We start from the raw sequence: 57,671 nt of genomic DNA on the forward strand, positions 1-57,671 counted from the left end.
ACTATAACCTCCTCGATATCAGACTGAAGTTCTTCAAGCTGAATAGACAGTAACCCAGACAATGGTAACTCTACTTCTTTGGTTTTGTAACCGAGATAGCTAACAGAAAGCTTATCCCCTGCTTTTACGGAAACTGTAAATCTTCCTTCACTATCGGTTTTTACCTCTATAGCTCTCTTTTTGACAGCGACACTAGCTCCAGCAAGCACTTGACCGGAAAAGGTCTTGACTTGCCCAGAGACAGTACGTTCCTGATCACCCCGGTTATTGGATGTTGGATCGACAACTGTTATCGGTTTTTCAATCCGCTGTATAATGATGGACTTTTTCAATATCTCGTATGAAAGATCTTGCGATGGTAAAAGAAGGGATAAACCTTCTCGTAAAGGCTTGTCTTTTAATGACACATCAATCGGCTCTGCTCCCGAAATTATCTCCGCATTACAGATCACGGTATAACCGGTCTGCTTTTTAATCTCGCGAAAGACCTGTAATAGGGACATATTCTTGCCTTTGATAGTAAGCGTCTGTGCGGATACATCCGCTCTTGCTTGCACGAGTAAGGCCAGAAGGAGAACAAGAACCATTTTCATAACAATCAGGTATTTAAAAAGTGGGCGTACGTGTGTATACCCCAATGATACGATGTAATTTTTCATTACCTTTGATTGGTTTTAGTTAGTTAAATAAAATACGACTCTATTTTTCTAAGAACTACAACCGCCAGTCGGGGAAGGTGCAAACTTTCCCGGCTTTTTGAAATCGATCGTAAGTTCTAGCTATGCACTTACTTCATAACCACAGTCCTCCTTCCTTGCATGCTGTATGTGATGCGTTTATCGATTCTTTTGATAACCTCCATCACTGTATCAAAATCTTCATAACGGGATACAGCTCCCCAAATAACAATATTCTTTATACGGGGGCTAAGTTCAATGTCGATATCATACCAACGTTCCAAACGTCGTGCTATGCTCTCTAAACTCTCGTTATTAAACATAAACTCGCCATTCTTCCAAGCTAAACATTCATCCATATCGACTGTCTCCACAGATATTCCTGTGGTGGAAACCAGTGACTGTTGCCCTGGCCGTAATATTTCAGATCCTTGGCCTCTCGCTGGAGAAACTTTAACACTTCCCTCGAGTAATCCAACCCGGGAGATCCGTTCGTCTGTGTAAGAATTGATATTAAAATGGGTGCCCAGCACCTCTACTTGTTCTTTTTCGGTCTTTACAATAAAGGGCTTTTTCTTGTCAGATGCGACTTCAAAATAGCCTTCGCCCTCTAGATAGACCTCACGTCGATCGCCAACGAAGGTGACTGGGTAAACAAGTTTTGACTCGGCATTGAGCCATACTTTGGTTCCATCAGACAATGTTACATGGTACTGTCCTCCTCTCGGAGTTCTCAACAGCAACTGGGTGCGAGCCACTAGATCTTGATCTACAACAGTGTGTCCTCCATCGTAACGAACCTCATTATCAATAACGATACCTTGATGTTCTGAACTAAGAAGAATCTCCTCTCCATTTGCTAAAGTCAAAATTGCTTTATTATTGCCTGCTGGGATGGTGCTACTAAACTGTTCTGTACTGCTACTAGAATCACTGACAAACGGATAAAGGATATACCCCCCTATTCCAAAACAAAAAATGATAGAAGCCACTATAGCATATCTGAACCAAGGCCTACGCTGTTTAATATCTCCTGCTCTGGTGTGTGTCAATATGTAATTCAGATTATCCTCTTCACGTTTGACAAAATCTGCATCGAATAAGTATTCATACTCTAACAATAATTCACGAATTCCTTCTTCACTTTTAAGCTCATCGGTTATTTTTTTCAAATCTGGATATTTAGTGAATAGGAGACGCAGTTCCTCATTGTCCTCTGGGGACAATAATCCATTGATATAGTCTTTTAATAGCGGAATAAGATGGTTCATAGTTTTATAATCGCATTACATTAATAGAAACACGATACAGATAGAAATCTGACGAGAAAAAGTATAATTTTCACAACATACAACCTAAACAACTGTTAGTCAGAATGATATTTTAAGAAAAAAAGCTATACAATAAAGCACTGAGCAAAGCGGAATTGTGCAATTTGAAATGAGTACGCAGAATCGCTAGTGCACGTGAGCGATTAGCGTACACGACATCTGTACTCACCCCCAATCGTTGACTTATCTCCTCTACAGTCAACCCTTCTAAGAAACTCATGTGAAAGACTTTGCGCTGGCGCTCGGAGAGCTTTTCTACCTCTTTATAGATGGCGGCCATCAGTTCGGCATGAACCATTTTTGTATAGACATCTACGTCTTGTGCTAAATCAAACTCGGTATTTAAGATAGACTCTAAGGGGTCTTCAAGAACAGGTTTTCTAAGGTAATTGAGACAGGCATTCTTGGTGCAGATATAGAGAAAGGCCTTTAGCTTTTCTTCATCCGAGAACAAATGCCTATTATTCCACATTTTGATAAATGAATCGGCAACGATTTCTTCCGCTGCCTCTCTAACCTTAACATACCGCATAGCAAATAACAGCAGCTTCCTGTTATACAAACGATAAACAGCAATAAGGCTTTGTTCCTTATTCTTATGCAATCCATCAATCAAAAGAGAAGGGCTGTGCATTTGCTTTATAAATCGTTCGTTAAAAATATAGTGTTATCAAAATTTAAGGCTTCTGTCCCTAGAAGACAGGCCAAAGTAAGCAACAATTCTTGGAAAAACAATTCATATTCCTCAGAAACCTGCGAAATAAAATGGTAAAATACTGTAACTAAAGAAGTAGCGCCATAATGACAAGTTAGTTAAAAATTGATAGTATACTATCGACAGTTTGAAATCCTATATCTATGTTATAGAGAAGGGTAACTCTTGGATGAATGAACAATAATTTGCTATCTTTACGAGTATGTTATACTCCAATAATATAGCTATGATGGCAAAACCTTGGTTTTCCTAATCTAACCGCCACCTGGATGGCTTCAATATGACAGTAGTTCTACTGTCTTTCAATTCGTGTATCAGATTATTGTCCCCAAATGGAAAAATGGGATCCATATGAAAGTAAGGTGGATAAAGTGCTATCCCGATATATGTCTTTCTGAATTCCTGTTGGGAAACTGATACTCACTTAATAACTACAAAACAGTATAGAAATGACAATCAAAGATATTCAAATATTAGCCCTAGAACACGGGCTGAAAATCTCGGACGACATTAGCATCAACGAGATGGGCATCGACTTTAGAGTTGCTTTTGTAAAGGAAGTCGACGGTCAGAACTGGGTGCTCCGAATTCCTCGAAGGAAGGATATGATCGAACAGATCCAAAATGAAAGCAGGATATTGGATCTGGCCAAAAGAAACCTCTCCGTCCATGTTCCTGATTGGAAGATTGTATCGGAGCGTCTGATTGCATACCCGCTACTGGAGGATGCACCTGCCCTGACATTCGATGCCGTGACACATGAGATTTCCTGGAATATAGATCCCAATAGTGTAGCTTATGTGCGGTCTCTGGCCAAATCATTGGCCGAGCTGCATCGTGTTGCATCTGACGATGTCAGAAAAAGCAATTTGAAAATAATGGAGCCTAATGAACTGAGAACTGAAACAGCTAACCGTATCCAGTTGGTGAAATCTGAACTAGGTATCAGTGAGACCTTGGAAAGTAGATACCGCAGATGGCTGGACAATGACCTCTTGTGGCCTGATTTCACTTGCTTCATCCATGGTGATCTCTATGCTGGTCATGTCTTGACCACTAAGGAAGGTAAGGTATCTGGTATCATTGACTGGTCTACTGCGCATATGGGTGACCCTGCAATGGACTTTTCTGGTCACTTATCAGTTTTTGGAGAGGATAGTCTGAAGCTTTTGATAACTGAATATGTTAAACAAGGCGGAACGATATGGGACAAGATCTACGAACAATCTATAGAGAGAGCTGCTGCAGCTCCCTTGGCATATGGCGCTTTTGCAATAGAATGCAACGACGACAGGCATATAAGCGCTGCCAAAACAGCGTTAGGTATCAATCAATAAAATGAAGTAAGGATACTCCATGTAACCTTTTTGTTAACTAACTGAATATGTATACTATCGGCATGGGAATTGCAATTGTATCAGTATTCATAATTTAGGTTAATAATTGGTTAGTTAAAAATCCCTGAAGCTCCCCGCTCCAGGGATTTTTGTTGTGTGCATGACAGCAACCACCTGATAAAATCAAACCATCAGTAATAGATCTGTTCTAAAATACCAGAACTGACCTACAATGTTAAAAATACCTCTTGTATAAAGTCTACGCCATAATCATCACTAGCTCGGACGCGTATCCGACAGTTTTCTCTGTCTAAGGGGGATAAGGTGGATGGTATCCTGACCTTCCAAATATGTGGTGATTTTCGCTTTCCCAAAGGATTGACCCGGGTACCGGTGAGCGGATAGACCTTTGCTCGATTGCGCTCTATAATCTGCAGCACGGTAGGGTCTACCCTGCGTTCCTGTTGCATATCGAGCCACTCGCCCCCTTCAAACTGTACCTGTACTGACGTGCTGTCACTACCTACGTATACATTGGCAATAAGATCCAGACTGTCCACACTGAGGGCTATCTGCCTAGAAGCATCTAATCCTACTCCCTTGTACTGGATACGGTAGTCGCCATGGTGAAAATGTACCGTAAAATATCCTCGTGGAGCACCGCACTGCATGATTGCATGAGGGACACCGTCAAAATCCTTTTCGCCGGTCCACCAGTTGCCGCAGGTAGCTCCCGCTCCCAACTCATGAATATTGGGATGTCCAAAGTAATGACGAGTGATCTGATGGGTATGTCCTGACAACAGTAATACCTTGTGGTAAGGGGTCAACAGTTCGATAACCTCTTGGCGATTGCGCGTATGTGCCATGGGGATATGCTGGCTGAGCACTACGGGCATGTACTTGGGTACATAAGCAAGGTCATTCTTCAGGAATTGAATTTGATCTTCGGACACACGTCCTTCATAACCGTTCTTGCCTGTGGAAAATACATTATTGAGAACGACAAAATGTACTCCTGAATAATTGAAAGAATAGGTATCGGCACCAAAGTTACGATTGAACACATCGGACATATGGGATGGATTGGCCGTATTTCGATCGTGATTGCCCACTAGCGTCCATGATGGTGTGGCAATTTTTTCGAGTGCGTTTTTCAGTTTTGGCAACAAGGGCATGTTGTCATTGACCAGATCACCTAAAAAAATATTGAACGCCAAATCCTGGCGCTGTGCCAGTTCTTGTAAGACACTTCTTGACGCATAGCCCAATTCTTCTTCATTATCGACCTGAACGTCGCCTATCGCTCCAATAGTAAATGAGTCCTCCTTTGGAAGCTTATGCAAACCAAAGTGGATCTCCATCTTATCTGATGAAACACTCTCCGGATCCAAGTAAAAGAAATTGGCATTGGTAACAATAATACCCTTTTTAGCAAAGCTATACCCTGAAGGGAGAATCGGGAAAATGGATTGCCCTTTTATGGCCTGAATCTCATACCGGCCTTTCTTGTCGGTAAGGACGATGTCTCGACCGTTTGAAACTAAAGCAGCCTTCAGCCCTCTCTCCTTTTGATCGGGAAGACCATTCGCATTATCGTCCAGATAAATCCGACCTGTGATTCGGATGGTATCCGACGAACGGGATTGGGCGTCTGCGACAGATGCGGCTAAATTGACCGCAAAAAATATAAACCAAAAGACGATTTGTTTAAATCTCATAACTAGTTATTTTTTTGATATTCCTTCCTTGGGCAGCATAACGGCCTGAATCGAAATCTGAGAATCGATGTAATCTGCCTTACAAAGGTCAGCAATATCTTGTGCTGTGATACTGTTCAAAATATGATCAAAATCGCCGATATAATTCCAGTTGTCAATTCCGTAAAACAAGGTATTACGAATATAGGTCGACCAGAAGGAATCTTTCTGTTTGTTAATGGCCATCTCTTTGAGTTGATTGGATTTGATATCGGCCAGCTCTTTTTCGAAGGAGCTTGGATCGGAGGCTACTTTGGCCAACTCTTGTTGCGCTGCCTCAATCAACACTTCTACATTTTTGGGATCGCAATTGAACGATATGCTCTGACGACTCAAGGCATCTGGATAAGGGGTCGCACTGGCGCTGACACCGGCGCTGTAAATCATCCCCATGCGTTCTCTCAATGTCGCCTGTAGCTTCATTCTCAGCACAGCGGAGAGTATATCACTTTTTAAGTTATAAACCTCGATCGGTTCGGAAATTGTGTTTTTCTGTGTGATAAGGGATACCGTAGCTTTGGGAGAATCGCTCACCGCGCGCTCGAACCGAAGCGTCTGTCGAGGTACGACAGGTCTCTCGTATACATAGCTGGTGTCTACGCTACCCGAAGGAAGGCCACCTAGGTAGGTCAATACCAACTCTTTTAAGACGTCTTCATCAAGATCAGTAGAGAGCACAAAGGTATATCCATTGGCATTGCCATACATCTTGTTGAAAACCGGCAGTATGCGTGACGCATGGAGTTCGTTCTCGATGATGGATTCGTTGATCTCGCGATTGGTATAATCACTTCCATTCAACATCTGCCCCAATTCGAGCTGGTAGATATTCGCATCGGTCTTGATTGCCGTACGATAGCTTTCTTTCGCTTTTTCCTTGATCAAATTGAAGTTTTTGCTGTCTACCCGCGGTGAGGTCCATCGCAGATATAGCAACTGGAACAGGGTCTCGGCGTCTTTGAGATCGGCACTGCCTGCAACGCCCGAGCGTGTCTTGTCAATGAGAAAGCGCATGGATGCCGATTTGCCATTGAGATACTGTGCCAAGGACTCACGGGACAGGGTACCCGCACCGCTCAGCGCTGCCACATTGGTCGCATACTGTGCTGTTAGGTAGTCCGCACTGTCCAGCGCATACATTCCTCCCTTTCTGAACCCGGTTATGGTAAGCTTGCTGTCTCGAACCTCTGGTTTTTTGACAATAACCCGTACACCATTGGACAATTCGTACACGGTGGATTTGATCTCGGGTACTAAAGTAGTCGCTATAAGAGTACTAGCGACAGGTGTCTCTTCTAACAATTGATCGTGCTCTTGGACGGCTAAGTGGTATGGCAATACCTTGGCTTTACCAAGGCTATCAAAAATGGTGTAGATACGCTCTTGGGAGGGCAATATAGGATCTACCTTGGGATAGGATGTCAACTGATATTGAATCCTTTTGGGCTGCATTAAGGAGCGTAGCTCTTTGCGCAGGGATTGGGCATCTACCCGGTCTACCGTGGCTTTGTACCATTCATACTCGGAAGCGGTACTGATCATCTTTTGATCTTTATAAAAATCATTGTAGATCTCATCCATCAACGAGGTGGAAGCGACTGGCGCCTTACGCTCGAGCTTGCGCTGTAGCGCTCTGCCATAACTCGTTTTTACTGCTTCGATCTCCGTATCTAGAAAACCGTGCTGTAGCATCTGCTCCAGATGCACCGCAAAATCTATGATCGATTTTTCGGGCTGTTCGGGATTGATCTGCACGGAAGCTAAGCCTATTTTCTTGGTATTTAAGAATCCGGAAAATTGTACAGAAGCACTTTTGTAGGCTGGATTGTCAAATGTGAGATTGCTCAAACGACGCTTGATCAATTGATTCAACAGACTGCGTCTTAGATAGGACTCGTAATCTTTTTCGGTGTTGACAGGGCTGTCTTTCTTGAACAATTGGATCAAACTCAAATCAGCCTTGGTACCTTCGGGGTCTACGATCCGTTCAAAACTCCGTGTGCGGTAATTCGGTATATCATAGGTGGGGATCTTATTTCCTCTTTTGCTGGGAATACCCTCAAACTTGGCATGAATCATGGCTTCTATCTCGGGCACTGATACATCACCGACGACGGCTACGGCCATGAACTGTGGATCGTACCATTGATGGTAGTAATCTACTATCTCCTGCCGCTTGAAGTTCTTGATGACTGCTGTATCACCGATTACTTTGCGCTCGGCAAAACGGGATCCATTCAGCAGCTTGGAGAGGAAGGCCTGTTGTACCACTTCGTTTGCCTTTTTGGTCGAAAACCACTCTGACATGATGACTCCACGCTCCTGCTCTATCTCGGTACTGTCGAGCGTAAGCCCGCCCGCCCAATCGGAGATAATGGTCATGGTCTGATCTACAAACTTGCTGTCCGAGGTCGGCAGCTGCAATTTGTAAACGGTCTCGTTGTAAGAGGTGTGCGCATTTACGTCTTTACCAAATTTGGCACCATTGCTCTCGAGATAGCGTATCAGGGTCTCATTGGGGAAGTGTGTCGTACCATTGAACGCCATATGTTCTAAAAAATGAGCTAAACCACGTTGTTTCTCATTTTCTAAAACAGATCCGGACTTGACAAATAACCGATAGACGGCTTCATTTTTTGGGAAATCATTGGGATAGATATAATAGGTCATCCCATTCTTTAACTTACCTTTAATTAACTTAGGATCTTCTGGGTTACCAGAAACCCAGGAACTCATAATCGGAACGGCTAAAACTAATAATAACCCACCTAATCGCACTTTTCTAATCATTTTTCTATCGTTAAAAGCCAAGCTAAAACATATTTAGCTTGGCTTATTCTATTCGTTTCTATTTACGCATCAAATCATCCAGATTGGTATCCAGCTGTGCAGCGTAATATTGACGGAGCAACTCCACTTTCTTCTTAACTAAAGGGTATACGTCGGTAACTGCTTCGATCTGCGCTTTGGTATTGGAAGCTACCCAGGCGACATAAGTTGAGTAGTCTTTGTCTTTGTCCGGAGGCAAGACTTTATTGCGATAGACATAGCCTTGCTGGTACATCATGGCATCTGACGTCAATCCCATCCGCTCGTAGGTAGATACCGCCCAGAATGCTTCAGGCTGTTCTTCTACCTTAGCGATGAGACTCAAAGCAAAACATTCGTGAATCTCTTTGGCCGCCGCCAATTTGGTGGCTGCTGTCTGCGGAAACGTCTTAGGCCCTGCTCCTCCGAAAATGATATGATTCATGCCAGACAGGGCATAACTCTGTACCTTCGTATTCTTGGTTGCATTCAATGTATCGGCTAACAAGATCTGATAGGGCAACATCTTCCGCAGCAGTTCATCTGGATAGACCTGGAATAGCGTCTCATCCATAAAATTGAACAACTTTTCGGCATCTTCCTCTGATTTTGGCAGGGTATGCTCGTAATTTCTGCGTGAGTCCCAGTTCCACTTGACATCCTTTACCGTATAATCCATACGGACGTAAGTGTTAAAGTCATCATAAAATACCTTGACACGCTTCTGCCAAGCGGTGTTTTCAGGTAACTCTAACGCTTGATTGAAATCAATCTCGGGCGTGATCTTATCATCTTTACTACAGGAAGTAAATACCACACCTCCCAAAAACAGATATACTAATATTTTTTTCATTGTCTTTCTACTTAGTTTTCAGGAGTTTTTTCTTCCCGGTTATTCAACTGAATGGTCGGATTGTAATCCCGTTCTGCACGAGGGATCTCCAATGTGTAGTTGGCATCCCCTTTCTTTAATCTATAGGTTTCGGTATTGCCTCCTTTATAATACATGACGTGCTTTAACTCGGGCATCCCCTGTCTTCTTAAATCCCACCAACGGTGACATTCTTCAAAGCACAGTTCGCGGCGACGCTCTTCCCAAACCATCTTTAACAAGGCTTCATTGCTCTGAAAATCGCCTTCCGTCAGATTGACATAGTTCGTTATACGGTGCCTACGTAACTCATTAAGGAGCTGTAAAGCTTCTGTAGGATTGGGACTGGCCTTACGCAAATAGGCTTCTGCCATATTGAGATATACTTCGGCTACACGCCATGCTTCTCCTTTTGCAAATGATGGTGTACGTGAAAATTTTATCGGTAGATATTGTGTTGTCGCATCAAAAAACGCCTTGAGTCTTTGGTCTTCTGGAGTATATAAGGACAATAGATTGTTTTCGGAACGCTGGGATACCTGAAAAAACGGACCTGTACCTTTTCCGGAAAGCGAATAGATGTAATTATAAGGAAGCTGAACATCACCAAAGTTGAAGATCAATTCTGGGTTGGTCCGCTGGGCGATGAAAGAAAAACTAGTCTTACCGAACGTAATACCCGAAGCTGTAATATCGTACAGGAGGCTATTTTTACGCATCAGCTCATTGCCATAACTGATGACTGCATCAAAGTCTTCCATATACAGGGCTATCCGCCCAGCTAAAAACAAAGCAGCTTCTTCTGTAATTTCAAAGTTATTATTCGGCTTGTCTGCTCTTTTGAACAGATCTAAGGCTTTCGCCATGTCCGAATTGATCAGGGCATAGGTCTCGGCAACAGTAGCCCGGGATAATCTTTCAAGACTCGGCTTGGATTCTAACCATATACTGACACCGGGATCTGTAGCTGCAGTCGCCTGGTTATAAGGCTTGGCATATAGATTGACCAACGTGAAATAGTAATATGCTCGTAAGACATGGGCTTGTGCCATCAAAAGATTCCTGTCTGACTCTGCTCCTGTCATCTCCACAGTATTCAATATCACATTACACGCGAGGATATGCTTATAGCAAGCACCGTAGGAACCGTCTTTAAGATTAATCTCATTCTCCAGCTCTTTATCCCACAGAAAAACGGCCTTATTATTATTAACGGAAGAGGTCGCATCTTTGGTCAAATCACCAAAATAGACCTCGATATCATCGTCCATAAAGTGAATCCAATTAAAGATCTTCTGATAATCCGAAGAATAGGCGTCTCCGCGTAGTATCTGTCGGTACTGCTCGACGGTCTCGGGGATCAACAGGTCTTTGTCTGATTTTTCCAAGAATTTGTCACAGGATGTTAAACCCAATGCTATAACCCCTATGGTTAAATACTTGAATATATTAGTTCTTGTCATTTTATGTAGAATTAAAACGTAAGATTAAGTGTAAAACTGTATGATGGCAAAACAGGAATATTTGCAGTCGGTGATTCGGGATCCAGGTTATGCCATTCTTTGGTCGTCCACGTACGGAGATTATTGGCCTGGAGTCTCAACATAAGGCCTTGTACACGGTAGCGTTTCAGCCATTCGGACGGCACCTGATAACCAACTGAAAGGTTGCGTAAGCGTAAAAAATCAGTCTTCGCTACACGGACATCACTCTGATCATAGTATCGTTGGAACGACATCGCAGTGCGATCATCAAACAACGCAGGGATATTGGTATTCGCCTCATCTCCGGGTTGCTTCCAACGATTGTTAACTTCTGTGGTTACATTTTCGATCGGATTGAAAACGGACAGTATCTGTCTATATAAGGCAGGTAATCTATCATATCCACCTAACGCGAAGGATAGGCCTACAGTCGCCTGAAATCCTTTGTAGGAGACCCTACTATCGAACCCGCCTACAACATCGGGGTTAAAATTGCCACTCTTTACAAGTTCTGCCGATTTAGGATCTATTTTAAACACTTTATCGCCGTTCTTGTCCATAAACAAAGGATAGCCATTTTCCGGACTTAAACCTGTCATCTGGTAGGAGTAAAAGGTACCAACAGATGTACCTGCTGTAGTAATGTTTCCTGATAACATTTCTTGCACGATCTGATCGGTCTCGGCTTCAGGGATCTGTGATTCGAGAATTGTATTGATATTGCGGGCAGCATTCATCGTTACATTCCAATTCCAATCTTTCTTTTTGATCAAGTCTAGACTTACTGACCCTTCAATTCCTTTATTCTCCATGACACCAGAATTGATCCTCACATAGGAACGTCCAGTAGCCTGAGATACCTGTTTGCTGATAATCAGATCTACACCGCGCTTATTATAGTATTCAAATGTACCGGATAGGCGCCCCTGCAATAGTCCAAATTCTAAGGCTGCATTAATCGACTTGGTCTTTTCCCAACGGAGATCGGGATTCGGGAGACGGTATACGTTGGAGTATTTCAACTTACTGATATCATCTCGCCCAGCATAACGCATGATAAGCTCGGGCGATGAGTCATCGTGAATATTTCCTTGGATACCGTAAGAACTACGAAGTGCTAAAAACGATAAAATATCATTGTCTGCTAAAAAGCGTTCATTGGAGATGATCCATTTTCCAGCCAAGGACCATACTGGTAAATAACGGTATTTTGGATTCGTTCCTAATTTATTGGCACCGTCCCAACGGATATTACCGTTAAAAATATACCGGGAATCATAAGCGTAGGATCCCGTCATGAACCAAGAGGAGAAACGGGCTTCCTTTTCAGAAATCTTGGGTAACGTGATTCCATAAATCTTACTCAAGAAATCAGCTGTCAAGGTCGGTGTGGTCAATCGCTCTCCGCCTTCATTGTCATAACCATAACCCACGAACGAGTTTCCATTCGCTTTATTGACCCGGATCTCCTGACCACCAAACAAATTGACATTATGCTTCTCTGCAAATGTCATATTGAAATCTAAGGTATTCCTCAACGTCAGATTCGCAGATGTATTGTTTGATACAGCGTACTCTCCTCCATACGGTAGTTTGGAATCCAGTTCATCTTTACTGAAGGGTTCTACCGCACCAAGGTCATAGCCCCTGATACCAGCAATGTAATACGAACGCTCGGTAGCGTAATTTCTTGTCTTGGCACCGCTCATATCATAAGCGACCAAACTCTTGAAACGTAGGTACTTTTTGATTTTCCAATCCACATTGGTCTGTAGACCAAAAGCTTGTACATCTCCTATAGAACCTGTTTCATTCAATTCGTTAAAGACATTGAATGCCAATGGTCTCCCAGATGTCCCTAAATTGTAATATGATAGGCCTCCATTTGCATCATAGGGAGAAAGGGCACGTGAGGTGCTGTAAGCATAATCGTTTGGATTGACTTTGTTAAAACCAAGATTTTTGGACTTGCTACCGTTAAACTTGAAGCTTATTCTTAGATTGTCCGAGACCTCTGTACCTAATTTCAACATCCCCGTAAGGCGGTCGGAATTGGACCCCAGGGCCGATCCTTTACTGTCATTGTACCCTAAGGAGACGTAGTAATCTGTCCGGTCATTGGCGCCTGACAACCCTACAGTGTAGTCTTGGTAAATCGAATTGCGGAACAATAAGTCGTACCAATCGGTATTCATGACCTCAAGGTCTTTGGCTCTTAACACGAATTCTTCCTGTGTCAGCTCTTTGTTATACAATTGCTGCAACAATCCCTCATAACCTACATCCTTGGGCGAATTCATAAAGCGCAACCCCGCATCAGTTATTTCTTTGGAGAGTTGGATACGCTCCTGCGAATTCATCCGATTCAAGCGGCTATAACTGGGACGTTGATTGACGGTGAGCCCTGTGTTAAAGGTAATCTTAGGTTTCCCAACCATACCATTTTTGGTCGTAATGACAATTACACCGTTGGCAGCTTTTACACCGTAGATAGCGGTTGCCGAAGCATCCTTTAATACGTCTATAGAAGCTATATCTTGAGGATTTAGTCCAGCCACGTTGCTACCGATCAAATAGGCTGCATCAGGACTGTTGACATCGGACGCATTGAAAGGCATAGAGCTTTCCTGAATAACGCCATCGATAACCCAAATCGGAGCTTTATTACCATTGATGGTCGATGTACCACGGATCCGAATCTTAGAAGCGGCACTGGGCTCTCCCGATGTGAGCTGTACGCTCATCCCTGGTACCTTTCCTTGGAGCATCTGATCAATAGACAGCGCTCCGGTCACAACTACGTCTTCGGCCTTTATTGAAAATATGGAACTTGCCAGCTCTCTTTTATTCAGTCGCTGATAACCGGTAGTCACGACTTCGTCCAACATATTGGTACTGTTTTCCAATATGACGGTTGTATTCTTTTGCAGATCAGAAGCTCTCATCTCAATCTTCTCGTATCCTATAAAAGAAATCTCGAGTATACTATTTGCTGCAACAGTGAGGCTAAACTCGCCTTGCGCATTGGTCGTAATGACTTTGCCCGATCCTTTAACCAAAATATTAACACCGGCCTGCGGATAAGGAGCTACTCCTTCGCTTTCTTTCAATAAGACCTTTCCAGCAACGGTAATATTTTCCTGCGTCGCTTTGGCTTTGGTAAGGGTGACGGTCTTGTTGACAATGGAATAGTCCACATTCAACTGGGTCGCCAGTTTTGCCAAGGCCTTGTCTATGTTTTCAGCATCCAGGTCTAAATTGATAGACCGACCGTTGGCCAAGATTTTTGAATCATAAATAAAGGAGTAACCAGACTGTTCTTCGATCTGCTGCAAAACAGTCTTGATGTGCTGATTTCGGGCATTCAATTGAATCCGCTGGGCAAAGGTGCTTGCCGATGTAAGGGTGATCATACCTACGGTCAACAAAGTCGTGACTCGGATAGGCAAGAGATCTGCTTTAAGAAAGGTTGATCGCTTTCTAAAACAAGAATTATTCATACGTGTTAAGATATTGGAAGTTAATTATTATTGAATTTGACCTGCATCACGTTATCCTTTAACTGATACTGGGCTTGGGTTAGATTTCCTAAGATCAATTGTAAATCTTTGAGCTCGGTACCACGAGGGATCTTTCCGGAAATCATCAAATCCGGAATTCGGTTTTTGAACACTATTTTAAGGCCATACCACCGTCCCAGTTGCTGTAATACCTCTTCGACCTGCTCGTTGTCAAACTCAAAATTGAGTTGACGCCAACCTATATTAGGAATGACTTCTTCGGACTTGACAGCAATATTTCCGGCCGTATTGTACGCTATATCATTAGGTTTTAAGACCTCTGCAGCATCGCCACTCTGTAAACGTATACTGCCCTCGATCAATGAGGTGACTATCTGTTTTTGATTCGGATAAGCTTTAATATTGAACTTGGTACCCAGAACCTCGACTCTCTGCCCCTTGGATGCGACAATAAAGTTGCGTCCTGCAATCTTGCTCACGTCGAAAAAGGCTTCTCCTTCGAGGTAGACAACCCGATTCTGACCTGTTCTAAAATCGTCCGCAAGGTGTATTTTCGTACCGGCATTTAAAGAGACCTTGGAGCCATCAGGTAGCTGAATTTTAATAAACTGAGCCTCGCCCGTAGATATATCGCCTATTTTGTCCCCATTATCCAATTCCTTTAAATTGACGTATTTGGAGGTATCCAGGAAATCGGCGACTGATGTATTGATGGTTACATGATCAAATGCGTCGCCCCCGAGTTTCACAGCGCTTGATAGCTCTAATGGTTTGTCATTGGTGCTGCTGTAATAAAAGAACGCGAAAGACGATGCTGCTACAATGGCGAATGCAGCTGCAATACGGACAAAGCGTCTGCTGTCCCAACGACGCACTTTACGCTTACCTTCGATCTTGTCCCATATCGACTGATGTAATGTATTGACATCTCCCAGCGCATCTACGTTGGTCTGTGTATCATCCCAACTCCGATACCACTGTAGAAACAACGATTTTTCGTCTTCTGTAGCAGTCCCAGCATTTATCTTCGCTAAGATTTTTTTTATTTCTTCATCTTTTAGCATACAGTCATGGTTTGTTGTATATAGATATGTACAACAACTCGGGAAGTACGCACGACTGTTTTTTAAAAAATCACAAAAAAATTAAGATTATTTATAAACTTTCGCAATACTTTCAACGCTTTGCTTAATTGATTCTCAACCGTACGAGGTGAAATATTCAATTTTTCAGCGATCTCACGGCTGTTTAGGTTTTCATTCCTAGAGTAGTTAAATATAATTTTGGTCTTTTCGGGAAGACGATCAACTTCTGCCTGCAACAGATCTTTTAGGAATTTGGCTTCCAGTACTTCGTCCAGGTCAAGGTCTTCGACCCGATCCAATACACCAAAACTGCTGGAATCCAACAGATCATAACGGGCGGATTTATGGTATTCTTTGATAACAGCAAATTTACAGGCCTGATATAGATAGGATTCAATATTTTGGATGGAGCTCAATTCTCTGTGGTTCCACAACGACATAAAGATATCCTGCACAATATCTTGTGCAACATCCATGTTGTGAATCCTATTATGACAGATCACAAAAATCTTATCCCAATAGCGATCATAAAGCTCGCGGAAAGCTTTTTCATCTTTGCTTTGAATTCGTTTTTGTAATTCGATATTACTCAGCGTAATATAGTTGTTATGTTGCATGTTATTCAACTCTCACAAAATTAGCAATTAAAACTCTATTTTTTTAAGTAGCTGACATTAAAACGAAATAGCATGCAACGCACTTGTTAAAGCTGGGAAAAACAAGTTCAGTTATAACAATCCTATCTGTTTCATTTTTTTAATAAAAATCTGAACATATTCCTCCTTATATGCATTTGTCAAAAAACTCATACTTATCCACTCGCTCACTTTTTCTGATTGTTTTGAAAAATCTTTGTAGATATTGTCACGGACAATGGTAGTAATCCCTAAACTAAATGCAAACTGGTCAAAATCTGAACGCTTTATCTTTCGCTTACGACCTCCTAAAGTCAACGCCAAATCTTCTTTGTCTGCTGGATAGATTAGGTTAACGTTCAAGAGATCATAGGCTGGTGAAAAAAAGATCCCCTTATCCTTATGCATTAAGGAAAAGTTTTTTAGATGCATATCATTATTGCCCGTTAAAAAGGAAAACAGCACTAACCTAAAATAGGTAATCACATCTAAACCTGAATGGGTTGCGTACCTCTTGATGATCTTACCTACTCGCTCATAGGAGCTCTTGTATTTCTGTTCCGTGAGCAATTCTGAAAGTTGACACAAATCCTCTACGTGGATTTTTTTCCCATTTAAGCGGTCAAATCGTTTAGTAATGTAAGCCAGGTTTCCGGTGGATGTCCGAATCAACATATGCTCGGCAGTTCTAATCTTAAACAGTGCGGCTAAATGCATCGTTAGATCTTCCACTTCTGGCATAAATGCAAATTCCCTAGATTGAGGCTTCAAAATATAGTCCCCCCATAAGCCAACCAATGTTAATCGCTTATTTCCTTTATTGCCATGTAAGCTTAATGATATTTTTGGCTGTACACCTGTTAAAGCTAGTCGTTCGTGTACGGTAATCTGGGCCAGTTTGTTTAACTTCTCTTGATCTAATTCCAACAAAGGGACTTGGGTTGTTCCAAAGAACTTTCTCAAACATGCAGGATGATATTCCTCTGTTTCAACAGGGCGGTAGCAAAACAAACACTTAGTCACGATCCTCCGCCTCCATCGGATATACAGAAACGGCACCAATTGTATCTCTACATAAATTGATTAATAATTCAAATCGATCACGTGGATTGAGCTTCCAATGCTTCTCGCCTATTTCCAATAACCATCCTTCTGGAATCAAGCCATCAAAAAAAGGGAACAGCACATTGCTATGATAGCTATTCTCTGATAGTGGCAGCGTTAAGCTGATAGATTGTGGATTCTGAGCGTCCAGATATTCTTTGACATACCGAAAAGTATACCCACTGTCAACTTCAAAAAGATAGCCCGCAAGCTGATCTCGAAAATATATTTTTGCTTGCCGTGCCATTATTCTCTAGTTGTATCAATAACACCGACTTCTTTCCCAAATAAACCTAGAACATCATTTACTTTATCTAATCGAAGCGTTGTCTTACCTTGTTCCAGGTCTCGAACAAAACGTAATCCAACACCTGCATTCAAAGCTAAATCTTCCTGAGTCAGCTTTAATTCTTTACGCTTTCGCTTTACAAATAGTCTTATCGAATCCATATCTATACCCTTTCTGATATAAATATACATAAAATAAATAAAACTATACCACATTGGGTATAAAAAAATAAAAAAAACTATAATTATACCCTATAGGGGATAATTAAATATAGAATATTTGGCCATACCGTGTTTTAACTGATAAAACATGTACAGTATAGGCATGGGAATTGCCGTTATAACAGTATTCATAATTTATATTAATAATTGGTTAATTAAAAATCCCTGAAGCTCTCGTTTCCAGGGATTTTTGTAGGTACTGTGAGAGATAGTGCGATTAATCTATTTGCCGAATATCTCTATGAGTTTTTTATCCAGATCGGCGTCGGTATCGGCATCAGCAGCGTACCGTCCGATGATCACGCCTTCGGGATTGACCAGAATCTTGGTCGGCAATGTGCTCGTACCAAAGTGGTCCGAAATAGCATTGCTGCGATCAAACTCGCCGTTCTCGTATTTAAGACCGCGCAGCACATGCTTCCATATCTCGATGCCGTCCTGCTCTACGGCTTTGTGCCATGCCTCGTGATTACGATCGTCGTCGGCTACTCCAATGATCTCGAATCCATCGGCCTTATACTTGTTATACAGTGAAATCAGATGCGGATTGCCTTTGCGACAGGGCACGCACCAACTGGCCCAAAAATCCAACAGTACGTACTGTCCACGAAAATCGGTCAGTGCCAATGGCTTGCCATTGATATCTGTAGAACGAAATTCATAGGCTTTGCTGCCCGGAGAACCGCTTTTGAACTCTTCGATTTCTTTGCTGATCTCCAGACCGTAACTGCTGTTCTGAACCCGATCTGAAAGCCCTCCGTACAATGCCTCCAATTGATCAAGCTTGGAACCGGCTACCATAAAACGCAATAGGTAGGCGCTGACATAGGAGTCGGGATTGGCCTTGATGAAAGCCAGGTCCAATGCCTTTTTGCGGGCATTGAAGGGCTCGAAATTGTCTCGATACGCATAGGTATCTTCCTTCATTTTTTTCACCTTGAGCTCCAGCGCCTGTAACTCTTTAGCAGCCTCTGTATAGGCTTTATGGCGCTTGTCATACTCCTGCAAAACGGCTTCCATCTCCTGTTGTATCGGCTGCTTCGATCTGTCCAGGCTGCTCCATTCGTCCTGTGTTTTGGAACCTTTGACCACAGCTTCTTTGAACTTGCCGCTTTCGAGCCCTATGGACATATTCTTAGGCTCGAGATAGAAACTAAGGAGATTGGGGTCATCAAAGCTACGAATGTCAGGATCTAAATACAGGGTAGCCATTACGGGCTCTCCTACTTTTCCTTTCAGTGTAAACTTGTTGTTCTGAATACGGGCACTGTCCGTGATGCGTGCTCCGTCATTATTATAGCTTAAATAGACGTAAGGCTTGTCCACATTTTTGATTTCTCCCTTGAGCTGGAAGTTCTGTTGAGCATGCAGGCTAAGACCGGCCGATAGTAAGCTTATGGATAACAGGTAAGTTTTCATGTATCTCGTTTTAAATGGCATTTGTTTTTTAATTCGGTTTCAAATTGTTGTTTTCGATAATCTCTTCTTCTGGGATCTGCAGGATGACCTTCCTGTCGGTGGGCTGTACGGTCATCGCTCCCGAACTGCCTGATGTATAGTTGCGGACCATAGGGATACCGTTTCTAAACTCGTCGAAACTGGCATGCCCTTCGAAGGCTAGCTCCAGCTTACGCTGCTTCAATATCTCTTCCTGTAAGGCTGTGGACTGTAAACCGGAAAGTGGCAAGAGCCCTGCACGCTGTCTGATGATATTGACATCGATGAGTGCGTCGCCATCTCGCCTGAGCTTGGAATAGGCTTCTGCCCTATTGAGGTACATCTCGGCCAACCGCAGGTAGCGTAAAGGAGAGATCGAATAGAGAGAGACGTAATTGATCATGTACTTGGAAACGGCTCTATTATCAGCTGGATAACCTGGGGTCACATTGGTAATGTAAAAATGATTACGCAGATCGGCAGGTTCCATCAATGCGAGCAAGTAAGGTGACGGTCGGTACAGGCCTCCGGAATAATTGATCTGTGAAGGCATCGCAAAAAAATTACTGATCAATCCTTGCTTGTAATCGGTATTGACTGCAAAGATATCTTCCTTGTTATGTACATTATTGGTCTTGTAATACTCGGTGTACTCGGTACCTTCTAACAATTTATAACCTCCTTCATCAATGACTTTGGTCGCATATTCTGCCGCCTTTTGATTGTACTCATCTACGGGACTGGCCAGACTGCCTCCCATGTACAAATAGACGCGCGAAAGGAATGCATACGCGCCATACTTGCTGCCATAACTGCTCGTCCGCTTGGCTGTGAACAAGGGCGCTGCGGCTTCTAAATCAGCAATAATCTGCTGATATACCTGCGCGAGGGTAGCCCGCGCGGGAGCAAAGCCTGGCCCGTTATTGTCTTTTAAGATCAACATGACACCCAAAGATTCATTGGGATTCTGGTAATAGGGCTTGCCATATAAACGAACCAGATTAAAGTAGACGTAGGCGCGCAGAAAAAGCGCATCAGCCTTGGCCTGTAAGATCACGGGATTGGTCTCGCTGTCGGAAACATGTTTCAAAATCTTGTTGATATGCAAGATACAGGAATAGCTGGCTCTCCAATAGTCATAGGTGTACGAAAGATCTTTGTTGCCCGAGTTGACGTAGTCGAACACGTCTGTCTTTTTATTGATCTCCGCATCTAATGATTTGATTGTATTGCCCTTGGCCTCGCCAAAAAAGATGATCATATCATTGTACGAAAATGAAGTGGGACTGGCTGCTCCGGATATAAGTGCATAGGTGCCAGTCACGGCTTTGGTATAGCCCTGAGGACTGTCAAACTGGCTCTCTTCGAAAATGACATTGTGCGGTCTAAGCTCATCCAGCTGCTTGTTACAACTGGTACAAAACAGCACTATCACTGTAAATAAGTAAACTGATGGATAGTGTATATATGGATTTATTTTCATAATTGTACAGTTTAAAATGATACTTGAATCCCCATTAAAAAGCGTCTCGGATTGGCAAATCCTGTACCGACACCACCGTAGGTAGACCCTCCGAGTGCAGCGCCTTCTGGATCGGCTCCTACAAAATCCTTGTGCTTGATCACCACTAGATTGTCGCCGCTGACATAGATGCTCGCATTGGATATCTTGATGGTATTGAGAAAATGCTTGGGCAGTGCGTAGGTAAAACGCACGTTACGAAGACGAGCGTGGCTGCCATTGCCATATAAGCGCGAGGAACGGTAGGTCATGGCTGACCAAGCATTGGGATCCGTGCTGAAGACATCTGGATAATTGGCCTCGGTATCTCCAGGGCCGGACCATACGTGCTGATTGTCTCCGAAAGCGACATTGTTACGTCCCAGACGAGGAGCACTAGGTGATTGAAAATTATTGATAAGATTCATCATCAAATAGTTGCCATACTGAAACCACCAGTCAGCACTGAGGGTGAAGGCTTTGTACTGAAAGGTATTGTTGAAACCCCCAAAGAACTTGGGGGTACCGGAACCTACGGTCTGCCAATTGCGGAGATCACTGGTGGTACCTATCCCCTGTACGATGACTTTATTGCCATTGGCGTCAAAATTATAATGCTGTATATTGCCATTATCGGGATTAATACCAGCAAACTCTACCGCCTTGATGACGTTGATATCTTCGCCTATCTTGCGGTAGAAAGAACGGGAATAACTGTCCATCAAAGAGTCTTGGTACAATCTGGTGATCTGGTTCTTGTTGAAACTGATATTGATGCTGCTATGCCAGTTGAAATCCTTGGATTTGACGACGTGTGCATTGACCATCAGCTCCAGTCCTTTGTTGACAGTCTGTCCGATATTCTGATACTGTGAAAGAGATCCCTGAGCTGAAGGTAAAGTAACGACCTGCAATAATCCGTCGCTGCGCTTGTGGTATACATCAAGGCCTATCCCAATTCTTTTGATCAAGGAAAGATCTACGCCCAGATTGGTATTATAGAGTGTCTCCCATGAAATAGTTGGGTTCTCCAACTGCGTAATCTGTGCGCCGAGATTGTCCAATTTTTCGTAACGGAGGTTTTCAGTATAGAAGGTGGTATTGAGGTATCCGTCTCCCAAATCCCGTCCCGAGGTTCCGTAGGAGGCACGCAGCTTAAGGGAATTAATGGCTTTTACGTCTTTGAGGAAGTCTTCGGAAGATAGCATCCAGCCAGCACTGAAGGAATAAAATGTGCCGTAGCGATTGTCCCGTCCAAAATTGGTGGTGGCATCGGTCCGTACAGCAGCAGATGCTAGGTATTTTTGAGCGTAGTTATAATCGGCCTGTCCAAATACTGAAAATGTAGCACGCTCCTGATAGTTCCCTCGGGGGCTATAGGGGTCTTGATAGGCTACGCTGACGGCATCGCCGAATTTTTTCGCTGCACCGGCATTACGTTCCCCCGGCAAAAGGGTGTTCATATTGATAATAGAGGTCTCTGTGGTACGCTTGCCCCACTCCTGCCCGACGAGTGCTGCAATGTGATGCTTGTCGAACCGCTTCCGATAGCTCAACGTATTGGAGGTCAGGTAATCTAAAAACCGGGTATCCGTAATGTCTAATGTACCATTGGGTAACACTTTGCTATTCGCTGTAAAAAGATAGGGATAGCCTCCATACTTGCCCGAGTATGATCGGGGATCAAAATAGGAATTGATATTGGTCCCCATATAATTGATCGAATTGGACGATTGGATACTTAAATCTTTGAGAATGTCGTAACGCAGCCGAATGGTACCCAGGTGATTCTGGACTTTGGTAAGACGGGTATTGTCATACTTGGATTCGGCGAGAAAGTTTTGGGTCCAGGTCGTAAAGGCTGGCCCATAGTTATTGGACTGTCTAACCGGTAGACTGTCCAATAGGTTTCCATTGTTGTCATAGGGCGACATAAAGGGTTGGATCGCATACAACTCGGGAATTCCATTTCTCCTTGATGTCATGTCGCTGATGGAATTGACACTTATGCTCGTATGGAACTTGTCTGAAACCTGGTGGTCGATATTGATACGTACGCTTTTGCGGTCGAATGAATTGTCGTACAGTGCACCGTTTTCTTTGAACCAACCGACCCCAGCGTAGATCTTGGTCTTGTCACTGCCGTGGCGTATACTCAACTCGGTATTATGGAGATTGCCATTACTGTAAATAGCGTCTTCCCAATTAAAATTGTGGTTTCTGTCTTCATCGGTATAGACTCTCCTTTCACGGATGAAATCTGCAACATCGGGAAAGGTGACACGGATAGACGGTGTCTGTTCCCAATACCGGTGCATCTGCTTGTCCATAAAATCAATCAGTTCTGTGGTATTCATAAACCGCAGATCGCGCTTAGGCTGGATAGATCCGTACTGTGCATGCAGTTCGATGGAACTGCGGCCTGCCTGTCCGCGCTTGGTCGTAATGACAATAACACCCTGCGCTGCTCTGGAACCATAAATGGCTGTAGAAGCGGCGTCCTTTAAAATGGTCACATTCTCAATATCGGCAGGATTGGCCGCATCCTGTATCGCCGTATAGTTGGTGATGACACCATCGACAACGATGAGGGGACCAAAGTAGCTGTTGGTGGGGGTAGACATAGAGGACTGTCCGCGCTCGACGACCTGTCCTTTTGCTCCGGACTCTCCTGAGGTCTCCGTAATGTACAAACCTGTGGTCTTGCCTTTGAGCATAGACAGGGCATTGGGAGAGGTAACACTGCTGCGCAGTTCGTCGCCACTGACGGTCTGTACAGAACCGGTAACCTCGGAAGCTGCTTTGGAAACATAACCCATGACGACCAGTTCTTCGAGGTTCTCAGATAGAATTTTCATCTGAAGATCGCCCAAATTGGCGGATGCCCGAACGCGAAGTGGGTAGTAGCCTAACAGGGAAAACTCTATAGTAGCCCCGTCAGTGACTTGATTGATCTGAAAGTGTCCATTATTATCTGTGCTGGTCTTCTTTAGAACCTGCTGCCCATCAGCAAGGACCTTTACCGTGACAGATGCCAGGGGTCTTTTTAAACTGTCTATGATACGACCGCGTACGGTGATACCGTCCTGCTCTTTGTGCTGTACCTCCGATAGCCCCCTCGACTCGGTGATCACGATGACCTTACCGTCTACTTCGTAGTTCAGATCCAGATCCGCAAGGATAGTTTTCACGGCAGACTCTAAAGGCTTTTTCTGAATATCAACGGCTACGGTGGTATTGCTTTTGACCTGCTGAGCGGACCATATAAAATGATAACCCGTCTGTTTGCTTATCTCGCCAAAAGCCTTTTTTAAGGTAATCCTAGGGTGCTTGAGGGTGACCATCTGTGCACTGGTCGTCGCACTGATATGCAAGCAAAACAAGGTGCAGATAAAAGCCGTTAAGGTAATTTTCATAATAAAACTAAGGTTTGGGCGTCGCCACCCATGTACATCTTTAGTATTAATTTTATACATTTGTTTTGGTTAGTTAGGTAAAAAAATGTGTTCTACAAGCGTGTTTTAAAGTCTGATTAACTGTTTTTATCAGGGGCGCGGCAAACGCTCCTGATTCTTGCCGATCAGACTGTCTTTTCTATTTCTGTTTTATTCCATAGGCAGTCGGTTTATTGGGTTTCTTTTTTACGATCACGGTATTGTCTTTTAATTCGAATGATACATCTCCTGCTTTCTCAATAATAGCGAGAAGAGATTTCAGGGTTTCGTAACGCGGTACGGTACCTTCGAAGTTAAGTTGTCTGAGCTCGGGAGAACGATAGCTTACATCTACATTGTACCATCTCGAGACTTGCTCCATTAACTCTTGAAGCGCTACACCAGAAAGATTGAAAACACCGTCCTTCCATAACGTGGAATTATTGCTTTCTATATTTTTCAGTGTTACATCATCGCCATCAATGGTCAATTGCTGAAGAGGCTTTAACAGATATCTGCGCTGGTTGTTGGATGCCGATATGGATACACTGCCTTCTAAAAGTGTCGTTTTTGTGGGTGATCCTACATAGGCGGATACATTGAACGAAGTTCCTAAGACCTGAATGACCTGACGGTCTGACAACACTGTAAAGGGTATGCGCTGTGCTCCTGCCTTTGTATTTTTATACTGATGTGCTACCTCAAAGTAAGCTTCGCCGGAAAGTTCCACTTGACGGATATCCCCGGTAAACTGTAATGGATATTTTAATTCGGATCCGGCATTAAGCCATACCTTGGTGCCATCGGACAGTTGAATCTGATACTGCCCCCCACGTGGAGTGCGAAGACTTAATATTTGTTCTTTTTGATTTTTCAGATGGCTGTCGCCGATAGCACTTCCATTAACGTAGCTTATTCCTTTCTCCCCGATCACGATGCCTGCCTGTTCTTCGCTGAGGTCTACAATGGTACCGTCCGCCAGGGTTAAGACAGCTTGGTCAGTACCTGCACTGACATCTGCTTCTAATGCCATAGTGTCTTTCTGTTGGTGCAGTGTATAGCGATTGTACAGGTATATCCCTACGCTACTTGTTATCAGCAGGATGGCTGCGGCGGCCCATCTGATAACGGCTTTGGAAATTCTTCTGACAGGCTGTTGATGTGTCCGTTTTTTGTGGAACTGATCAAGTGCCTTTGTCGCATCGTATCGTAAAATCGTCTGCAGCTCGTGATTCGAGGCGGTAGGATCAAACTGCTCATCATATAGTCGCTGATAATGTGGACTGGATTGACACCATTGATCAAGGGCCGCCTGCTCGGAGTCGCTTAGATTGCCTTGCATCTTCTTTCGTAGAAGAAGGCGCCCGATCCGTATGGCGTGAATTTCGTTTTTGTGATCCATGGTTATCTAAGCTACTTTGGGTTTATCTATATATACAACAACGCCAAACACTAAAAGAACTAGTCGGATGCAAATTTTATTTTAATCGATCGATAAAATGCAGGGAATTAAGGATAAAAAGCAGGAAATAGCTGTTGTCGGATAACTTGGAACGCAACAGGGCTAAGCCATGCTGCTTATGATTTTTGACGGTATTGATGGAGAGCGACAGTGCGTCTGCAACTTCCTGATTCGAGCCGCCCTCAATATAAGTCTTGATAATGACTTTCTGTGCTTGTGGAGGGAGTTCGGAGATCGCATTGTAAAGCTCAGCCAAAAGCTCGGATCGAGTGACTTCAGACAGATACGTCTCTTCACTGTACTCGCCCTGCTCTTCTAAAAAGAAACTGTCACGTTCTAATCGACGCTTGTTTACTTTGAGGAAATTTATACAGGAATTGCGAATAGATCGATATAATGAGGCTTTGAGATGCTCGTCATCATTGAATAATACGGGTCGATTCCACAGTTTCATAAAGACATCTTCTACGATGTCCTCTGCATCGCCGATGTCTTGGACAAATTTTTCAGCAAAAAGGCACAGGCGGGGATAAAGTACCAAGAAAACTTCATTGAAAGCTTCTTCGTCTCTATCTTGTAAACGTGACAATAGGTTTTTTATGTCTGCTGAGAAAAAGTCCACGCCGTAATCGATTGGGTTTATTTTTCTCAAAACTAAGGAATAAAACCAAATTACTGTAACCTTTTTGTTAACATCATGACAGTGAACACTATTGGCATAAGAATTGTAACTGTATCAGTATTCATAATTTAGGTTAATAATTGGTTAGTTAAGAATCCCTGAAGCTCCCCGCTCTAGGGATTTTTTTTAAAATATTCCAAACGAAGAACATTAAATTTTAAGCTTGAAGCCTGCCGAGGCATAAGGCGAGGTCTGGAAATAATATCCTTTATTGACAAACATGCTTTTTATACTTCTATCCGTCATTTCCGCAGGGCGAAACGCGTTGATGCCTACAGTAATGGGAATGGACAAGTTCTTACCGAGCTTGATCTCTGGGCGCAAGCCTGTGACGATATACAGATGTGAAAATATTTTATCCTTTCCATCCTGCTCCAGCAAGGCCATCTGCCCATTCATTTCGCCTACGACGCTCAGGGAAATATTTTTATGTGCGTCATACTTGACTGACATATCCAATCCATCCATCAGGGCGATATTCACTTTAAAACTTCCACCTGTTCGCCAGTTGAGATAAACGGCAGGAAGCACCATCGGTGCGCCAAAAGAATTGTTAAGTGCCAATCCTGCTCCTAAATCCAGATTAGGCCTGAGGTGATAGATAAAGACCCCACCTGCCATACCCAGGAGATTTTTACGATTCAATAGGGAAAGCTTGGAGCTCGGCATATAGACCCCAGCGCCAACGGTAGCCAACATGGACCAGCGTGGAGAAATGGGGCGCATATGATTTAGACTGATGCCTACATTTAATATTTCATCTATAACCAAGGGCTCGGTAAAGTTTTGATTATCCAGATTGGAATAGACCCCCTGGGCGCCTATGGACCATAGGGTCGGCCGTTGACGCTCATCCAGCCTCATGAACAAAGGAATATTTACCGTAGCTTGATGCACACTAGCAGAACCTTTGCTGTCTCCTACAGGTTGACTCTTCTCCCCTTCCATAAGGCGATAACCTGATTTTCCAAGGTATTCGCTTTTCCATTCCAATTGAACTTGTGCCAATGCACTGACATAGACCAATACGGTATAAATTAACAGTAGACTTTTCTTCATGAGATTGATTGTCGTTTATTCTATGACAACAAGCCATGCTTATACCCTTATAAGAAAAATGACCGCCCTTTATTCGCACAGCGAAAACAAAAGGTCAATTGTACGGAATATTATAAATAGATGGGGCGATCTATTTTAAGGAGTTACATGGCTAATGCTAACGGCACAGTTATTGTATTTTTGATAAAAAATCAACAATCAAAAAGTATGACTAAGAAGATGATATTGGCCTTGTCCTTATTTGCGCTGCTTTTTTCGGGATGTAAAAAAGATGAAGCTACGGGGACGGTAGATACGATGTACATGTCGGTAAAAATCGATGGTATTGAAAAGCAATTTTCGGCGGTGAATGCTCGTTGGGTGGACGGCGGCAACTTTCTGGAAATAACAGGCTCTAACGGGAGTATGGAATGGCTTACCATAACGGTTATGTCAGAAAACACACGTGTATCCAATGGTCGATATTCCTTGGATACTTCGGGGCCTAATATGCTGGGGATATACGCTGTGACAAAGGATAATCAACAACTCAACGTGACAGCCACAGGAGGCACGCATGCCCCTGAAGATGCCTTGAACCTGGAAATCACCAGAATAAACAACTCGTCAGTGGAAGGCTCATTTTCTGGCGCTTTCGTAAGTGTGGAAGGACTTAACACGTTGAAGGTCGTGCCAATAGCCAATGGAAAATTCAAAACGGAGATCAAGGCGAACTAATCAGAAGATGAGATCATCTCCTGTATACTGGAACTCTTCTCCTTATCCATCTCTGTCCTGATGGATAAGGAGAAGAAAAACTTCCTGAAGCTTCCCGCTTCGGAGAGTTTTCTGTGCAGTGGTGGTATCTTGGTACTCCAGAAAGAAAACATGGAATAAATTCCTAAATTTGCAGTCTTCCATGTACTGCACATGGGGAAACTGAAATGGCTGATAGGAATTATAAGGTTTACAATGATATAGAACTCGTTGCATTGGTCAAGGATAACGACGAACGTGCCTTCAAAGAGATCTATCAACGTTATTATCCCGTACTGCACGTCCATGCTTTTAAAAAGATCGACGATGATGAAACCATTAAAGATCTGCTACAAGATGTTTTTGTGTCCTTTTGGAAGAACAGGGACCAATCGACCATCAACTACTCGCTGTCGGCCTATTTGTACGCTGCTGTCCGTTACAAGATCACTAATCACATCCTGCAGCAAAAAACGGCCGACAAGTACCTGAACTCGCTACAAGGCTATATCGACCGACATGACCCCATCCAAAGTGATTTTTTAGTCAGGCACAATGAGCTGAACCGGATCATCGAAGCAGAGATCAATGCCCTCCCTCCTGCTATGCGCAAGATTTTCATCCTAAGCCGCGTCGAACATCTCTCGCATAAAGAGATAGCTTCTACACTGTCCATCTCTGATCAGACTGTACGCACACAGATAAAAAATGCATTACGCATCTTGCGCAAGAAACTACCTCTATCCGCATATCTATTTTTACTGGTCAGCTGATTTATTTTATTTTTTTATACCCCCTCCCCCCTACTTATCTGACTTAATACATAACGACGCCTAAAAACCAACGTCATAATGCTAAACTTATGGAGGAAAGCAAGGCTAAGATATTAGCTGAAAGATACAAAAATGGCACCTGTAGCCCTGAAGAGAGAGCACTGGTCGAAAGCTGGTACAATCAACTGCCAACCACTGATCGGCATCCTAATCTGCTGGCGATCCAATCGTCGATGGATGAAGTCTGGGACAGAATACAGAAGTCTACTATAAAACGGACCCGTTGGTGGCCTTTTACGGCAGCGGCCTCGCTTCTCGTTGTCGGGCTGTTCTCGCTCCTATACTTCAGAAACAACAAGCCCATATCTGCTGAACTGGCACAGGATGCCCTACCGGGGCAACAGGAAGCTCGCCTGACATTGGCTAATGGACAGGCGATCCAACTTTCTACCACCCACAAAGGGATCTCCTTTGTGGGATCTGAAATACGTTATAACGATGGGCTGCGCATGTACAACAGTGTGGATCCGCTATCGACACTCTCTGTACCATACCGCTATATCCTGCAAGATGACTTGAACAGTATAGAAGCACCCATTGGTGGCAACTACCAAATCGTGCTTTCCGATGGAACGACTGTATGGCTCAACTCAGGTTCCAAATTGACCTTTCCGTCCCATTTCCAACCTGGTGCTGCACGTGAAGTATCGTTGTCTGGCGAAGCGTTCTTTGCCGTATCTAAGGATCCTGAGCATCGCTTCAGTGTATATACCAAAGATCAACAGATCAATGTACTGGGCACCAAATTCAATGTAAAATCATATCCAAATCAGGAATCGAGCAAAACGACATTGGTAGAGGGCTCCGTGGAAATTGTCAACACGCTATCGGGCAAACACTATGGCGAAAAAGTCGTTTTAAGTGCCAACGAACAAGCTGAACTGAATCCGGTAGGACTGATCAAATCGGCTGCTAACACGGAAAAAAATGTTGCCTGGAAAGAAGGGCTTTTTATCTTTAATGACGATCTACTGGAAGATATCATGTTGAGTCTGTCCCGATGGTATAAAGTAGATGTAGACTATGCGAGCCTACCTCTGCAACGATTCAACGGTTACATCAGCAAAGATGTCAAGCTATCAGAGGTACTAAACATGCTGGAAATAACAGGACGATCGACCTTTAAATTAGAAAACAATACCATCAGAGCATATCCTAAATTCAAGTAAAAATAAATAACTGATCTGTTTGTAAAAAGCTAGCAGTGCGTCAACACTACTAGCCCAAAAAAGGCCAATAAACATTTCATGCGACAAAATGTAAAAAATTAACCCTTAACTCATTTCAAATTTATGAATTTACACAAAGTGAAACAATGTGTAAGGAAGAATTCTATGCTGTCCCATAGAAAAACCTCCTTTCTCCCAAAACCCGCAACACTCATGAAGCTATCTACAGCTCTTTTGACCTTTGCTTCTCTGCAAGTAAGTGCCTACAGTTACTCTCAGCAAGTAAGCGTATCCAAAAAGAACAGCTCGCTTAATCAGGTATTACACGACATTCGCCAACAGAGCGGTTACAATCTGTTGTACGATTCTGATCTGATCCGAAGCAAAGGTTCAATTTCGGTAAACTTTAAAGCGGCCACCCTGGAAGAAGCACTCCACAAAACGCTGGACGGACAAGGCCTTACCTTTTCTATCAAAGACAAAACGGTACTCATCCACGAAGCAAACAGCAACTTAGCTGCCCGACCAACTGTGGGTCAAGAGGAAAGGCCAGTGAGCGGTCGCGTGCTTTCGACAGATAAACAACCTATTCCGGGCGTTGTGATTGCGCTAAATGGCAGTAACCACAAAACACAGACCGATAAAGATGGTTATTTCGTCCTACAAAAGGTACAGGGCTCCGGAAGCATTACTGCATCCTTTATTGGCTATGAGAGTACGACAGCATCTTTTGGCACAAACCAAACTGAAGTAAACTTTACCCTATCTGTCAAGGAAACCAAACTAGATCAGGTGGACGTTGTCGTGTCTACAGGATATCAAAAACTACCGAAAGAGCGTGCTACAGGGTCATTCAGCTTTGTAAACGAGGACAAACTCAAGCTTACCAATATGGGAGCTACTGATTTTGCCAAAGGACTTGAAGGTATGGTGCCCGGACTATTGGTCGGTCCGACGGGTTCTTTAGAAATCCGCGGGTCATCCTCACTCAAGTCTGCTACACGTAATGTACTTATTGTAGTTGACGGATTTCCGGTAGAAAGTGGCAACTTCACCATCAATCCCAACGATATACAGAATATAACGGTACTGAAAGATGCTGCCGCATCATCTATATGGGGTGTGCGCGCCTCCAATGGTGTAATCGTTATCGTAACAAAAAGTGGTATGGCTACTGAAGGAAAGGCGGTATTTGAACTGTCCTCCAACCTGCGGATAGATGATATGCCGGATTTTTCTTTTCAGCGCCCTGCCAGCTCAGCAGATTATATCGACTTCGAGGTAGAAACGATAAAAAAAGGCTGGACCAACTTCAATAATATGGGCAATAGCTATTATTCCCCTGTTACGGAGCTGTTTTACAAAAAGCACTTGGGTCAGTTGACGGACGAGCAGGTAGAACAGGGGCTGAACACGCTGAAGTCCTACAACAGTATGGATCAGCAAAATCTTTTTTACCGAAAAGAGGTACAGAAGCAGGTGAATCTATCGGTACGAGGTGGAACGGAGAAATACAACTTTTTTCTATCCTCGCTCTACACCGACCAAAAGACGACCTTGGTGGGTAACAACAATAAAAGTTTCAACCTGAATTTCAAAAACAGCTTACAGGTATTGCCTAAGCTAAATATATCCTTGGGCGTCAATTCCACTTTTGTCAAAAGTAAGGAACCTAACCCTGGGTATAGCTTTGCGTACACCACTCCTTACCTTCGCTTCTTGGATGAAAACGATAATTACATCCAGCACTCTTCTCGTATTGGAAATCATCTTTTGGCAGACTACTACGACAGAGGCTATCTCAACTGGGATTACAATCCGCTACAAAATATGCGTGGTACCACTAACGAGACTAATAGCTTTGCCTCCCGGATCAATGTGGGTGCAGCGTACAAAATCATGGATGGTCTACAATTCAGCTCGCAGTACCAGACGGAACTCCGATTTATCAATAAGGATAACTTACAAAATATGGACAGCTACTATGTACGCAACCTAGCCAATCTATGGCGTGTGTACGACGCCAGTCGCAATGTATACGACCAGAAGTTTCCTATAGGTCCTATTTTCGATCAGGACAGAAACAAGCAGAACAGCTGGACCTTCCGGAACAGCCTGAACTTTGACCGTCAAATTGGAGCGGATCATGCCATTTCGGCAATCGGGGGGATCGAGCTACGCTCTATATTTTTGCGCAGCAATACCGACCGTTACTACAACTATAGTCCACAAGCACTTACGGTAGATAATTTCAATGCGCTCGCTCTTTCTACCTATACGCTCAATTCCATAGGTGGATACGAATCCTACACTTGGAACCCTAATTTTGTAGAGCGCGAGAATAAGTTCTTTTCGGCCTTTGCCAACGCAGCGTACACTTATCGTTCTAAGTATACGGTCTCAGGAAGCATCCGTACCGATCAGTCCAACCTGTTTGGAACTGATCCTAAATATAGATATCAACCGTTATGGAGCACCGGTATCAGCTGGAATATAGGCCGCGAAGACTTTATGCAGCAAGCCGACTTTCTGAACCAGCTTATTGTACGTGCTACGTACGGTCTTAACGGTAACATTGGTAACTCCAGTCCGTATCCTATTGCATCAACAGGTAAGAGCCATTTGACACAAGAGAACATGCTGACTTTTACCAATCCGGAGAATCAGTACTTACGCCCAGAGAAAACCGCAACGACTAACCTCGGTGTGGACTTTGCCTTATTTAACAGACGCTTGAGTGGTAACTTCGACTATTACAACAGAAGAAGTTTTGACCTGCTGGGCAGCACCTTGCTGGACGCTACGACGGGCTTCTTGTCGGCCGAGCGCAATACGGCAAAAATGACCAATCATGGTCTAGAGCTTAACCTAACGGCCCAGATCCTGAAAGATGCTCCTTTTAACTTGGATGTGGACCTTAATCTGGGCTTTAATAAAAACAAGGTGAGCAGCGTAATAGCGCCAAACAGAATGGCAACTACCTATATCGCTGGTTCTGCACCGATTGAGGGTCTTCCTCTAAGCTATCTTTATGGTTACCGCTGGGCGGGACTATCGGATCAAGGCGAACCACAGATCTATAATGCAGAAGGTGCTATCCAAAGCTGGTCTCAGCCCCGTCTTACGGATGTAAATGCACTGTACTACGCGGGTACGATGGTACCTCCTTTCCATGGCGGTATGTTTGTACACATGCGTTACAAAGGGTTTACATTAAGTCCTCAGTTTACATTTAAAGCAGGGCACAAAATGCGTCTTTCGACACCACGTATGGACATGTATGCTGGTATTACCAGCGATATTGCCAATAGATGGCAGCAACCTGGAGATGAAGCTCTGACGGATATTCCAAGAACGTATAATACCCGCTCCGTAAGTACAGTCTGGAGTGATTACTATCAAAAATCAGATCGTTGGATCGATGATGCTTCATTTATACGCTTACGCTCAGTAACGTTAAATTATAAGTTGCCAACTGGATGGACACAAAAGGTATTTAACGAGGTTAATCTCTCTTTTCAGGCGAACAACTTCTTGCTCTGGTCGGCCAATGCACAAAATTTAGACCCTGACTATGTCACACTCAACTCCGGATCGATCAACTTTCCACCAGTAAAAAGCTATCTCTTTTCAGTTAATTTAAAATTCTAGAAACATGTCAATACATAAAATATTTAAGATTGCCATTATCCCTGCTCTGTTATCGCTGGGATCATGTGACAACTTCTTGGACGTCGTTCCAAAAGGTGTGGTAATCCCGCAGACCCTTGCCGATTACGAAGCGCTACTCAGTGCTCCGCTCGTGGTAACACGCACCTCCAATAATGCTGTATACGCAACCGACGAAATCATTCTTCCTGAAGAACATCGTGCCGGTGCGGGAGGTTACCCAGGCAGACACGCGGTCAACACGTATGACTACCTGCCCGAACACTACGATGTCAGCGAAAATGATGAAGACTGGAACGCAGGATATAAGGCTATCTATACGTATAACACCGTAATCCAAGGTATAGCAGACAATAAGGAAGTCGATCAAACCAAGAAAAACCGGTTAAAAGGAGAGTCTCTGGTACACCGTGCTTTTACTTATCTATCGCTGGTCAATCAATATGCTAAACACTACAGCGGTACAGCAGGTGAAGATCTGGGGGTGCCTTTGCCTATGAAACCAGATATCAATGCCTTGCTGTCTCGCAGTACGGTGGCTGAAGTGTACCAACAGATTGAAAACGATCTATTGGAAAGTATAGACCTCTTGCCTGAAACACCGACCTACAAACAGCGTCCCAGCAAGGGGGCTGCACTGGGGCTTTTGGCACGTATGTATCTCTACAAAGGCAATTGGGAAAAATCATTTGATTATGCCAATCAGACCTTGGCTATAAATAGCTTTTTATATGATTACAATACCTTTTCTTATGCAGACCCGAGCAATAGGTCGGGAGTACTGAATGGTTATCCCACAGCTATAAATGAAAAAAAGCATATTATTTTCAACAAGTATCTGCTTAAAGTAGGAGGTCTTGGATTCCAGTTTTTGATCACACCTGCCCAGTATGCGCTATACCAACCTGGAGATCTGAGAGAACTATTCGGCACGAGCCCCAAAGGCTATACCAGTGCATTGCTGCCTTTTCAAGGCGTATTAGAAATGAATGGCGCTTATGAATATAATAATGGAGGGCTGACCACGCAAGAGATTTACTTGATCCGTGCCGAAGCTGCTGCCCGCCTCAACAAACTACCAGAAGCACTGGAAAGTCTGAACGGCTTGCGTCAACACCGATTTACTACGTCTACTTTTAAAGCTCTGGCAAGTAACGATAAGAACGAGGTATTGGATTGGGTACTTAACGAACGTCGTATAGAACTGGCCTTCCTGGGACACCGCCTGATTGATATAAAGCGTCTGAATCTAGAAGGTCGCAATATCAGTATTGCCCGTGGAGATAAGCTTATACAAGCGAACGACCCGCGAATGGTATTTCCGATACCCGCCAAAAATATAAGTATTAATCCAAATCTGACACCAAATCCCAGATAAATGAGAACAGCGTCCGAAAGATGTTTTTTGGACGCTGTCACTATATCAAAATTCAGTAATGAAGTATATTATCCTACTGCTTACAAGCTTATTGTTTCTACATGCCAGTCAGGCAAAGAGCATCTTACAAGGCAGCTTTCCAAAAGGAACAGGAAAGCACTATACCGTCTACCTCAAGTCCTTGGACAAGACAGTAAGCGACCTGGGTGTTCTCGACGAGGAGATACAGGTCCGTCCTGACAATACCTTTACATTTGAAACCAAGCTTTCAAATCCTGCTTTACTCCATCTTATTGTGGTCAGCGAGTCCGCAGATGGTAATAAGTCCAATATCGTGTCTGTTGTATACCTCGAACCTGGTAAAAAGCTAACAGTCCCTTATAGCCCTATGGGCAATCACTGGGTTCAACCTGACTATAGCGCTATCAAGGACAGAAGCAATCGTGCTCTCCTGGAAGTACAGGCAAGAGCGCTTACGCTGAACAAGGAATTATATGATCTCCCTTTTGACCCTATACACACTAAAGCAAGGATCCAGCAGTTTTATACCGAAAGTGAACGTATCCTAACTTCGAAAAAAATCAATAGCGATGTACAAAAGTATATCCGTTTCTATAGCTTTGACCAATATAACACGGCACTATACCGCTTTGGCATGGAGCTTAAAAACATCTCTGAAAGTGATAAAAGCCGCTATTATCAGCAGGCCGAGGATCCTGTCCCATTTTTCAATGACGAACTTGTATTATCATTTTACAATGGTGTAAGTAACATAGTCAATTACCTTAACCTAGCTACTGATCAGCCCGTGCATAGCCGTCGTAAATCATTAACGCATATCGCACAGCAGAACCAATTGCTGCAGCAGCATCTTTTTAACACGCAGGTCAAAGACAAGGTACTGGAACGCATGTTAAACTCCTTTGGCGCCAGCTATCGCGCAGAAAACAATTTTGAAGAGGACCTGAAGACATACACTCAACTGGCACAACACATTCAAGATACAATGATGAGAGGTGAAACGATTGAAGGTTTTGAAAATCTACGTTATACGCTAAAAGGAGCGAAATGGCCGGATCTCCAGTTTCGCACGGCAGATGGTAGTCTTATTCATCTAGACCAATTTAAAGGCCAATATGTACTGATTGATGTATGGGCATCATGGTGTGTACCCTGTATCAAAATGCTGCCTTACCTACATGAGCTGGAGCAGCAATACAAGGGACAAAACATTGCCTTTATCGCCCTCTCTATAGACGCCGATAAAACAAAATGGCAAAATAAGACAAAAGAGCTAAAGCTTGGAGGGCATCAGCTTTTAGATCAGCAAGGAGCGTTTGCGAAGAAGATGAACATCACGGGTATCCCTCATTATATTTTATACGATCCCGAAGGAAAACTGGTCAGCTACAAAACAGCATTACCGAACAATCCCGAACTGAAAAAACTACTGGACAGCATGCTATAAAAGCTATAAACAGTTAACGTTTGTTAAACAACAACTGGTAAAATCGTTATGGCACGATAATAGCATCTACTTTAGTATTCATAATTTAGGTTAATAATTGGTTAGTTAAAAATCCCTGAAGCTCCCCGCTCCAGGGATTTTTTTGTATTGAACATGATGAAAATTCGCAGACAAATCGAACTTTTCTATGTCTTGGCACAAAAGAAACGGTACAATAAAGGTATATTGCCCAATTGAATATGTAGCGTGATGAAAACAAAATACTTTTGGCTCATTGGGGCAGTCTGCTTCGTACTTTTCTTGTCCATACCTACTTTTCACCTATTGAAAACAAAGTGGAAGGAGGACGGAACTGATGTCGAAATTCCGCAAGGGTATACGAACGATGCCAGTCAGTTGAATCTGACAAAGATGGATACCATTATTGCCATTCCGGCAGATAGAAATCAAATTGAAACGCAGCTTAAGGGCATCTTTAAATATGCTGGAGAGAACGGTTTAAAAATATCGATTTCGGGCGCAAAACACAGCATGGGCGGACACACCATATCACCCGATGGTATCTTGTTGAATATGCTCCCTTATAAGCATATGGAGCTCGATACGGTGAATAACATATTATCCATAGGTGCGGGCGCTTTGTGGGAGGATGCGCTGAAGTATCTCGATGGGTACGGTAAATCTATTGCGATAATGCAGGCCTTTAGCTCTTTCTCCGTCGGAGGATCGATCAGTGTAAATGGGCACGGCTGGCAGAAGGACCTCCCTCCTATATCGAAAAGTGTTCACTCATTTACTATTATGCTGGCTGATGGCAAGGTATTGAATTGTAGCAGAAGCGAAAATCAGGAACTATTCAGGCTGGTATTAGGTGGATATGGTTTGTTTGGCGTAATACTGGATGTGAAGCTCCATGTCGTTGACAATGTAGCGCTGACGTATAAATATATCAGACTATCTCCTGCCAACTATGTAAGCTACTATAAGAAACAGGTGTCTGACAACCCCAATGTAAATCTTGTATTTGGAAGGTTGCGGATCTCGGACAAACATTTTCTAGAAGAGGCTACGCTTAACTATTTTGAGGAAGTAAAGACGGATGTACCTGCGCTACAGCAAGCAAAAAGTACGGAAGCCCAGCGGTTGGTATTTAGAGGTAGCGTAGGCAGCGAATATGGGAAGAGACTGCGATGGGACCTGGAAACGGGCAAGAATAAGGTTTCTAAGAACAGTGTCTATACCAGGAATGAACTGTTAAATGATCATGTCTCGCTGATTGAAAACAAAGATGCGGCTTCTACGGATCTGTTGCAGGAGTACTTTATCCCGGAAAGGCACTTCAACCACTTTATACAGGATATCAAACCGATCTTAAAAAGGTCTACGATCGATCTGTTGAATATCACGATACGTGCTGTCCGTGAGGACAAGGACAGCTACCTGAACTATGCCAGAGAAGATGTATATGGATTTGTGATCCTGTTCAATCAAAAGAAAACGAAAGAACAGGAAGAGGCGATGAAAGAGCTGACTAATGAACTTGTCGATGCTGCCTTGAAAAATGAAGGAACGTTTTACCTGCCTTATCGGTTGCATATCGACAGAGAAAAGATGCGTAAAGCGTATCCGCAGGCAGACAGTTTCTTTGGCCTGAAACGAAAATATGACCCCGCAGAGCTATTTAGCAATAGATTCTATGAGCACTACAAATAGATGGATCAGCAGCTATCTTTCGGGGATTAAGCTACCAGAAGAGAATTTACCTATCTTTGAATCCTCATGCTACACGTAACCTGTGCTATAATAGTCAACAATAACAAAGTGCTGATATGCCAGCGATCGGCGACAATGAAACTGCCTCTGAAATGGGAATTCCCTGGAGGGAAGATCGAACCGGGTGAATCCAAAGAGGATTGCCTACGTCGGGAAATACGGGAGGAGCTGGGAATCGATATTGCTGTCGGCGAGCCACTGACACCTGTAGAACACCACTACCCGACCTTCACGATCTGCCTATATCCTTTTGTTTGCGTCTTAGAATCGATGGAGCTGCAAGTGACCGAACATGCCCAGGCGATATGGGAAGAAGCTGCTGCGCTGCTGAGTTACGACTGGGCAGAGGCTGATGTACCTATCGTAAATGAATACCTGTCGAAGCTGATCAATGGGTAAATACCCCTTCGTTTAAGAAAATATAAACCCAATATAACCTTTGTGTTAATTCACGAGATACACATACTATCGGCATGGGAGTTGCCGTTATAACAGTATTCATAATTTAGGTTAATAATTGGTTAGTTGAAACACCCTGAAGATCCCCACTTCGGGGTGTTTTTTGTTACTGGCTGTGCCTATTTTTATCAAAAATCAGTTTTTCAACATAGGGAATAATTCACGGATATCCTGGTCGTCTACCGTGCGGCCAAACTCGCAGATTTCAAAAGCTTCAATAGTCTTTACATCAGCAGATTGCTGACCATACCATTTTTGTACTACCTCTCTATCGTACGCCTGTATGGTTCCTCTTTTTAAAACGTATTCTTTTAAGATATAATCTAACCGTCCTTCTTTTGTTTCTGGTATATGCACTTTACTCTTGTTGATCCATGGTAGGAATTCATAGACTTGAGATACATGGGCATCTATCAAATAAGCTTTATCCTTAGCAACAGATGTAATATCAATGGTGATATCTGGTTGCGGCCTAATAGGATTGGTATAACGTCCCCTAGTATATAAAAATAGAGGGCTCTGGTTCAGCGCTGGGATATGAGGCAATACATGAGGAACATTGACTAAGAAAGATGCATCTTGGACCAGAAGTGAGGTATATCGATGGTCCGGATGGTAGTCATAAGGAGGGTGTGTTATCACTATATCTGCTTTCCATTCTCTTATTAGACGTATAATTTCCATTCTATTTTTCAAATGTGCCTCCAACTCCCCGTCATTGTTATCGAGAATTTCATATTCACACCTTAATCTTTTCTTTACTTCTTGGACCTCCTTATACCTTCTATGCGCTATCTCATCTTTGGTACCGCTATAATATCCTTTGTTCCCATTTGTTACAGAAACAAATTTCAGTTCATAACCCAATTTTGAAAGTAAAACACTCGTTCCGCCGCTTGTTATCTCTGCGTCATCGGGGTGAGCACAAATTACAATGATTCTCTTTTTCGATATCTTGTCCTCCTGAGCATGTACCAATTTGATACCGATCAAGGATATTAACAAGAAGACAAGGTGTATTTTCAATACTTTATTCATTATGTGATTGGTCATTGCATTCAGAAATTTTCTTTATGTTTAATTAATCAAGATCAGCCCATACGGTGGTTGAATATACCGTAGGGCTGATCTTGACAACTTACTACTTTGCTGCGCTCGCTTTTCTAATTCCCTCTTTAGCAAAAGCCCATTGGTCTCTTTTCTTTAAGTGTATAATATCAAATACAAAACAACCATCTGATGAGTTTGTCGCTGTTACGATCGATTCTACGACTGCTTGATTTACAATATCTCGATCGGTAGTAGCCCAAGCACCATTACCAATATCAATACCTCCAATAACGATAGCATCTGATTTGATTTTATCCTTGGCCTGTAAACAAAAGCCCTGAACGGACCACTCCTTGTCCCCATAAATACGTGTTGGTCCTGCATAAGCACCGATCAATATATAATCCATCAAACTAGCATATCCGTAATCTTTGAGCTTGGATGACGCCCATTTTGGATACGCTTTAGCAGCGTCAAAAGATTTGCTGGCCCAGTTTACTCCTACAGTATAGTATGTACTGTACCATCCGCCCACATACACACTAAAATTCAATTTGGAATTAATTGCTTTCACACGAGAACGTGCTTTGCCCATAAAATCATAAATAGTCTTCGCCCTAAATTCAATCCATTCTTTAAAATATGGTGGTAACTGCGATGGTAATGATGAAGATGCAACCATCTCTCCGGTCACGACATCTGCAGGAAAGTTTGTAAGAGATGTACCGATATATTGTTCAAACTTGGCGCGGGTATAATCAGAAAAGTCACTGTTTAGGTCTGCAAAACGGCCTCTGTCTATAATAATACCATCTAAATCTGGATAATTGGTCGCCAGATCTTCCAATAATCCCAACAAATATTCCTGAACTTCTTCGTGCACAGGGTTAAAGAAAACAGTTTCGCCTGCATCTGCATCTAGCCCATTTTTTATCGTGCCATCTGCCTGCAATAACGAACTCGCCCAGTGTTTCTTCGATGGATCTCTAGCCAATAAACCTGTGTGTCCCAAAGAATTCCTTCGTGAACCTGTAAAAGTATCGAACAGTGCATGGATCTTTAATCCCAGACTATGCCCTGCTTCTATAAAAGCTTCCAAATAATCCCATTCGGCAGTCCGATGCAGCTGACGCTGGACACCATTGTCCCAGTAAGAAAGCCATTTCACCTGATCAACTTTATCTGTTTTGAACAATGCGTCTCCATTGGTTGGTCTAACCAATACTTGTATATCTGTAAAACCAGCGTCTTTTGCCAATGTCAAATCTCGAAGAATATTTTCTTTGCTATTGGCATAATCTGGAAAATTTGCACTGGCATCAATACAAATAAACCTTGGCTTATCAGAATTATCTACAGGGGACTCTTGATCCCACTCCCACTCCCATGTCTTCTTAGATGCTGTACAGAAAGAAAAACTCATGATACATGACAAATAGAAGAATAATAAAATCGCTCTTTTCATATCTAAAAATTTAATAGATTAAAACTTTGTTACATTTTAATACAGTCAAACTGATAACCAACAACATAACCATCTGTAAACACAAAATACACGTATAAGTAATAGCCATTGTCAGACACACGCATGAATACATCTGATGAACTACCTTTTAAAGATGTACTGATGGATCGTGCACCAAATGTGTTGTCTGACTTCCAGAACAGGGGCTCGATGCCAGCTGCCGCCTCTAGATTGCCGACTAATTTTGATGGGTTTGTTGCGTCTAATAAGAACACGCGATCTCCTCCTCCAAATGTTTGAGAATTGGTCCAATCGATAGCTATATATGTTGCATTATTGAATGCCTTCAAGTCAATGGCATTAGCCAAGAAATTGCCGTTGTTAAAGTGTACTCTACTGTCAGGCTTGCGCTTATTGGTAACTCCATCAATCCAAGACAAGTAATTGGAATATGCATATACATAGTAATCTGCATTAACATCTGTATTAGAAGAACTGATTACGTCACTACTATTATTCCAGGTACCTGTTAAACCATCGATCGTGACAATTTCAGGTGTTTGGTTCTGTACTATACCACCAACAATCTTCCATCGTGCAAATTTGGTCGTTCCGCCGGTAAGAGGTGCCGTAAGTATTGCGTCACCATCGACACTACCATTTATAGAGAATCGTTTTCCCATGCTGTTGGTTGTTGGATAATTAATAAGAACTTCAGGTGTGCCATGGATAGAATTGAGTTTCCAAATATTAAATGAAGACCCGGCCTGAGGGGTCATATTACTAACTAAAATATTACCATCATTATCTGATGTAGCATAGTAATTGTTATTTACTCCTTTTATCGCACCTAAGTTGATTTCTCCTAATTTTTCTCCTGTCAGGGCGTGTAGATATGTACTATTCTGCCCACTGGAATTAAGCACTAGATAGTTTTCAGACAGTGATATCCCTCTAGTCACTGCTGGAGCAATCCCTAAATCGGCTGAAAGCTTCTTAGCAAACAGAAGGCGACCACTTCCTGAACGTATACCATATGGGATCTTTTCTGGGATAGCTTTTTTCACAGTATATGTCTTCTTTGCGACGCCGTCATGAGCCGTCACAGTTAACTGCTGATCCTGATTATAGTCCAGTGCCGTAGTTCTGGGATCTGGTGAAACAGCAGCATGATAAGAAAGGGTTACGTCTGCTTTTTCTAAGCTTGAGAAATCTTCTGCAGAAATCAGATAGATCACACCTTCGGCCTCATTGATCACGCCCGATAAATTATAACCTGGCAGTTGAAAATCGGTGATTGAGCACGCATTGCTTTTCTTGATCTTTCCTTTTATAGTATACTGCTTACGCTGTTTTTTTTGGTCTATAACGGTTATTTCTGTCTGTTTAGTAAGATCTAGAAAAAGCAATAAGGGCTCAATGACGACATTGTCGTCTAAATTTGCTTTAGCTTTCATTTTACTAATCATCTCTTCCGTAACTATATTGGTACTGTTTTCAGGAAAATAATATGGGATATCAATTATTATTTCGGTTCCCTCTTCTCCAACAAGTGTTGTAAAATCACCCGTTTTATCCGTAAAAGAAACGGTTATACTATTAATTCCATTTCGCGAAACTGGAGGGATTAATTCATCTGGTTTATGACATCCTGCAACACCTATCAGTGTAAACAGGATAATAAAAAATATGTTTTTCATCATTTTCTATTCTTTTTATTTCCACTCGTCATATTGTTCTATTGCAGAGTTATTCAAGAACTCCGTATTGGGAATTGGCAGGACGTAAGTCTTTTTCAAAAACTTCCGATCTTGAAGATCACAATCCACATATTCGTATATAAAGCCAGTCCCGCTTTTAGATATGCGCATACCATGCGTACGGAAACCATTATAGTCGATGTGTGCTAACTTCCAACGCCGCATATCCCAATATAAATGTCCTTCATAGGCCAATTCTATCTTTCTTTCTTGTCGAATGGCTTCCATAAGAGGCTCACCTGTCAAGCCCTGTTTAGGGGGCAGGCCTACTCCTGGTCGTTGGCGAATGGTATTGATGTCTTCGACCGCTGTACCAATATCTCCCAATCGATAAGATGCCTCTGCTCTATTTAAATAGACCTCTGCCAACCTTAGTTCTACCCATGATTGGGTACTATTTCGAGTATCTAATGTTACGTTCGATTCGTCTAGGAGCTTTCTCAGGTAATAGCCGGTAGTGGTTCGTCCTTCGGAACGCGGATGTTCTGTATAATCCATATAACGACCATTGGTACCGTCAACACTATTTTCCATTGTTTTGCCTTTCCAGATTGAACCATTGTATATAATAGTCGCATGGAATCTAGGTTCCAATTCGTCGTAGGGCGGTCTAGTTGTTGTACCTTTATCAACATGCCACGGTGACCAATTCACTTGATGTCCTAATTTATTTTCGTAAGACTCTACCATTTCTTGCGTCGGTGTGGCTGCTCCACCAAGGTTAGGCATTTCGGCAAAAGGTGCGTAATATTTGTCAAAATCATGATTGGGTCCGCCGGCTGTTGCCAAATAGTTGTACTCCAATATTGACTCACTATTTGCACCTTTCCATGAATCGGCATAATTATCCATAAGTTGATACTTATTTAACCTCAAAACAGAATCAGCTGCATCTTTTGCCAACTTCCATCGCTCTGCATAAAGCATGGCTCTGGATTTCAATGCAAATGCAGCTCCTTTGGTAACTCTTTCTTTGTTTTTGTTGTCCCAACTTTTTGGCAGGTTAGAAGCGGCAAAATCAAGATCTGATGCGATGAGATCCCAAGTGTCCGAAGCAGAAGACTTATTTTTGTCTTTCACCAAATTCATGTCCGTATAGAGAATCACTCCTCCATGTCGCTTGGCCAGCTGAAAATATAGGAAAGCCCTAAAAAAACGAGCTTGTCCTTCAAACAAGAGATTATCCCGGGTTGACAATTCAGAGTACTTTTCTAAGCTTACCAAAAATTCATTTACCCGACGAATCCCTGTATATGCCGCTCCCCATGCTCCTAAGAAGCCACCATTGGGATCAAACCGTTCGGGTTGAAAAGCCAGTATATTAGCGGATCCGTATCGATCTCCGGTTACATATGATCCATATTTTAAGGTTTCCGTCAATCCTTCAGTGAGATTACCTGAAGATTGCTGACTGCCAAAATTTCCCCAATCGTGTATATATTTATAGAATGAATTAACATATAAGGTTACCGTCTTTGAATCTTTCCAAACCACTTTATCGGAAATACGATCAGTAGGTACAGTATCGAGGAATTTGGAACAAGAGGAAAGCTGGGTAACTATAACCCCTAACGCTATCCATAGATATCTTTTTTTCATCTTCATTATTCTTTAGAACACTAAGTTTAATCCTAGATTTGTAACCATTTGTTGTGGGTAATATCCATTTGACACCCCAGGTCGCTCTGGATCTAACCCATATTTGGTGAGCGGACTAATTGTAAAAACATTTTGACCTTCAATAAAAAATCTTACTTGCTGAATTTTTCTAGGTTTTAGCCATTTTGTGGGTAATGAATAGCCTATTTGTAAAGTCTTTAACCTCACATAATTTCCATTTCTATACCAAAACGTAGAGGAATACCCATTGTTCCCTGTATTTGCAATAGTCAACCTTGGAAACTCCGCTGCTCTGTTTTGCTCGGTCCATGAGTTTTCTACCAAATAGTAGGGAGCATTTCCTCCTCCATAAAAAGGCCGTGTCATAGATGTCAGACTCATGGTACCATCGGGATAGACACCAGTCAGAGCGACATCTCTATCTAGGCCACTTTGAAATAAAACAGACAAGCTAACCCCCTTCCAATCGAAGTCCAACCCCAGACCAGCTACAATATTAGGATAGGGGGATTTACCTACGTAACCTCTGTCTTGTGCATAACTAATGATACCATCACCATTTCTATCTACGTAGCGTATATCTCCAACCATGGGCCTAACAGATTCTAATGTCGCAGCATTATCGATTTCCTCCTCACTCTGAAAGAGTCCATCAGCAAGAAACCCTACTTGAGCACCTTCTGCCTTCCCCGTAAGTTTTAACCAATCGGGCCGGTTGGGAGCATCTGGATAACTCAACCATCTCCGTTTAGCAAGGGTTGCATTCAATGTAATTCCATATCCAAATTCACCAAGTCTATTACGGTGTGTAATGGTAAAATCAAACCCTTTACGATCGATTTTTGCTATATTCTCATAACCTGGCTTATAGCCTCCCCAAGAATCAGGAATCTGACTTGTAGCGACTAGAACATCATAAAGATATTTGTAGAACACATCGAACTCAACATTTAAAAGACCATTCCAAAGTGAAGCGTCAAAACCGAGATTATATTGCAAAGCTTTTTCCCATGACAGATTTACGTTGCCCGGTGTAGAGGTAATCATGCCCTGTTGAGGTAGACCATCAAGAACAACAGCTGGAGCATCCATATAATCAAGTGTGCTAAGAAAATAATAGGGATTAATGCCTGTGGTTCCTGTTAGCCCTACACTAGCTCTCAATTTTAATTCATTTACAAATAGGTTTTCATTATACCAATTTTCTTCAGAAATCCTCCATCCCAATGATCCAGCTGGAAAAGGACTCCATCGTTTTCCTGGTACCATACCTCCAAAAACATAGCTCCCGTCATATCGAAGTGAAGCTTCTCCAAAATATTTGTTCTTGAAATTATACGTGACACGACCTAAAAAACCTGCTACTCGAGCCTGTGAACTTCCTCCTGAAACATTGTTCTTGGTAGGGTCATTACTGAAAGCCAATTCGTCTAACTCATAAATATCAAAACCGTAGCCAGTTGCTGAAAAACTATTCGCTTGACGATTAGTGGTTTCTGCCAATAAAAGGGTTTCAATATTATGGTCCCCAAACTTATTGTCATACCTAACGCTGAAGTTTGTTCTGAGGTTTGAAGTCTTGCTTAAACTTTCAATAAGCGACTCTTCATTTCCGCGCGAATCGTAATTTAATGTATACGTTAACTTATCAGTTGTCATCGTTGGATTATTGGCTACCATAGTCTGGAATGGAATAGAGAATCGCTTCATCGTACTAAATGTGATATCATAAGATCCAAGAAACTTAAGACTAAGTCCTTTTACTTGGGGTACTCTGAAGTTTAGAGACAAATTTGACTGAAAAACGTTGGAAATACGATCATTATAACCTGATAAGGTAGATGCTGCCAAAGGGCTAACAAAAGGGGCGACTGTACGTGTAGAAACTGGGTAACCATCTATCTCTTTGGGAACGTATGGAAGAGCTCTGATTGCCTGCTGTGGAATATTGTTAAAATCACCATTCGTCCCACTAAACAGCGGAGATTCCTGATTCTGCATGCGTCCTGCTATATCAAAAGACAAATCTAAATTATTAACAATAACAGCGTCAATATTAGAGCGGAAGTTGTACCGGTTATAATCAAAGTTTTTAACATTCCCCTTTTGATTGTAGTTACCTAGCGATACAAAATATTTTATTTTGTCTGTTCCACCTGCGGCATTAACATTGAAATTCTGGTTTTTGCCTGTCCCAAATGTTTCTTTGTACCAATTTGTATTCCCCCATCCATCGATACCTTGTTCCATTTTCCGAACTTGATCTATGGTAAATACTTGACTATTACCATCCATTTCCCTCGCTTTATTGTACCAATACGCATAGCTGGGGCCATCTAGCATTTCCATCATCAAGGCGTTTTGACTCAAGCCATAAGCGCCAGAAAACGAGATCTTGGAAGGTGCCTGTTTTCCTCTTTTTGTAGTGATGATAATGACTGAACTGGCATCTAAGCCAAATACAGATGCTGCGGCCGCATCCTTAAGTACAGATATTGTTTCAACTTCGTTGGGATCTATTTCAGAAAAGCTTCTTTCAAATCCATCAACAATATATTTTGCTGATCCACCTCTCACCAAGATTGCAGCAGCATCTGCACCGGGACGACCTGAAGTCTGCAATGATACAACACCCGCTACCCTTCCTGCAAGTAAATTGTTAAGATTCCCGACTGGAGCCTTCAAAAGTTCTGATCCTGATATCTGCGATATAGCTCCTGTCACGCTTTGTCGTTTTTGTGTACCATAGCCTACCACTACGACCTGATCTAGGCCTTTTTCTATTGGTATCATTTTGACATCGATTACTTTATTACCTCGAACTGGTATTTCTTGGGTTTCGAAACCAACGAAAGAAACTGACAAAACGGCTTCTGAAGTAGAGATATTGATTACATACTCTCCGGAAGCATCACTTACCGCTTTAGTGTCAGTCCCTTTGAGCTGGATCAGAGCTCCTGGCAACGGCATTCCTTTATCATCCGTAATCTTCCCCTTTACAATCGCTCTGTTAACGGGGGCAAGAGTCGATGTTGCCAGCTGTTTCTGTACGCTATCTTTTTCTATGGCTTTGATGATAATGGTCTTGCCTTCGATGTGATATGTCAGTTTATGGGGTAAGAGTAAGGTATTGAGTGCCTCCTCCAATGGCTGTCTTGTGATATCAGCGGTAACCAGCATCATTGGATCAATAAAACGATCGTTATACATAATTCGAAATTTGGTTTGCTTTTTTAGCATACCCAAGACATCGGACAAAGGTTGCTTACTGGCTTTTAGGCTTACAGTCTGCGATATTGATGTAGCGCTTACATGCATACAAATCAGTAGTAATAAGATAGACGTTAGTTTCATAACTCGCCAAAAATGGTTGTGCTTTCCGAAAAACAGGACAATCCTGTTTTCGGAAAAATCATAATTAGTCATTACATTTGTACGTTTGGTTTAAAAATCAGTTACTTAAATTTTAATCGGTTTATTGACTTTTCGAATCCGAACTTTCTAAGGGAAGTGTTAGCGCACTTCCCTTTATCTTGCGGCTTCAGGTCTGATTATCATGTTTTTTCATCTTTCATTTTTTTAAGTTTTAAAGGGTTAAATAATAATTCTATTTAAAGTTGAAGGTTAATTAACGACAAGTTTACGTCCATCCCGGAGATGAATCTGAATAGCTGACATGTTCAATAGTCTAAGTGCTTCACCCAAAGTCAGGTCTCGTCCCATTTCTCCAGAAAATGTCTCTTGTGGAACCTTACCCCTATAGACGACCTCTACGTTATACCAAAGTGCCAGTTGCTCCATGACGTCTTTGAAAGGAGTCTTGTTGAAATAAAAGTAGCCATCCTTCCACGACACGTACTGCTCTGTATTAATACGTTCTATACCTGTTTCCTTAGACCGGACTATACTTTGTTCTCCGGGAACTAAGTTGTAAGTCAGATTAGATTGTAGATTTCTGACTTGAACCCTTCCATCAACCAAGGTTGTTTTTATCTCATCTTTATAGGCATTTACATTAAACTCAGTTCCCAATACTACAATGTCCTGTGCTTTGGATCTAACCCTGAATGGATGATATCCTTTCTTCGACACTTCAAAATACACCTCTCCTGTAACCTCTACAACTCTTTCCTTTTCAGAAAAACTTGCCGGATATCGCAAAGTGCTATTGGCATTCAGCCAAACGCGGGAGCCATCGGATAGTGTCGCCTGGTATGTCCCTCCAATAGGGGTTTTCAACGTATAATATACTTCTTGTAAATGCTTAGGGGTATTTTTTTCATCATCATCTTTGGAACCTGAGATGTGTGTTCCGTCGTAATATACCACCTCCTCGCCTCTCGCTATCACGCCTGACTGGCTTGCGTCCAATTCAATTGGGCCTTTGCCATCTATGGTAAGAGTTGCTAAATTCCCTCCTGGCATGATATCATCTATCCTAGTAATGACTTTCTCGGAAACGCTGTATGGCATTCGACCTATAGTCATCCATAAACCGATGCCTGAAAGCAGAAGTATAGCGGCTGCGGACCAAATCAGCTTTAACGACACCTTGCTTCTTTTTTTGTGGAGGTGCTTCGTTTGGAATTCTTGCCAGCGATGGTTGGTGTCGGTCGATAGATAGCGCTTAACGGATTGAGTAAGGTATTCTTCATCCAGCATTCGTTCATAAAAGGCTCTATTGGCAGCGCTCTTCTGACACCACGCATTTAACGCTTCTTCCTCCTGGGGAGAAAGAAACTGTTGTTGGATTTTCCGGCGAATCAATCCCGCGAAATAATAGCTCTCCTTGAACTTCTGATTTTCCATATTTGCTTGGGGCATTTTATATAGAAACCGGAAAATAGAATATGCGTCTAAATGATTTTGATTTTTTTATATAGAAAGTAAAAGCAACGCAATCCCCAGCCCTGAGATTCTGTGCTTCAATAACGATATCGCACGTGCTCTTTGGTTCTTGACAGTACTCACAGTAACACCTAATATCTCGGCAATCTCAGCATAGGATTTGTCTTCGTGGATCAGCATGTTGATAACGGTTTTGCATTGTGGAGGCAGGGTGTCTATAGCTTGTAGCAATTCTCGGACGGTCTCTGTATGCATGATCTCCAGAATAATGCTTTGCTCGCTGTCTACACATTCATAAACATAGTCCTGCAGGTGGCGATTTCTTACTTTCTGCTTTTCCAAATGGTTATAACATGCATTGCGGGTAGAGATATAGAGGAATGATTTTAAAGCGTTACTCGTTTTAAAGTTATCATGTCGCTGATATAGCTTAAGGAAACTATCTTGTACCAATTCCTCTGCCAACATCATATTATCTTGCTTTAAGAGGTTGCCGGCAAAAAAAACCAATGCGGGCTGAAACTCCATATAGATATACTCGAACGCCGTATGCTCACCCCTGGCCAAATCAGCAAGCAATGCGTCTTCGTTTGTATGGTATGTAGCATTATACATGTACTATTAGGATTAAGCGAAAGAGCTCTTAAATTAGTTAGCTGTAAACTTATACAAAAAGCCTGGGATTCACGAATTAGGTTTTCTAAACTTGATAAAAAACTCGGATGGATTCTTTGAAAAAAGGAGAACGATTCGTAAAATCTCTCGCAAAACCGTTAAAATCAGGGGCTACAATAACCAACCTGAACTCGGAAGTAAGATCTGTTAGACGATGCTACTTTTTTTTAATAGGAGAATAGCGTATACGAATAGGTGTTGGTTAGTTGAAACATGTACTCATGAATAGCGTTTGTAAAAAATGAAAGAGAAACACCTGCAATCCTCCAGACAGCATCTGATGAATTGCAGGTGACTTCTATTTGTTGAATCTTGAAACTAATTTGTTTCTATCACACGTTCTGAATCAAAGGTAATACCTTCTGTGATCCGCTCGAATTTTCTACTATCTACCGTCGTAAATCACCCATATCAAGGCGTCAGATGCAGAAACCAACACTGGCTTCTTACCAATTGTCTGTAATACGATATAGCCATCAGGCTTCTTCAGAAGCTCCATGTTCAGAGCATGCTTCTCATTTACTATGACAGGTCTTGAACCCACCCACTCCCATGTGAAAGCATCAAAAGTGAGTTTATTATTATCAGTCTGTTTGATGAAAGAGGCTTTATCTCCATTAAATGTCATCCACGTATTTGATGATGAAATATACATGAACCCAACCCTATTGACCATTATAGTTCCTTCTAGGGCAGTTTGTGGCTGGTACATCAACATAGCATCGGCACGAATATCACTCATCTTGATAAAGTCCAGTTCGCCCCGCCTAGACCACCCTTTTTTAGAGGTCCAAAATCCCAGATTTGGAGCAAACGAGCCTGCATTACGTGTTTTTAATGCCAAAACTCCATCTGTATTAGTATAACATGGAGCACTCTCATTCTTGATAAAACCTCCTTTGAATGTGAGTCCAGTGGGCTGAATATCACATTCTTCAAGAACTTGAAAACGTTCGTCCCCGATTAAAACAGGATGCTTTAGCATTATTTTCTCGGCGTAAACCAGAATATCACTGATTGCGTGGGCTGTATAGCTTTCCTGATCCTGCTTATGTGTATGAAAAACCAGTCTTTCATTGGCCTCATCGTTATAAAAAAAGAACTCTTCTCTATTATAACTAGTATTGAAGAAAAAACGTGGGAGATTGATAAACGATTCAAAATTATCTATAATGGTCTGCCAGTGCCCATCATTGTAAATCTGCTGGCTACTGGAATTAGTGGGTACCAACGTTAGAACGCGTCCTTTGTCATCTCCTACAAACACTAATGTATCACTACGCTTTCCCAAATACGTATAAATAGAATCTATCAGGTCTGTCTGTTGAACAAATTGTGTAAACTCTGATCCCTGTTGCCCAGTACCATTGGAAAGGAAGAGCTTGCTCATTGCATAACTATCTGCGACACGAAAAGGGTTCCCCACCTTGACTTTACGATACGAAGGCAGGTTGTTCAATGCGAAGTCAAAGGTCTCTTGGTCGAACTTTATATAACCATAAGAGAGTACAGAGGTATTGGTCCTACTTCCAACAACCTGGAACTCCCAACCATGATCCACAACTGTAAGCAATTTTGATAATTCAACTGACTTTTCAAAACCTCCATCAAATACATTATCAGCTTCATAATTAGTTAATGTATTGTCTTTGGCACACCCCAACAAGAAGAGGCAACAGATACTGTATATTATATTTTTCATTTTCTTTTCTAATAAAATCTAAACCATTTTTTACTGTCGTCTACACTAACGAAATCATAGACGTCATTACCGCTCGTGAATACATAGAACCCTCCGGCATCGCCCTGGAAAGCTTTGAACTTATTGACAGCTGTCAACAGGCTACTATTTGAAGGGACCGTTCCAAAGTTGGCGTATACATCGAACTTCATCACTCCAGGAGTATTGATGGAGCTCCGGAGGTTATAGTAAAACATTTGCTCCATGTTGCTGTTGTCATAATAATAAAACTCAAAACGATCTAAATTATTAATGTAATACCGTTGTCTCAGGTGCGCCCCAATAAAAGAGGGATCGGAACTGAGCTGATGATAATCACGTTGTCCATCATAATTAAATCCATAAGTACTAAAAGACCTGTTGTATTTAGAAAATATCTGAGCTGGTCCGTCCAAATCGATAACTGGAGGGACAGAAAGACTATTGATAACGATCTTCTCCTTCCCGTTTAGGAGTACCTGGAGCTGGTTTTGTGTAAAGTCAAACTCAAAATCCTCAAATCGCTGGATACTAAACTCTCCATCTACAAAAGGTTCACGTAATAGGATCCCATTCTCCATACCGGCAAACTCGGTCGTAAAAAACTGAAGTTTACCCGAACGGTTATAGTAGACACTAAATGTACTTTTATCCACGTTAATAATGATCATATAGTCCTGACCGTTATAGTTCAACTTTTTATAATAATCTTTGAATCGGTCTACCTTGACAAGCTCCTGGCTAGTAAAAGTATAAACATTGCGTAAATAGTTCTCTGCACCAGTGGGATCTGCACGTACTAATAACAAATCACTTCCTCTAAAATTGCCTTTGAGTCTTATTGTGTCTGGACTGGCATTGACGAACGAAAACTCGAAGTCTCCTCCTGCTCCTACAAGGCGCTCACCTCCATATTTGGTAATTATAGGGTCTGCCAACTGATGTATATAGGAATACGTATCGAAATACAGACTGGGAACCTGAGGCGCACGGATGCTGTAAGAACTCTCTTTTACGTTATGTACCGTTTGCGTATTCAAGAGTGCTATCATGCGAACACGTTGGTTTTTATCAAAATCAAACTTGAACGTCACTCCACCACCAAATGCTGGATAAAGATAACCGATCCAACCTCCGGGTGAGGAAGTCAGCAAGTCGGTATACCATTCAATTCTCTCAGCTATTTTTGTATCTGGACGTTCTATATTCTCCATATCTAACTTTCTAGAGCAGGAAGATAATATATATAGAAACAAAAAAACTAATAGGCCTGTATGTACTTTCATTTGTTTAAAGATAATAGGGTTTGAACGGAAGCGTGCACTTTTGACTGAAGGACCTTGAAATCTATCCCGACCGCATCCTTATAAAATTTGGTCACAATGTCTTCTTTTTTCTTATATATATCTGCATAAGCAGGGTTATCAAGCTTAAGCTTGTCGTATGCGTCCTGTCCGTTGACGAGGAGGAAAGAAATGGTCTCTACGAAATCTTCTTCAGCACTCATCTTGGCGTAATTACGAACAAAGCCCTGCCCCTGCGCTGCACTGTTGCTAGTTTGTACCCAATTTGAAGTAAACCATTGGTTATTTCCGGGAATGTTAAGCCATTCGCTAGGAAAGAACTTGGTCTGATGGAGGATATGTGCAAACTCATGGTGAAGAATATACAGGTAGAAAGAGAAGTTATTTTCATCGCGCATATCTAAGTCATTGATACCGTAGAGCGCAATTTTAACGCCACCTGTAGCTACCCCTACCGTTTTAGTGTCTTTGGTGGTATAATCTCCTGATCCACCTATAAAGAATCTCGAAAAGCTATACTTTCGCAGGAATTCAGCACCTGCAACATCTAGATAAGGATTCAGCCAACCGATTTCGATGATATCAAGTATATCCATAAGCTTGTTTTCGTCAACCGGTGTCATAGAACGGACGAGCGAAGCTTCATTGGGATCCCAACGGTATACCACGTCTATATTATACGGAGCAACAAAACGAGCATGTATATATCGATCGAGTTCGGTTATTGCGTGCGGTGTACCACCAAGCCCTACGATAGGGGCCGACGGCATCCTCTCCTCTTTACTACAGGATGTGCTCCCTAGTAGAAGTATACTGATAATTATACATATATATTTATTCATAACAGTTAATTTTGGTTTATAGGGTTATTTTGAATACCGGAAAGCACAACCTCTTCGGGCATTTGGAAAGCCCGGCGAGGGTCATTAGGGCCTAATATATAGGTCTCGTTATTGTCCAGTGTACGATGTAGGACCGGTATTTGGTAACGTAGTATATCAAAATAACGTAGTCCTTCGAATAAAAATTCGCGACGCTTAAAGTCTAGAACTGCCTGTACAATACCGTATTTTAAATCGGTCGTCTCATAATAGTTAAGTATTTTTGCGGACGTAATCCGATATGCAGCACTATAGGTATCTCCCTGCTGCCCATCAAATATTTTCTTAGAAGCAAATTGATTCAAGTCCTCAATAGCTTGGTCATACTTCTCTAGGTAAGCATAAGACTCTGCCCTGTTTAACAGCATCTCATCTACTGTCAAGGCAGGATGTGTGACATAGGCATTACCTGAACTAGCCTGTAAACCAGAGTAAACAAAATGCTCGTTCCACTTGGCATGGTTGTACACGGATGAATTACCATGAAGAATATACCCGTAAACTCCGTCGCCCGTCACATTACCATTCCAAAAAAGCTCTTGGTTTGATGCAGTCGTCAAGCCATAGCGATATCCCGGAGAGCTTCTGGACAGGTAGGACTCGACCTCGATCAAGAGGAGATTAGATGGATTGTCTACGCTGCCAAAATACTGTAATCTCTCATTAAATGTGAGGTTACGCCACTGTCTGGTATTAATCGGGCGCAGATGGTTTGTCAGATTAAGACCTAATGCTTCTTCACCATATGTGGCACTTTTTGCGTAATCTTGCTTGAAAAGGTAAAAACGGGTGGCGAAGGCATAGGCTGCGGCTCTGTTAAAATGAAATTTCGGAATTTTATACTTAGAATCGTCAATCAATGCCATACCTTCCTGTAGATCCGTTTCTATTCGTGCATATACTTCAGCTACTGTTGTCCTATCATATTTTGTAATCACCTTTTTACCAGCTTCAGTTACGTAAGGAATTCCCGGACGTGATGCTGCGCTCAAAGGGTCATATGGAGCTGCATAGAGTGTGACCAGCATAAAATGATTGAATGCCCTAGTCAAAAATGCCTCTCCTAATACGGATGGATCTATTTGTCGCTCTACAGGTAGGTTATTATAAGCCTCGATGGCAATATTGGCTGCTGCGATAGCCTGGTAGGTTTTTATCCAAAAATAATTAGGACTGTCCTGCCCACTTGAGTTGACACGCTGAAACTTCCAGGGATTAGCATTTACCGGATTTTCGACTACTATGGGTCCTTTATCTTCAGCATTGTCACTAGCAGATTCAGTAAAAGCGACATACGAGCCCTTAGCATATGCATTAGTGAGCAATTCTCGTATCTTAGGCACGTCATCAAGGGTGACACGCATATCTGGATTTTCAGCTAAAAAACTCTCACAGGCGGAAAAAAGGCATCCCCCCATAATACTGATAATCCATACGGATGATTTTAATAGTTTCATAATTTTATAATGTAGCCTTGATAGATAAAGTATATTGTTTTGGAATCGGTAAAGCCACTCCTCCGCTACCGTAAAACTCTGGATCCTGCCCATTGAGAGCCTTATCTGTATAAATTAAAAACGGGTTATTGGCAACTGCATGCAAAGAGACATTTTTTAACTTTGCGCGCTGTACAATACGCTTAGGCAGGGTATACCCTAACGTAATCTGCTTCATACGCACAAAACTACCATCAGCAACACGTCTAGTCGAATAATTATATACATTGTAAGTCACCGCTGGCGTAGTATTAACAGAACGCATGTCGGGTATAGATGGAGCTAAAGTCTCAAAAGGCAGCATAAAACGTTCGATAAAATCATATGAGTATGCATTTAAATCAGAGTAGTTTATCTTGTAACGCGGTGTCATCCTGACTTTGTTGCCAGCACTGTAAGTAAGCAGCACGCCTAAACTGAAATCTTTATATTTGAAAGTATTAAACAAACCTCCAGTATACGTTGGATCAACTGGCCCTTCGTATTTTAAAAAATCGGTAACGATACTCTGCAAATAGATATCCGAACTAACTTCCCCTCTGTCGTTGATGTAATTGGGTATACCTTTCATCTCGTCCAGTTTAGCAAAATCTATGGAAAACAGGCCTCTCTGTGGATAATTTTCTTTAGCACCACCTATAGTTTCTACTAAACTCCAGATATTAGGTTTGTTGATCATACGGGTGATCCTAGTCTTATTGAATGCATTGGTCAATTGTATTGTCCAGTTAAAATTATTCCCACGTATAGCCTGTGCTTTGAACAACACCTCTATCCCTTGACTTTTCATATTAGCGTGATTAGCCACTTTATAATACTCTCCATCTATTGCCGAAGTATAAAATCCTCCTATTAGATCAAAGCCTTTACGATCATACATATCTACTACTAGATTAAACCTTCTAGAAAGAAATGTAGACTCTAGTCCCAAATTTGCCTCATACTGTTTCTCCCATGTCAAGTCATTGTTAGCTAGGTACTGTATCGTTAGGCTTGGTTCTATCGTATTTCGATCAAAGCGCTTTGTGCTGGTTGAGTTTAACCAAAGGTTGGAGTTTTTGGCTGCTCCCATACTTGCTGTAAGCCCATAGGTTCCCCTTAAAGTGAGGGTATTAAAGAAAGACTGATCATCCATGAACTTCTCCTGATCAATGTTCCAGGACCCTGAAATATTCCAGGTAGGTAGCCACCTTGCATTTTTAGAACTTCCCAGTTGATTGGATCCATCCATACGGCCAGTCAAAGCTATCTGATACTTTGAATCATAACTATAGTTAGCGCTGGACATTACGGCAATAAATCGATCATAGAAAGGGTTAATACCAAAATAGTTTTGACTTCCCTCGACCTCCCTTTTTATGGAGTTGGGATCTATAAATGGTGTCCCTCCTCTATCATACTGTATACCATAGCCTCTAAAATCATCGGTAATACGATCAAGATATCGGAGTTCCTGGGCAGCGAAAAAACGCAGATAATTTTTTCCAAAATCATATTCCCAGTTTAAACTATTGCGAAAATAGAAGCTTTTTAATGTATTGGTATTCTTGATATACATCCCACCGTAAGGCATAACCGAGACTGGCAAAGCTGTCGGGTTACTCGGGTCTCTATATAAAAAGCGATTAGCACCTGCAATCGTCGAGTTCTCTCCTCTAACACCATATGCTGTACCTGCACGATAAGCTTCAGCAAAGTTTGAATCGTCATATATACGATGTTGATTCAATGAATTCATATATCTGTAAGACCCGATGAAATCATATACAACATTACATGGTAACTTATATTGAAGATCACCCTGTACTTTGACATCTACCATCTTCAGATCGACATAGTTATTCTCTAACTCATGAATAATATTAAAGGGTGCGTAATTCATCGTATTAAACTCTAGATTCTGATGTTCGTCATAGGCCCTCACTATCCTAGAAGTATTCATAGCATAGGAAAAG

At 42.3% G+C, this 57,671-nt stretch carries 41 protein-coding genes (2 of these 41 running past the window's edge); 9 read left to right on the plus strand and 32 right to left on the minus strand.

Annotated features, from left to right (window positions below; all coding sequences use genetic code 11):
- The 3 genes from M472_RS33725 to M472_RS33730 all read right to left on the minus strand — a co-directional run.
- Positions 1-659: the 5' end (the start) of a TonB-dependent receptor gene (locus tag M472_RS33725; protein WP_021070324.1), read on the minus strand. It extends 2,791 nt beyond the left edge of the window; the window shows 659 of its 3,450 coding nt (coding positions 1-659); the start codon lies at positions 657-659; the stop codon falls past the left edge of the window.
- Positions 660-787: 128 nt separating this feature from the next.
- On the minus strand, positions 788-1,948 hold the full coding sequence (locus M472_RS0122705) for a FecR family protein (protein ID WP_021070325.1): 1,161 nt from the start codon (positions 1,946-1,948) through the stop codon (positions 788-790).
- A 112-nt stretch (positions 1,949-2,060) separates the two neighbouring features.
- Entirely contained in the window at positions 2,061-2,642 is a 582-nt protein-coding gene (locus M472_RS33730; protein ID WP_021070326.1) for an RNA polymerase sigma-70 factor, read from the minus strand.
- A 530-nt stretch (positions 2,643-3,172) separates the two neighbouring features.
- Here M472_RS33730 and mph point away from each other — a divergent pair.
- Positions 3,173-4,060: an Mph(E)/Mph(G) family macrolide 2'-phosphotransferase gene (mph, locus tag M472_RS33735; RefSeq protein WP_021070327.1), complete on the plus strand. Its 888-nt coding sequence runs from the start codon at positions 3,173-3,175 to the stop codon at positions 4,058-4,060.
- Between the two features lie 227 nt (positions 4,061-4,287).
- On the opposite strand, the gene M472_RS33740 is transcribed toward mph, so the two are convergent.
- From M472_RS33740 to M472_RS33800, 16 genes are all read right to left on the minus strand, one after another.
- Positions 4,288-5,781, minus strand: a complete 1,494-nt coding sequence (locus M472_RS33740; RefSeq protein ID WP_021070328.1) for a calcineurin-like phosphoesterase C-terminal domain-containing protein — start codon at positions 5,779-5,781, stop codon at positions 4,288-4,290.
- Between the two features lie 6 nt (positions 5,782-5,787).
- Entirely contained in the window at positions 5,788-8,610 is a 2,823-nt protein-coding gene (locus M472_RS33745) for a M16 family metallopeptidase (protein ID WP_081643152.1), read from the minus strand.
- 58 nt (positions 8,611-8,668) lie between these two features.
- Entirely contained in the window at positions 8,669-9,481 is an 813-nt protein-coding gene (locus M472_RS33750; RefSeq protein ID WP_021070330.1) for a hypothetical protein, read from the minus strand.
- Positions 9,482-9,492: 11 nt separating this feature from the next.
- Positions 9,493-10,962, minus strand: coding sequence for a RagB/SusD family nutrient uptake outer membrane protein (locus M472_RS33755; RefSeq protein WP_021070331.1), 1,470 nt, complete (start codon positions 10,960-10,962; stop codon positions 9,493-9,495).
- Between the two features lie 11 nt (positions 10,963-10,973).
- On the minus strand, positions 10,974-14,483 hold the full coding sequence (locus M472_RS33760) for a SusC/RagA family TonB-linked outer membrane protein (RefSeq protein ID WP_081643153.1): 3,510 nt from the start codon (positions 14,481-14,483) through the stop codon (positions 10,974-10,976).
- Positions 14,484-14,503: 20 nt separating this feature from the next.
- Entirely contained in the window at positions 14,504-15,568 is a 1,065-nt protein-coding gene (locus M472_RS33765; protein WP_021070333.1) for a FecR family protein, read from the minus strand.
- A gap of 62 nt (positions 15,569-15,630) precedes the next feature.
- Positions 15,631-16,206 (minus strand): RNA polymerase sigma-70 factor, encoded by a 576-nt coding sequence (locus M472_RS33770; RefSeq protein WP_021070334.1) that lies wholly within the window; start codon positions 16,204-16,206, stop codon positions 15,631-15,633.
- 111 nt (positions 16,207-16,317) lie between these two features.
- Positions 16,318-17,187 carry a HipA domain-containing protein gene (locus tag M472_RS33775; RefSeq protein ID WP_235049500.1) on the minus strand — a complete coding sequence of 290 codons (870 nt, stop codon included), beginning with the start codon at positions 17,185-17,187 and terminating at the stop codon, positions 16,318-16,320.
- Positions 17,188-17,239: 52 nt separating this feature from the next.
- On the minus strand, positions 17,240-17,575 hold the full coding sequence (locus M472_RS33780) for a HipA N-terminal domain-containing protein (RefSeq protein ID WP_021070336.1): 336 nt from the start codon (positions 17,573-17,575) through the stop codon (positions 17,240-17,242).
- Positions 17,575-17,778 carry a type II toxin-antitoxin system Y4mF family antitoxin gene (locus tag M472_RS0122710; RefSeq protein WP_031301664.1) on the minus strand — a complete coding sequence of 68 codons (204 nt, stop codon included), beginning with the start codon at positions 17,776-17,778 and terminating at the stop codon, positions 17,575-17,577. Before M472_RS0122710 ends, M472_RS33780 begins: the two co-directional genes overlap by 1 nt.
- A 282-nt stretch (positions 17,779-18,060) precedes the next feature.
- The gene (locus M472_RS33785) at positions 18,061-19,257 is read right to left on the minus strand and encodes an AhpC/TSA family protein (RefSeq protein ID WP_021070338.1); all 1,197 of its coding nucleotides are present in this window, start codon (positions 19,255-19,257) and stop codon (positions 18,061-18,063) included.
- Positions 19,258-19,285: 28 nt separating this feature from the next.
- On the minus strand, positions 19,286-20,758 hold the full coding sequence (locus tag M472_RS33790; RefSeq protein ID WP_021070339.1) for a RagB/SusD family nutrient uptake outer membrane protein: 1,473 nt from the start codon (positions 20,756-20,758) through the stop codon (positions 19,286-19,288).
- A gap of 11 nt (positions 20,759-20,769) precedes the next feature.
- Positions 20,770-24,192 (minus strand): SusC/RagA family TonB-linked outer membrane protein, encoded by a 3,423-nt coding sequence (locus M472_RS33795; protein ID WP_158499903.1) that lies wholly within the window; start codon positions 24,190-24,192, stop codon positions 20,770-20,772.
- Between the two features lie 178 nt (positions 24,193-24,370).
- Positions 24,371-25,612 carry a FecR family protein gene (locus tag M472_RS0122715; RefSeq protein ID WP_021070341.1) on the minus strand — a complete coding sequence of 414 codons (1,242 nt, stop codon included), beginning with the start codon at positions 25,610-25,612 and terminating at the stop codon, positions 24,371-24,373.
- A 76-nt stretch (positions 25,613-25,688) separates the two neighbouring features.
- Positions 25,689-26,324 carry an RNA polymerase sigma factor gene (locus M472_RS0122720; RefSeq protein ID WP_021070342.1) on the minus strand — a complete coding sequence of 212 codons (636 nt, stop codon included), beginning with the start codon at positions 26,322-26,324 and terminating at the stop codon, positions 25,689-25,691.
- A gap of 180 nt (positions 26,325-26,504) precedes the next feature.
- Positions 26,505-27,413 carry a DUF6268 family outer membrane beta-barrel protein gene (locus tag M472_RS33800; RefSeq protein WP_021070343.1) on the minus strand — a complete coding sequence of 303 codons (909 nt, stop codon included), beginning with the start codon at positions 27,411-27,413 and terminating at the stop codon, positions 26,505-26,507.
- Between the two features lie 207 nt (positions 27,414-27,620).
- Between M472_RS33800 and M472_RS33805 the strand changes: the two genes are divergently transcribed.
- Positions 27,621-28,130, plus strand: coding sequence for a hypothetical protein (locus tag M472_RS33805; RefSeq protein WP_144062704.1), 510 nt, complete (start codon positions 27,621-27,623; stop codon positions 28,128-28,130).
- On the opposite strand, the gene M472_RS45450 is transcribed toward M472_RS33805, so the two are convergent.
- Entirely contained in the window at positions 28,127-28,282 is a 156-nt protein-coding gene (locus tag M472_RS45450; RefSeq protein ID WP_021070345.1) for a hypothetical protein, read from the minus strand. The two genes, M472_RS33805 and M472_RS45450, sit on opposite strands and share 4 nt — an antisense overlap.
- 54 nt (positions 28,283-28,336) lie before the next feature.
- On the opposite strand from M472_RS45450, the gene M472_RS33810 reads away from it, so the two are divergent.
- The 7 genes from M472_RS33810 (at position 28,337) to M472_RS33840 (ending at position 38,837) form a co-directional block, all read left to right on the plus strand.
- Positions 28,337-28,921, plus strand: coding sequence for an RNA polymerase sigma-70 factor (locus M472_RS33810; RefSeq protein ID WP_021070346.1), 585 nt, complete (start codon positions 28,337-28,339; stop codon positions 28,919-28,921).
- 89 nt (positions 28,922-29,010) lie between these two features.
- The gene (locus tag M472_RS33815) at positions 29,011-30,150 is read left to right on the plus strand and encodes a FecR family protein (protein ID WP_021070347.1); all 1,140 of its coding nucleotides are present in this window, start codon (positions 29,011-29,013) and stop codon (positions 30,148-30,150) included.
- Positions 30,151-30,363: 213 nt separating this feature from the next.
- Entirely contained in the window at positions 30,364-33,801 is a 3,438-nt protein-coding gene (locus tag M472_RS33820) for a SusC/RagA family TonB-linked outer membrane protein (RefSeq protein WP_021070348.1), read from the plus strand.
- Positions 33,802-33,805: 4 nt separating this feature from the next.
- Positions 33,806-35,197, plus strand: coding sequence for a RagB/SusD family nutrient uptake outer membrane protein (locus M472_RS33825; protein WP_021070349.1), 1,392 nt, complete (start codon positions 33,806-33,808; stop codon positions 35,195-35,197).
- A 58-nt stretch (positions 35,198-35,255) separates the two neighbouring features.
- Positions 35,256-36,665 (plus strand): TlpA family protein disulfide reductase, encoded by a 1,410-nt coding sequence (locus M472_RS44510; protein WP_021070350.1) that lies wholly within the window; start codon positions 35,256-35,258, stop codon positions 36,663-36,665.
- Between the two features lie 249 nt (positions 36,666-36,914).
- Positions 36,915-38,378 carry an FAD-binding oxidoreductase gene (locus tag M472_RS33835; RefSeq protein WP_021070351.1) on the plus strand — a complete coding sequence of 488 codons (1,464 nt, stop codon included), beginning with the start codon at positions 36,915-36,917 and terminating at the stop codon, positions 38,376-38,378.
- A 66-nt stretch (positions 38,379-38,444) separates the two neighbouring features.
- On the plus strand, positions 38,445-38,837 hold the full coding sequence (locus M472_RS33840) for a (deoxy)nucleoside triphosphate pyrophosphohydrolase (protein WP_021070352.1): 393 nt from the start codon (positions 38,445-38,447) through the stop codon (positions 38,835-38,837).
- A 195-nt stretch (positions 38,838-39,032) separates the two neighbouring features.
- On the opposite strand, the gene M472_RS33845 is transcribed toward M472_RS33840, so the two are convergent.
- From M472_RS33845 to M472_RS33895, 12 genes are all read right to left on the minus strand, one after another.
- Positions 39,033-39,950 (minus strand): PIG-L deacetylase family protein, encoded by a 918-nt coding sequence (locus tag M472_RS33845; RefSeq protein WP_081643156.1) that lies wholly within the window; start codon positions 39,948-39,950, stop codon positions 39,033-39,035.
- A gap of 88 nt (positions 39,951-40,038) precedes the next feature.
- Positions 40,039-41,412, minus strand: a complete 1,374-nt coding sequence (locus tag M472_RS33850) for an alpha amylase family protein (RefSeq protein WP_031301668.1) — start codon at positions 41,410-41,412, stop codon at positions 40,039-40,041.
- A 29-nt stretch (positions 41,413-41,441) separates the two neighbouring features.
- Positions 41,442-43,115, minus strand: coding sequence for a DUF5018 domain-containing protein (locus M472_RS33855; RefSeq protein WP_021070355.1), 1,674 nt, complete (start codon positions 43,113-43,115; stop codon positions 41,442-41,444).
- Between the two features lie 12 nt (positions 43,116-43,127).
- On the minus strand, positions 43,128-44,771 hold the full coding sequence (locus M472_RS33860) for a RagB/SusD family nutrient uptake outer membrane protein (protein WP_031301671.1): 1,644 nt from the start codon (positions 44,769-44,771) through the stop codon (positions 43,128-43,130).
- 12 nt (positions 44,772-44,783) lie between these two features.
- Positions 44,784-48,146: a TonB-dependent receptor gene (locus tag M472_RS33865; RefSeq protein WP_200859616.1), complete on the minus strand. Its 3,363-nt coding sequence runs from the start codon at positions 48,144-48,146 to the stop codon at positions 44,784-44,786.
- Positions 48,147-48,416: 270 nt separating this feature from the next.
- Complete coding sequence (locus M472_RS0122725) at positions 48,417-49,601, minus strand: FecR family protein (protein WP_158499904.1); 1,185 nt, start codon at positions 49,599-49,601, stop codon at positions 48,417-48,419.
- 66 nt (positions 49,602-49,667) lie between these two features.
- Positions 49,668-50,255: an RNA polymerase sigma factor gene (locus M472_RS33870; protein ID WP_021070359.1), complete on the minus strand. Its 588-nt coding sequence runs from the start codon at positions 50,253-50,255 to the stop codon at positions 49,668-49,670.
- A 445-nt stretch (positions 50,256-50,700) separates the two neighbouring features.
- Positions 50,701-52,017, minus strand: coding sequence for a hypothetical protein (locus M472_RS33875; protein WP_021070360.1), 1,317 nt, complete (start codon positions 52,015-52,017; stop codon positions 50,701-50,703).
- 8 nt (positions 52,018-52,025) lie between these two features.
- Positions 52,026-53,249 carry a DUF4302 domain-containing protein gene (locus tag M472_RS33880; protein ID WP_158499905.1) on the minus strand — a complete coding sequence of 408 codons (1,224 nt, stop codon included), beginning with the start codon at positions 53,247-53,249 and terminating at the stop codon, positions 52,026-52,028.
- Positions 53,250-53,317: 68 nt separating this feature from the next.
- A complete protein-coding gene (locus M472_RS33885; RefSeq protein WP_081643157.1) occupies positions 53,318-54,181 on the minus strand; it encodes a substrate import-associated zinc metallohydrolase lipoprotein in 864 nt (287 codons plus the stop codon).
- 5 nt (positions 54,182-54,186) lie between these two features.
- A complete protein-coding gene (locus M472_RS33890; protein ID WP_021070363.1) occupies positions 54,187-55,677 on the minus strand; it encodes a RagB/SusD family nutrient uptake outer membrane protein in 1,491 nt (496 codons plus the stop codon).
- Positions 55,678-55,681: 4 nt separating this feature from the next.
- Positions 55,682-57,671: the 3' portion of a SusC/RagA family TonB-linked outer membrane protein gene (locus tag M472_RS33895; RefSeq protein ID WP_158499906.1), read on the minus strand. Its footprint extends 1,589 nt past the window's final position; the window shows 1,990 of its 3,579 coding nt (coding positions 1,590-3,579); its start codon lies off the right edge, out of view — the gene reads right to left on this strand; its stop codon occupies positions 55,682-55,684.

The sequence above is a fragment of the Sphingobacterium paucimobilis HER1398 genome (assembly GCF_000416985.1).
GTDB lineage: Bacteria > Bacteroidota > Bacteroidia > Sphingobacteriales > Sphingobacteriaceae > Sphingobacterium > Sphingobacterium paucimobilis.

What these genes read in the sequence shown, in the direction of transcription:
- M472_RS0122705 (WP_021070325.1), bottom strand. Translation starts at nt 1,948, where the DNA reads ATGAACCATCTTATTCCGCTATTAAAAGACTATATCAATGGATTATTG.
- M472_RS33730 (WP_021070326.1), bottom strand. Translation starts at nt 2,642, where the DNA reads ATGCACAGCCCTTCTCTTTTGATTGATGGATTGCATAAGAATAAGGAA.
- mph (WP_021070327.1), top strand. Translation starts at nt 3,173, where the DNA reads ATGACAATCAAAGATATTCAAATATTAGCCCTAGAACACGGGCTGAAA.
- M472_RS33740 (WP_021070328.1), bottom strand. Translation starts at nt 5,781, where the DNA reads ATGAGATTTAAACAAATCGTCTTTTGGTTTATATTTTTTGCGGTCAAT.
- M472_RS33745 (WP_081643152.1), bottom strand. Translation starts at nt 8,610, where the DNA reads ATGATTAGAAAAGTGCGATTAGGTGGGTTATTATTAGTTTTAGCCGTT.
- M472_RS33750 (WP_021070330.1), bottom strand. Translation starts at nt 9,481, where the DNA reads ATGAAAAAAATATTAGTATATCTGTTTTTGGGAGGTGTGGTATTTACT.
- M472_RS33755 (WP_021070331.1), bottom strand. Translation starts at nt 10,962, where the DNA reads ATGACAAGAACTAATATATTCAAGTATTTAACCATAGGGGTTATAGCA.
- M472_RS33760 (WP_081643153.1), bottom strand. Translation starts at nt 14,483, where the DNA reads ATGAATAATTCTTGTTTTAGAAAGCGATCAACCTTTCTTAAAGCAGAT.
- M472_RS33765 (WP_021070333.1), bottom strand. Translation starts at nt 15,568, where the DNA reads ATGCTAAAAGATGAAGAAATAAAAAAAATCTTAGCGAAGATAAATGCT.
- M472_RS33770 (WP_021070334.1), bottom strand. Translation starts at nt 16,206, where the DNA reads ATGCAACATAACAACTATATTACGCTGAGTAATATCGAATTACAAAAA.
- M472_RS33780 (WP_021070336.1), bottom strand. Translation starts at nt 17,575, where the DNA reads ATGGCACGGCAAGCAAAAATATATTTTCGAGATCAGCTTGCGGGCTAT.
- M472_RS0122710 (WP_031301664.1), bottom strand. Translation starts at nt 17,778, where the DNA reads ATGGATTCGATAAGACTATTTGTAAAGCGAAAGCGTAAAGAATTAAAG.
- M472_RS33785 (WP_021070338.1), bottom strand. Translation starts at nt 19,257, where the DNA reads ATGAAAACTTACCTGTTATCCATAAGCTTACTATCGGCCGGTCTTAGC.
- M472_RS33790 (WP_021070339.1), bottom strand. Translation starts at nt 20,758, where the DNA reads ATGAAAATAAATCCATATATACACTATCCATCAGTTTACTTATTTACA.
- M472_RS33795 (WP_158499903.1), bottom strand. Translation starts at nt 24,192, where the DNA reads ATGAAAATTACCTTAACGGCTTTTATCTGCACCTTGTTTTGCTTGCAT.
- M472_RS0122715 (WP_021070341.1), bottom strand. Translation starts at nt 25,612, where the DNA reads ATGGATCACAAAAACGAAATTCACGCCATACGGATCGGGCGCCTTCTT.
- M472_RS33800 (WP_021070343.1), bottom strand. Translation starts at nt 27,413, where the DNA reads ATGAAGAAAAGTCTACTGTTAATTTATACCGTATTGGTCTATGTCAGT.
- M472_RS33805 (WP_144062704.1), top strand. Translation starts at nt 27,621, where the DNA reads ATGACTAAGAAGATGATATTGGCCTTGTCCTTATTTGCGCTGCTTTTT.
- M472_RS45450 (WP_021070345.1), bottom strand. Translation starts at nt 28,282, where the DNA reads ATGTTTTCTTTCTGGAGTACCAAGATACCACCACTGCACAGAAAACTC.
- M472_RS33810 (WP_021070346.1), top strand. Translation starts at nt 28,337, where the DNA reads ATGGCTGATAGGAATTATAAGGTTTACAATGATATAGAACTCGTTGCA.
- M472_RS33815 (WP_021070347.1), top strand. Translation starts at nt 29,011, where the DNA reads ATGGAGGAAAGCAAGGCTAAGATATTAGCTGAAAGATACAAAAATGGC.
- M472_RS33820 (WP_021070348.1), top strand. Translation starts at nt 30,364, where the DNA reads ATGAAGCTATCTACAGCTCTTTTGACCTTTGCTTCTCTGCAAGTAAGT.
- M472_RS33825 (WP_021070349.1), top strand. Translation starts at nt 33,806, where the DNA reads ATGTCAATACATAAAATATTTAAGATTGCCATTATCCCTGCTCTGTTA.
- M472_RS44510 (WP_021070350.1), top strand. Translation starts at nt 35,256, where the DNA reads ATGAAGTATATTATCCTACTGCTTACAAGCTTATTGTTTCTACATGCC.
- M472_RS33835 (WP_021070351.1), top strand. Translation starts at nt 36,915, where the DNA reads ATGAAAACAAAATACTTTTGGCTCATTGGGGCAGTCTGCTTCGTACTT.
- M472_RS33840 (WP_021070352.1), top strand. Translation starts at nt 38,445, where the DNA reads ATGCTACACGTAACCTGTGCTATAATAGTCAACAATAACAAAGTGCTG.
- M472_RS33845 (WP_081643156.1), bottom strand. Translation starts at nt 39,950, where the DNA reads ATGACCAATCACATAATGAATAAAGTATTGAAAATACACCTTGTCTTC.
- M472_RS33850 (WP_031301668.1), bottom strand. Translation starts at nt 41,412, where the DNA reads ATGAAAAGAGCGATTTTATTATTCTTCTATTTGTCATGTATCATGAGT.
- M472_RS33855 (WP_021070355.1), bottom strand. Translation starts at nt 43,115, where the DNA reads ATGATGAAAAACATATTTTTTATTATCCTGTTTACACTGATAGGTGTT.
- M472_RS33860 (WP_031301671.1), bottom strand. Translation starts at nt 44,771, where the DNA reads ATGAAAAAAAGATATCTATGGATAGCGTTAGGGGTTATAGTTACCCAG.
- M472_RS33865 (WP_200859616.1), bottom strand. Translation starts at nt 48,146, where the DNA reads ATGAAACTAACGTCTATCTTATTACTACTGATTTGTATGCATGTAAGC.
- M472_RS0122725 (WP_158499904.1), bottom strand. Translation starts at nt 49,601, where the DNA reads ATGGAAAATCAGAAGTTCAAGGAGAGCTATTATTTCGCGGGATTGATT.
- M472_RS33870 (WP_021070359.1), bottom strand. Translation starts at nt 50,255, where the DNA reads ATGTATAATGCTACATACCATACAAACGAAGACGCATTGCTTGCTGAT.
- M472_RS33875 (WP_021070360.1), bottom strand. Translation starts at nt 52,017, where the DNA reads ATGAAAAATATAATATACAGTATCTGTTGCCTCTTCTTGTTGGGGTGT.
- M472_RS33880 (WP_158499905.1), bottom strand. Translation starts at nt 53,249, where the DNA reads ATGGAGAATATAGAACGTCCAGATACAAAAATAGCTGAGAGAATTGAA.
- M472_RS33885 (WP_081643157.1), bottom strand. Translation starts at nt 54,181, where the DNA reads ATGAATAAATATATATGTATAATTATCAGTATACTTCTACTAGGGAGC.
- M472_RS33890 (WP_021070363.1), bottom strand. Translation starts at nt 55,677, where the DNA reads ATGAAACTATTAAAATCATCCGTATGGATTATCAGTATTATGGGGGGA.